Raw genomic sequence first — 57,671 nt, 5'->3', positions numbered from 1 at the left:
GCGCCACCTGGGCGCCGTTCAGCCAGCCGACCACCGGCGCGGTCATCCATGCCCAGCCCCAGAGCGCGGCTCCCCACTCGTGGGTGAAGGAGTCCCACAGGACGTGCGTGGCCGCGCCCGCCGCCGCGCCGAGCGCTATGGCGGGGAAGCGCCGCCAGGCCGGTCCGGGCAGCGCGGCGACGCGCGCGGCCAAACGGGGGGGCAGCAGCGCGGTCAGCGGGTCGCGCAGGACGAACTGCAGCAGCGCCAGCAGGACGAAGACCGCGGCGACGTCGTCGGTGACCACCCCGGCCGGCGAGTGCCACCGGCTGTAGTTCGACAGGTAGGGCAGGAACATCGGCAGGTCGGGGACCATCGCCCCCACGCCGAGCGCCCAGGGATCGAGCACCTTGCGCACCCGCGGCGAGCCGATCAACGGGATGACCACGGCGACGTGGGCGGGGGTGAAGGGCAATGGGATCTCCTCCATGGACGGCCCGCCGGCCGCCCATGGCCGCGCGCCGACGACGGCAGGGCACTGTGTGTAACCGATAGACTACGCAGTGCTGTCGGATCGGCTTTCAGGTGATCGGGGGCCATGGTGCCAGATCCGGGTACGCGGGCGCGTCCCTCGGCCGCGCCGCAGTTCCTGCGCGACGCGCGGCTGGCCAGGCGGCTGTCGGTCGCGACGCTTGTCTGGCTCGGCGCCGAGAGCTCCCTCGGCCTGGCGGCGGGGCTGTCGGCCCACTCGGTGGCGCTCATCGGCTGGGGCTGGGCGTCCCTGGTCGAGGCACTGGCGAGCCTCATCGTCATCTGGCGCTTCACCGGGCGCCGGCTCCACTCGGCCACCGCCGAGTCGCGCGCGCAGCGGGCCGTGGCGGTCAGCTTCTGGGTGCTCGCGCCCTATCTCCTGGCCCACGTGGCCTATGACCTTCGCGAGGGTCAGCGGCCGGCGTCCACGGCGCTGGGCATCGCCGTCACCACGATCAGCCTGGTCAGCATGCCGCTGCTCGGGCTGGCCAAGCGGCGGCTCGGCGCGCGCCTGGGCTCGGCGGCCACCGCCGGCGAGGGCACGCAGAACATGCTGTGCGCCCTGCTGGCCGCGGGGGTGCTGGCGGGGCTGACCGCCACCTCCCTCGGCTGGTGGTGGCTCGACCCGGCCGTCGCCGTCGCGCTGGCCGCGGTGGCGGTGCGCGAGGGCGGCAGGGCCTGGCGCGGCCATTGCTGCCGCCACTGAACGATGACCACGGCGAGCCGGAGGCCCTGAGCGCGCAGCGCGGCGGCCACCAGCGGCGCGGTGCCCGGGTCGGCGAGGGCCCGGCAGACCCGTCCCGCGATGGCGACCTCGCGCACGCAGTCGGACTCCCAGAGGGCGCGGCGCACCTCGTCCGGGCAGCCGGGGTGGTCGGCCTCGATCAGCAGCAGATCGGGCCGCCGCTCCGCCGCCCCCCGTCCGGTGGGCCCCGCCAGGGCCGTCACCTCCGGTGTGGCACGTGCCTCGACGAGCGTCGACACGAGTGTCACCCCCTGCCCCGGGCCGCCCCCGGCCCCCTACGGCTCCGCGACCGAGCACCAGAAATCGCGATATACCGTGACACGATACATCGCGTTCGCGCGACGTCAAGATGTATCGCGAAATACGGGCATCAACCACCGGATTGTGCCCCGAATCCGGTCATCGCCGCAGCAAAAGATCGGTTTTGCCGGTATAAAGCTTGACGCTATGGTTCCGTAAGCATTACCCGACATCTCCCTATATGGTCGCTGCGAAGCGCGCCACCGTACCCCTGAAGATCGACACCTAAGAGGACATCGTGGGTGGACGCCACCGGACAGACGAGCTTGAGGGCGGCTACAACCCTTATCACGAGCCGTCAGGCCGCCGCCGGGGGGGCCGGGGCAAGGTGCTGGTTCCTCTGGCGGGCGCCGTCGCGCTCGCCGTACTGCTGGGCGTCGCCGCCTATGTGATCATGAGCCGCGACAAGGCCTGCGGCGACGGCACGGTCGCGCTCAAGGTGGTGGCCTCCCCCGACATCGAGCCGGCGATCAGCAAGATCGCCGCCGCCTACAACAAGAAGGCCGCTCCGGCGGACGGCGCGTCCTGCGTGCAGGTCGCGGTCTCCGGCAGCGACCCCGCGGGGGTCACCAACGCCCTGGCCGGCACCGGGGCGACCACCGGCAAGTTCGACGGCGACGTGTGGATCCCGGACTCCAGCCTGTGGGTCGCCAGGCTGCGCTCCAGCCCCAAGGGCGAGGGCATCCCCGAGCCCACCGGCTCCGTCGCCCGCTCCCCGGTGGTGCTGGCCGCGCCCAAGCCCGTGGTCGAGAAGCTGCGCAGCGCCTTCGGCGAGCCGAGCTGGAGCGGGCTGATGTCGGCGGCCAACGCCGCGACGCCCGACGGCCTCGGCCGCAAGATCCGCGTGCTGCCGCTGGACCCCACGCTCAACGCCGCGGGGATGAGCGCCCTGCTGGCCGGGTCCGGAGTGCTCCAGGCGTCCGGCGCGGGCGAGGACCAACTGGTGGGCGTGCTCAGGCAACTGTCGGAGAACGCGGTGAACTCGCCGGGCAACATGTTCGCCAGCATGGCCAAGCCGTCCTCCCGTGCCCCGATCGGCATCGCCTCCGAGCAGGAGATCTGGTCCAACAACGACAAGAGCAAGCCCGGCGAGGTCGTGGCGCTCTATCCGGCCGAGGGCACGATCAGCCTCGACTACCCGGTCGTCGTGACCGCGAAGGACGAGCAGAAGCGGCAGGCCGCCAAGGAGTTCACCGCCGCGCTGACCGCCGCCGACGCCAAGAAGACCATCCGCGAGTACGGCTTCCGCACGCCCGACGGCAAGGCCGGCGGCGCCATCAGCCAGGCCAACGGGCTGAACCCGGCGACCCCGCGGTCCCTGAAGATCCCGGACGCGGCCACGGTGACGCGGCTGTCGCAGGCGTGGTCCCGGCTGAAGCTGGGCGGCAGGCTGCTGGCCCTGCTGGACATCTCGGGCACCATGGCGCTGCCCGCGGTGGGCGCGCCGGGCGACCGCATGCGGCTGATCGCCCAGACGGCCATCGAGGGCCTGAAGCTCTTCCCCGACAAGACCGAGGTCGGCACCTGGGTGTTCTCCACCAACCTCAACGGCAAGGGCGTCGACTACCGCGAGGCCGTGCCGGTGGGGCCGCTCGGGGCCAAGGTGAACGGCGCCACCCGACGCGAGGTGGTCTCGCAGTCGCTCCAGCAGATCAAGGCCAAGCCGACCGGCGACACCGGCCTCAACGACACGCTGGCCGCCGCCTACGACAAGATGAAGGCCGAGTACGAGGCCGACAAGATCAACACGATCCTCGTCTTCACCGACGGCGTCGGCAACGACGACCCCGAGGGCGGCATCAGCAACGCGGCGATACTCAAGAAGCTGCGGCAGGAGTTCGACCAGACCCAGCCGATCAGCATCATCATCGTGGCGCTCGGCGCCGACGACGCGGCGGGCCGGCGGCAGATGCAGGCCATCGCCAAGGCCACCCAGGGCCAGGCGTTCTTCCCCAACAACGCCCTGGAGATCCGCAAGGTGTTCCTGGAGGGCATCTCCCGGCGCCTGTGCGCCCCCCGTTGCGGCACCGGCGGGGGCGGCTCGCAGTAGGAGCGGCGCGGACGGCCCATGCGCCCGGCACCGGTCCTTGAGATCCGGAGCCGGGCGTTCGCCGTTGATCCCTCGCGACGTCCGCCGTCCGGACCACCGCCGCGGTCTCCCGGACGACCGCCGGCGGGCCGGCCTCCCGGCATCCGGCTGCGACATGTGCGCTTCCGGGACGGCCGCCGCCGCTTCGCCGTCCCGCGGCCGTGCGGGGCCGATCCGAAACGCCCGCGCGGGCGGTCGTCCGAAACGCCGTGCCGTCACGTTTCGTCAGCGGATTCGCCACCGAGGGTGAGGGATCTTCACCCCCTCTCACGCAGACGTCACACTGGTTCCAGCAGACTCCTCAATCCCTATTTTCCCAGGTCATACCCGATGATTATTGTTTATTTCCGGGTGAACCCTCTGAAGGAAGCGGACGTCCTACGCGTGTGGGCCTGGCGCGGGCAGGGGAAATTCTCGCGATCGTGCGTGACCGCAAGCCAGGTACCCGTCCTGCGGGGGAGGAAGATTCGTGCCCGGATGGCCGAGCGTCGGCCGTGCCGACGACCAGCGACTGGTGGAACGTCTGCGCCAGGCGGACAGCCGCGCGGCGGACGGTCTCTACGACGCCTATGCCGACCGACTGAACGACTATGCCCATTCACTGCTGCGCGACATCGACGCCGCCGCCGACTCCGTCCACGACGCGATCGTCACCGCCCACGGCCGCATCGGCGTCCTGCGTGAGCCGGCCCGCCTGCGAGCCTGGCTGTACGCGCTGACGCGCTACCAGTGCGGCACCCGCCGCGGCCGAACCCCCGCGCACGGCACCGACACCGAGCAGTACCTGCCGGGGGACGAGGAGGACCCCGAGCTGGCGGAGATCGTGCGGGAGTCCCTGGACGAGCTCGCGCCCAAGGACCGCGACGCGCTGGTGCTGGGCGTGCGGCACGGGCTGGCCGCCTCCGACATCGGCGCCGTGCTCGGGCTCACCTCGCGCCAGGCCGGAACGCGCCTGGAGCGGGCCCGCGACCACCTGGAGAACGCGGCGGCCGCCGTGGTCCTGGCCAGGAGCGGGCGTGCGCACTGCCCCGACCTGTCGGCCCTGCTGGACTCCATCGAGGGGCCGCTGCCGCAGCAGCTGCGGCGGCGCATCACCCGGCACATCATCGGCTGCAAGGAGTGCACCGAGGGCCGCCGCCGCCGGGTGTCGGCCGAGCGGCTGCTGGACTCGGTGCCGGTGGCCTTCCCACCCCTGTCACTGCGGCGGCGGGTCGCGGAGTCGTGCGCCCGGCCGCGGCACGACGAGGCGCGCACGGCGATCATGACGCTCGCCGACGGGTTCGACAAGAACGGCTTCCCCCCGGCGGCGGCGGCCGAGCGCCGGCTGCGCGCGGAGCGGCGGGGCGGCAGGGACGAGCGGCGCGCCGCCGCCGACCAGGCCGCCGAGACCCCTTTCTACGGCATGGGCGTCGCCCACGCCGAGACCCCCCGGCACGGCATGGCGGGGGAACAGGACGGGACGGGCGTGGGCTCGGGGAGGTCCGGGCGCGGCCCGGCGCGCAGGCGCGGTGCGCCGGTCACGCGCAGGGCCTCCCGCAGGTCCACGCCCGTCTTCGCCACCATCGCCTGCGTGCTGGTGGCGACCGGGGCGATGGTCGTCGCGACCGGACAGGACGCCTCCCACCCCGGCGGCACGACCCCGACGTTGCGCTTCCCGAGCCGCACCCCCGGCGAGCTGCAGATCAGCTACGGCCCGGAGCCGACCGACGAGGCGACCTCCGCCGGGCCCTCCCCCACGTCGTCCTCGCGGACCCGTCCGACGCCGACGCCGACGCTGGCGCCGCAGGCGCGCACGTCGGCCGCCGCGCCGGCGGCCACGTCGTCGAGCGCGCCCCCCTCGCGCACGCCTACGCCCCGGCCGCCCTCCCCTGCCGCCCGGCTCGTGGTCTCCTGCCCGGGGGCCTTCGGCGGGAAGGACGCGGGTGAGATCCTCATCTCCGCGCGCAACGCGAGTGTGTCCTGGACGGCCGCCGCGACCGGCGCGCTGTCGGTCTCCCCGGCGTCGGGCACGCTCAAGGCGGGGGTCAAGCAGCGGGTCTCGGTCGTGGTCTCGGCTCCGGAGGAGGACGGCAAAGGCGCCGTGACCTTGCAATCCGCGGCCGGCGCGGCGACATGCGCGATCTCGTGGGAGGCCCAGGACCCGCCGCCCGCCTCCGATCCGCCGCCCGACCAGCAGCCCACGTCGGACCCGTCTCCGACGGAGACCGCGAGCGAGCAGGCCACCACCGAGGCCACCTGATTCCGGCACCGAGTCCACACTTGGGGCGAACGGATAGTACCGTGTGAATACCCCCAAGTCCCTACAGTCACGGCGGTCTCGGGGGCAACAGTCATTGGCGCGGCCGGTCCTTTGATCGGCCGCGCTATGGTTCTTGCCCTGGGCCTTGTAAACCCGTGGCAGGGTTGGGGCGTCGGCATTGACGTCGGCGTGGCGTGGTTGGTCCTATGAAGAGACCGATCATCCAAGCCTTTTGGTCGGTCTTGACCAGCGGAGCCAGGAGAGAATGCGTAGGAGAAGGACAGTGCTCACATGGGTGCTGGCGATCGCGTGTGCGGCGGGGGCGGTCATCGCGCTCGCCGATGTTCGCACACCGGCACGCGTGGTCCTGGTCCCGCTCTTCCTACTCGTGGTCCCGGGAGCGTCGGTCGTCGGACTGTTGCGTGATCGTGACCCTCTCGCGGCACTAACGGTGGGCGCCGCCGCGAGTCTCGTTGTAAACGTCTTACTAGCCGAGGCCATGCTCATGTTCGACGCGTGGTCCTCCCGCGCGGGTGTGGCCACCGTCGCGGTGCTCGGCGGATTCATGTGGGTGCTTCGGTCTCTGTACCGGGGGAACGGCAACGTGCGCACCGAACAGGGGGCCGGGTCAAGGTGAAGGTCACGGTCGTTCGGCCTGGAGAACTAGGGGACGCCGAACTCACCCGATGGCGCGAACTCCAGCGCGCCACGCCATCGCTCGACAATCCTTTCCTTTCCGTGGAGTTCACGCTGGCCCTGAGCCGGTTGCGCTCCTATGTCCGGGTCGCCGTCATCGAGGACGGCGGCAAGGTGGCGGGCTTCCTGCCGTTCGAAAGGCACGCCTTCGGCATCGGCAAGCCCCTCGGAAGCTGGCTGACCACCTGTCACGGCCTGATCTCCGTGCCCGGCCTCGACATCTCCGCCCGCGAGATCCTGCGCGCGACGGGGCTGTCGGTGTTCGACTTCGACCACATGGTCGCCGGGCAGCCCACGTGGGCGCCGCACGAGTCCGCGGTGCGCCCGGTGCCGATGATGGACCTCACCGGCGGCTACGACGCCTACATCGACCATGTGCGGACGAACTCTCCCAAGAACTACAAAACGGTCCGCTACAAGGAGCGCAAGCTCGCACGCGAGCACGGCGACATCCGCCTCGAATGGTGCGCCACCGATCCCGAGTCGATGCGCACGCTGACCGGCTGGAAGTCCGACCAGTACCGCCGGACGGGCCGGGTCGACCGGTTCGCCCAGCCGTGGATCGTCCAGCTCCTGGACGAGATGCACGCCATGGACACTCCGTCGTTCGGCGGGGTGCTCACCATGCTGTACGCCGGCGACACCCCCGTGGCCGGCCACTTCGGCCTGCGCACCCACCACACGCTGGTCGGCTGGTTCCCCGCCTACGACACCGAGTTCGCCCGGTACTCCCCCGGGATCATGCACCACCTGCACATGGCCGAGCAGGCCGCCTCCCACGGTCTGGGCCAGGTCGACATGGGCAAGGGGGGCCGGGAGTACAAGGGCTGGCTGAAGAACGACGTCATCCACGTCTCCGAAGGCCGGGTCTCCCGTCCGTCGGCGGCGGCGGCCGTCCACTGGATGGGCCGGACGCCGGTGAACAAGGCCCGCAACATCGTGGTCGACCGCCCCTCGCTCTACCGGCTGGCCGACAGGCTGCTGAAAGGCTTCGGGCGGGTGCGCACATCCCTCCAGCCGGAGTCCGTCGAGAAGGAACCCTCGGGGGCGCGCTGACGGCTAGCTCCCCCTCCCAAGCACAGCACAGCACACCGCACACCCTCTACTGCTCTGACCGGGACGGAGAAACCCCTCTCCGTCCAGTCGCGCCGGTCCTGTTGGCAGTCGCCGCCGATGTCAGACCGCCCGGAAGGACATCCCTCGAAAATGAGTCCCGAGATCACCAAGCACAACGGGAAATCTCAGCTTCATACGCTGAGGCCACTGCCGACAGTGGACCGTTTCACACCTCTCACTCCCCACCTGGCCATTTCGCCGACGGTGAGCGTGGTCGTACCGGCCATGAACGAGGCGGAGAACCTTCCGCACGTTTTCGCCACGCTTCCGCACTGGATCGACGAGGTCATCCTCGTGGACGGCAACTCCACCGATGACACCGTCGCCGTCGCGCGGCGTCTGCGCCCGAACCTCCGCGTCGTGCATCAGCGCGGCAAGGGCAAGGGCGACGCTCTGCGCACCGGTTTCGCCGAGGCCACCGGCGACATCATCGTCATGATCGACGCCGACGGCTCGACCGACGGCCGCGAGATCATCCACTTCGTGGGCGCCCTGGTCACCGGCGCCGACTTCGTCAAGGGCTCGCGCTACGCCAGCGGAGGCGGCAGCGACGACCTCACGCTGAGCCGCCGCCTGGGCAACAGCGTCCTGCGCTCGCTGGTCAACCGGATCTACGGCACCCGGTACACCGACCTGTGCTACGGCTACAACGCCTTCTGGGCACGCCACCTGGACGTCCTGGACCTCGACTGCGAAGGCTTCGAGGTCGAGACCCTGCTCAACATCCGGGCGGCCAAGGCGGGCCTGCGCGTGCACGAGGTGCCGAGCCACGAACGCAACCGCATTCACGGCGAGAGCAACCTGCGCGTCGTGCGGGACGGCTGGCGCGTGCTCAAGACCATCGTCCGCGAGTGGCGGCGCCCGGTCATCGACATCCCTCCCGCGGCGGCCGCCCAGCAGCCCGCCGCCGACCAGGGCGCGGCATAACGGTATGAACATCTCCGTCGTCATCTGCGTCTACACCGAGGAGCGGTGGGACGACATCAGGGCCGCCGTGCAGTCGGTGCGCAGCCAGAGACGCCAGCCGTACGAACTGATCCTGGTCGTCGACTACAACCCCGAGCTGCACCTGCGGCTCAAGCGGGAGTACGCCGACGCGATCGTCGTGGAGAACACCCACGCGCGGGGCCTGTCCGGCGGCAAGAACACCGGGGTGGCCACCGCCACCGGTGACGTCGTGGCGTTCCTGGACGACGACGCGGTCGCGGACGCCGACTGGCTCGCGGCCTTCGAGGAGACGATGTCGGAGCGGCCCGCCGGCTCCGGAACGGTCGTGGGGGTCGGCGGGCTCACCAAGCCCCTGTGGGACACCGGTGAGCGGCCGCGGTGGTTCCCCGAGGAGTTCGACTGGACCATCGGGTGCACCTACCGCGGCCTGCCCGCCGAACGCAAGCCGATCCGCAACGTGATGGGCGGCAACGCCGCCTTCATCCGGGAGGTCGTGGGCGAGGTCGGAGGCTTCCACTCCGGCATCGGCCGCAGCGTCCAGGGCCGTAAGAGCCGCCCGCTGGGCTGCGAGGAGACCGAGTTCTGCATCCGGCTCTCCCAGCGCAGGCCGGGCTCGATCATGATGTTCGAGCCGCGGGCGGTCATCGGCCACCGCGTGCCCGCGTCCCGGGCGACCTTCCGCTACTTCCGGTCCCGGTGCTACGCGGAAGGCCTGTCCAAGGCGCTGGTCTCCCAGAGCGTGGGCGCCGGGGACGGGCTGTCCAGCGAGCGCGCCCACGCCGTCAAGACGCTGCCGCGCGGCGTCCTGCGCGGCGTGGCCGACGCCCTGCGGGGCGACCCCGCCGGGCTGGCCAGGGCCGGCGCCATCGTCGCCGGCCTCGCCTGGACCACGTGGGGGTACGCCGTGGGCTCCGCGCGGCTGCGCGTGCGCGGTGACCGGGCCGGACGAACCATCGACCACGAACGGTGACCACCATGCGCGTGCCGATCCTGATGTACCACTCGGTGACCGACCGTCCGAACAGCGCGACCCGCCCGCTCGCGGTCCGCCCGTCGGTGTTCGAGTCCCAGATGACCTACCTGAAGGACCGTGGGTTCACGCCGTTGACGCTAGGCGACCTGGTCGCCACCTTGTACGGCACGGGCGGCGCGCCGGTGCCCGAGCGTCCCGTGGTCGTCACCTTCGACGACGGGTACGCCGACTTCCACGGCGAGGCCCTGCCGATCCTCGAACGGCTCGGCTTCCCCGCGACGGTCTTCCTCACCAGCGGATGGGTCGGCGACGCGGGGAGCGACGCCGCGGGCCGCCCGCTGGACAAGATGCTGACCTGGAGCCAGGCCCGCGAGGCCGCCTCCTGCGGCGTCGAGATCGCCGGGCACAGCCACAGCCACCCGCAGCTCGACCAGTTACCGGAGGCCGCCCTGCGCCAGGAGCTGCGCCGCAACAAGGCCCTGCTGGAGGACAAGGTGGGGCGGCCGGTCGCCACGATGGCCTACCCCTACGGCTACTCCTCCGCGCGTGTGCGCAAGGAGGTGCGCAAGGCCGGCTACTGGGCGGCCTGCGCCGTGGCCAACGCGCTGGCCTGCGACGCCGACGACGTCATGGCGCTGCCGCGCCTGACCGTGGGCCGCTCCACGACGATGAACCGCTTCCGGCGGGCCGTCGAGGGGCGCGGCGTGCCGATCATCTACATGAAGGAACACGCGCTGACCAAGGGGTACGCCGTGGTGCGCCGCACCAGGTACGGCCTGCGCCACGTGGTCGGGCGTGAGTGAAGTAGCCGCGGGGAAGACGCCGCGCGTCGATGAGGGGGGTGACGCGACCATGAAGACGACAGTGACCGGCGACAGGCCGGAGGCGACGGACGCCGATGAGGCCGCCGGGAGATTGACCGTCCTGTGGCGGCGGCTCCTTCACGACCTGCGCAACCCGCTGTTCCTCAACGGCTACGCGCTGATGGCCAACACCGGCGTGACCGCGGTGCTCGGCATGGGCTACTGGCTGCTGGCGGCCCGGCTGTACTCGCCGGAGGACTTCGGGCGCAGCCAGGCGCTGATCACCGCGATGCGGCTGTTCGCCGGGCTCACGGCGCTCGGGCTGACCGGCGCGCTCGCCCGGTTCATCCCCGTGGCCGGCCGGCGCACCGGCGGGCTCATCGGCCGCGGCTACCTCATCTCCACGCTGACGGCCGTCGTGGCCGCGGGCGCGTTCCTGCTGACCCTGCCGTTCTGGGGAGAGAACTACTCCACGCTGGCCGGCGTCGGCCCCGGCCTGTTCTTCCTGGCCTCGGTGGCCATCTGGTCGGTGTTCACCCTGCAGGACGTGGCGCTCGCCGGCATGCGCAAGGCCGTCTGGGTGCCGGTGAACAGCTTCAGCTTCGGCCTGGTCAAGATGGGCCTGCTGGTGGTCCTGGCCGGCGCCCTGCCCGACGACGGCATCTACGTCTCGTGGGTGGTCCCGACCGCGCTGGCGCTCATCCCGATCAACATCCTCATCTTCGGCGTGCTGGTGCCGCGCCACGCCAAGCTGGCACCGGCCGGCTCGCGCCCGCCCCGGCTGCGCGAGATCGGCCGCTTCCTCGCCGGGGACTACCCCGGGGCGTTCTCGATCCTCGCCATCGTGTACTTCCTGCCGGTGTACGTCGCCTCGCGGGTCAACGGCGAGATGTTCGGGTACTTCTCCATCCCGCAGACCCTGGGGGCGATGATCGAGCTGCTGGCCATCAACATGGCCACCTCGCTCACCGTCGAAGGGTCCGGCGACCGCTCGATGCTGGCCGCCAACTGCCGCCAGGCGCTGCGGCGCGCGTACATGATCATCATACCGGTGGTGGCGGTGACCGTCGTGGCCGCTCCGCTGATCCTGGCGGTGTTCGGGCCGGGCTTCGCCGAGCACGGGGCGCCGCTGCTGCGGCTGATGGCCGTCGCCGTGCTGCCCCGCGTGCTGATCGAGATCTACCTGAGCGGGCTGCGCGCCCGCAGCGACGCCCGCACGCTCGCCGTCGTGCAGATCGGCCTGGCGGTGCTGGTGCTGTCGTCCTCGGTCATCCTGCTGCCGGTGACGGGCATCACCTCGGTCGGGTACGGGCTGCTGTTCAGCGAGGTGCTGGTCGCCCTGCTGATCCTCCCGGGGCTGCGCCGGATACTCGGCGGCTCGGCGACGCCGCGGTCATCGAGCGCGCGGGAGGCGTCCGAGACCGCATCATGGTCCACGTGAGGCAACGGACAGGCGACGAGGTGACAGAGGACACGGCGACGAAGATCGCCACCCCGGCGGACGACGACGCCCTCGACCCCGCGAACGATCCGGACACCGGTCACCCCGCACACCAGAACGCAGGCGCGGAGGCCGACGACGCAGGCCCCGAGGCCGACCTGGAGGCCGAGCAGCCCCTCGACGCCGCCGACCGCCCGGACGCCGGCGATCCCGGCGCCGGGATCGCCGCCCGGGACGCCGAGGACGATCTCGACGCCGAGGCCACCGACACCGAGGCCACCGACGCCGAGGACGGTTCGGACGCCGAGGCCACCGGGCCCGAGGAGGGTTCGGACGGCGAGGCCACCGGGCCCGAGGAGGGTCCGGACGGCGAGGACGCTCTCGACGCGGAGGACGGTCCGGGCACGGAGGAGGCTCCCGACGCGGAGGACGACTCCGACGTCACCTCTGAGTTCACCCGGCCGGTGGCCCTGCCGATCGACCGCGCCCCCGCGCCCGCGGACACCGCCGAAGCCGGTGACAGCGACGACGACGCCGGCGCCGCCGAGCCTGGTGACACCGACGACACCGGCGACGCCGAGCGCGCGGACGACGACGCCATGGGCGGGGACGACGACGTCGACGACGCCGATGTGACCCAGGTGCTGCAACTGCCCGTCCAGCCCACCCCGTCCCGCGTTGCCAAGGACGCCACCGAGGACGCCGGCACGGCGCGGGACACGGCGAGCGCCGACGCCCACACCGAGGCCCCGTCGGACGACGACGGGGACGACGATGGGGACGACACCGCCCACTCCGATGACGAGCTCGCCGTGGTGCCGGCCGGGGAACCGGTCGACCAGGACGTCACGCAGGTGATCCCGCTGCCGCTGCCGGCCTCGCGCCCGCGGCCGGTCGCGCGGGCCGTCCAGGCGCCGCCCGCGCCCGAGGAGCCGCTTCGGCTGGACGACAGGGCCAAGGCTGCGGCGGGCCGGACGGACGCCCCAGACGACCCGGACGACCCCGACGACCCGGACGACCCCGACGACTCGGACGACCCCGACGACTCGGACGAGTCCGATGACCCCGACACGACTCCGGCCGTCCCGCAGGCCGCGCCCGGGACTCCCCTCAAGCTCTCCGCCGCGACCGCGTCGGGGGCGGTTCCGTCCGGGGTCGCCGTGGCGGAGGCGGTGGAGGCGGGCGACCGGGCGGAGCCGCGGGTGTCGCGGCTGGCGGCGAGCGTGGCGTCGTGGCTGCCGCCGCTGCTGACCCTCGAAGGTCTGGTCATGTACGTGCTGGCGCTGCGGGTGCCGCACGGGGCCATGCGCGGCGTCGACCTCGACCGGATCAACGGGCTCGGCCTGATCTCGGTGCTGCCGGTCACGGCCTTCGCCGCGATCGCCCTCATCATCGTCTCGTTCTTCGTGACGCTGACCCAGAACACCGACCGCAAGGGCCTGCTGCTGTTCCAGCTCGCCGCGGTCACCTTCACCCTGCACGGGGCGGCGGCGCTGGTCGAGGCCGAGCCGCGCTTCCCCACGGCCTGGGTGCACGCGGGCTTCGCCGAGTACATCGGACGGGCGGGCGAGGCGCTGCCAGGGCTGGACGCCCGCTTCGCCTGGCCGGGATTCTTCGCGCTGTTCGGGTTCGTTCTGCGCGCCGCCGGGGTGGAGGATCCTTCGACGGTGCTGCAGTGGACGCCGCTGGTGTCCAACCTGCTCTATCTGCTGCCGTTCGTGCTGATCCTTCGGCAGATCGTGGCGACCACCCGGGCCCGCTGGTTCGCGGCGCTGCTGTTCATCCTGGTGCAGTGGATCGGGCAGGACTATTTCTCCCCGCAGGGCTTCACCTTCGCGCTGTACCTGGTGTTCGTCGCCGTCCTGATGCGCTGGTTCGGCCGCGCGGAGCCCAGGACGGCGCCGCTGCCTCCCAAGGGTCTTCTGCGGCGCACGCTGGCCCGGCTCGACCGGCTCACGCCCGGGGAGCTGCCGGCCAGGCCGACGACGGTGACCGACCGGGTGGTGCTGCTGACGCTGCTGGTCGGGCTGTTCTTCGCCACCACGGCGACCCACCAGATCACGCCGTTCATGATGATGGGCGCGCTGACGGGGCTCATCCTGCTGCGCCGCAGCGCCCTGTCCCTGGCGCTGCCGGTGTTCTTCGGGCTGATCGTGATCGCCTGGATCAACTACCAGGCGACGCCGTTCTGGAGCGGCCGCATCGACGAGCTGTTCGGCGGCATCGGCAAGATCTTCGCCAACCTGCAGGAGAACACCGGCGACCGGCTGGTGGGCACCGACGCGCAGCACGGCATCGTGCTGAAGGTGCGGCTCGGGATCTGCGGGGTGATCCTGCTGTTCGCGGCCGTCGGGCTGCTGCGCCGGCTGCGGCGCGGCGTCGGCGACCGGGCGGCGGCGGTGCTGCTGTGCGTGCCCACGCTGGCACTCGGCCTGCAGAGCTACGGCGGCGAGATCGGCCTGCGGGTCTACATGTTCGCCCTGCCCGCGGCGTGCATCCTGGGCGCGTACGCGTTCTTCCCGAACCTGCCCGCGCACACCACCGACGCCCGCGAGGGCGAGACGGTGCCGATCCGCCGCCGCACCATGCGGTACGCGCCGGGGACGACGCGGCGGGTCTCGGCGGTGCTGGCGGCGGTGACCGCCCTGGCGCTGGCGGGCGCGTTCCTGGTGGCGCGGTACGGCAACGAGAAGTTCGAGCGGGTCACCACGGGCGAGGCCGCGGCGATGCACTACGTGTACGCCCACGACCGGCCGAGCGCGCGGCTGCTGTACCTGGTGCCGATCCTCGGCGAGGAGGTCACGCCGACCATCCCGTGGCGCGAGCGCGACATCGACCGGGTCGAGTACGACCAGGCGCTCGTCACCAAGGATCCCGCCGACCTGGCCGGGGTGCTGACGGCGCTGCGCGGCAAGGCCCCGAACACGTTCCTGATCACCACGCGGGGCCAGGCGGCGTATCTGGAGCTGAACGAGGGCTTCCCCCCGGAGTGGGGCGAGCGGTTCCGCGCGGCACTGGACGCCTCGACCAAGCTCAAGCGCGTGTACGCCAACCAGGACGCCGCCATCTACACCCTGCGCACCTATCCGAAGGGGTCGGAGATCCCGCCGCCGGCTCCGGTGACGATGGTGGGCGACCGCTCGACGCCGTGGACGCCGTTCGGGCTCGTGGCGCTGGCGCTGGCCGTCTCGACGCTGTTCGCGGCGGAGCTCGCGCGGCTGCGGGGCACCGAGCGGGCCGCGCGCGGGCGGCGCAAACTAATGATCATCGGCCTGCTGATGACCGCCGCCGCCCTCGCCGTCATCGTGGAGCGCTTCCTGACCCTGACCTCCGGCTGACCGCGGGGCGGCCCGGGGTCACCGGCCGCGGTCGCTCCACTTGACGTCGTAGGGGGCGAGCTCGAACGACTTGCCGTCGACGGTGACCGTCAGGGCGGTGGGCGCGGTGTTCACCATGACCAACTGCCGGTCGACGGCGAGCACCTGGACGCGCGGGTCGGAGACGCTCAGGTCGACCAGCTCGGCGCCGGCGGGGAACCACCGGGTGAAGCCGCTGAGCAGGCCGGCCATGGGCATCTCGTCGCCCACGCCCGGCGTCCACAGACAGCCGGGGCAGTCGTCGCCGGCCTTGCGCTGCGGGCTCCAGTACAGGGCGCTGGCCGTGCCGCTCCTGGCGAACTCCATCATGGCCACGGCCTGCACCGCCGAGCGGTGCTGCTCGTCCCAGTCGATGTTGTCGGGGGCGATGTACCACTCGGCCCACCAGACGGGCAGATCGCCGCCGCGCTGCCGCAGCCACGCGGTGACGGCGGAGAACTTCTTGAGCGCGGTGAACTCGTCGGGGACCAGCCCGCGGTCGTTGGTGGCCGAGGAGCCGTCGACGACGATGAAGTCGGCGCCCTTCTTGTGCGTGAGCCAGTAGTCGATGCTGGCGAGGTTCCTGCGGTCGACGGCGCCCCAGGGGCCGCGCAGGGTGGAGGCGTTGGCGCTGCTGACGTGGCTGTCGATCGGGATGTACGGGCCGCCGACCTGGATCTTCGGGTTGACGGCCTTGAGCGCGTCGTACACCCGGTTGTACAGGTCGGTGTAGGCCTCGACGTCCCAGTCGTTGTGGGCGTCGTCCCAGAACCCCTTGAACTCGTTCCACACCATGTAGTGGGTCACGGTCGGGTAGCGCCGGGCCACGGTGGCGGCGAGCTCGGCGTAGTCCTCGAAGTGGTCGCGCTCCGGCGCCATCTCGATCTTGCTCCAGTTGGTGCGCCCCTCGGACCCGCCCTTCATCCAGTCGGGGGCGCAGCACAGCGTGAGCACGGGCTGGGACTTGGTCGCGGCCATCAGCTTGACGCGGCGGTCGAGGTCGCGGAAGTCGTACTTGCCGGGCGCGGGCTCGGGGTTGCCGGCGCCCCAGCCCATGATGTGCTGGTTCTCCACCATGGGGACGCGGGCGAACAGGTCGGCCACCTTGGAGCGGACCTCGTCGCTCTCGTTGTCGGCGCTGTACTGGGTGTGGGTCACGCCCCACCGCGGCCAGCTGTCCACCACCGGCGGCTGCTCGAGGCTGGGCGGCGGCTCGGGGGTGGCGAGGATGGTGGCCGCGACGCCGTCGGACCGCCCGCCGCCGCGCTGGGCGGCGATGGCCAGGAGCCCGGCCACCAGGGCGAGGGCGAGGACGCCGGCGCCGATGGCGATGGGCCCTCGCGGGATGTAACGACGCCGAGCATGCCGGCCACTGCTCTCCAACACTCCGTCACCGTATCCGCTCACGCTTGCAGGACCCTTGAATGCTCCCACCGCGCGAGCGCCCGTGGGCGCCGTCCGCCATGGTGCTCATGGCTCGCCCACTTACCACCAGACACGCCCATAACCCTTTTAACGCCGCAAGTATCACTCTAAGTGTTGTTCCAAGAATCAAGCAGCATAAGGTGTCAACGGCTTGTTTAAAGGGGTATAAAAGCCGCGACCGAGGATTTGAGGGGGCACAGTGGCCCAGGCATGGCTGCCCGTCGCCAGTCGAATTCCCGCTCTCGAGGACGCAGGGCCGATGGCCGGAGGCGCGCCCCGGGTGGTCTGGTTCATTTGGCCGACCGACCCCCAACGGGTGTCGGCCAAATCGGTGGCCCAGCGGCTCGTCCAGATCTCCCGACCGGCCCATCTGGTGTGGAACCCCGTCACCGGGCAGATCATCCAGTCACTCCCGCCCACCAGGGCGGCCTGCGGGCTGCCGGGCGCGCTCAACCGGCAGGGACGGGTGTGCGTCCAGATCCGCGTGCTCGGATCGGTGGAGGAGCCGTTCACCGAGAGCAAGATGGACGGGCTGGACGACATCCTGTCGTGGCTGGACTCCTGGGCGGTGCCGCGCCGGTGGCCCGCCGGCCCTCCCCTGCCCTACCCCCTGTCGGTGGCGGCGCAGGGCAGTCCGCGAGTGTGGGCCAGGGGCGGCCACTTCGGCGCCTCGCAGGTGCCCGGCGCCTCCGAGGGGGACCCGGGGGCGATCGACGTGCACCGCATCGTCGGCGAGCCGCCCGCGAGCCTCGACGTCCCGCGCCCGCGCGAGGGCGGTGTGAACGGCGCCGGCAGGATCGGCGCCGATGGGCGCGACGTGGAGCGCGATCGCTACCAGCATTCCCCAATCGCACCGTGATACGATCTTTATCGCCCTATTACATGGCAGGCACCAAGCTGGGTAGAAGGTGTAGGCGCCGTCTCAACACCACAGGGATCACCCCAGTAGGAGCCCATGCGCGTAACCGTCGTCCATCCCAGGGAACTCGGTCCCTCAGAGACGGCCCGCTGGCGGGCTCTGCAGGCCGCCGACCCCGCACTCGACAGCCCCTTCCTCTCGCCCGAGTTCACGATCGAGACGGGCCGGGTGCGCGAGCAGGCGCGGGTGGCCGTCCTCACCGACGGCGCCGACATCGTGGGCTTCTTCCCCTTCGAGCGCCACCAGTTCGGCATCGGCATGCCGGTGGCCGCCGGGCTCACCGACGCCCAGGGCATGGTCCACGCCAAGGACATCGACCTCGACCCGAACGAGCTGATGAAGGCCTGCGGGCTGGCGGTGTTCGAGTTCGACCACCTGCTGGCCGGCCAGCCGCTGGTGCCCGCCAAGCACACTCGGCACCCCTCGCCCGTCATCGACCTGTCCGACGGCTACGCGGCCTACGTCGAGACGCTCAAGCAGGTGTCCGGCAAGACCTACAAGTCCACCGCGTACAAGACGCGCAAGCTCCAGCGCGACTTCGGCCCGATGCGCCACGACTTCGGCGTCACCGACGAGGCCGTCCTGCGCACGCTGCTCGACTGGAAGACCGACCAGTACCGCCGCACCGGCCGCACCGACCGCTTCGCGCGGCCGTGGATCGTGCGCCTGGTGGAGAGCCTGCTGCACATCGACACCGAGCACTTCGGCGGGCAGCTCGACATGGTGTACGTCGACGGCCGGCCGGTCGCCGGGCACTTCGGGCTGCGCACCAAGACGACCCTCGCCGGCTGGTTCCCGGCCTACGACCCGGCCTACGCCAAGTACTCCCCCGGCCTGATCCACCACCTGGCGATGGCCGAGCGCGCCGCCGAGGCCGGCATCCGCCTCATCGACATGGGCCGCGGCGAGAAGGAGTACAAGGACAAGCTGAAGACCGGCGAGCTGTGGGTCACCGAGGGCCGTGTCGCCCGGCCGACTCCGGGGGCCGGAGTTCACTGGCTCGTCCGCGTGCCCGTCCGTAAGGCCCGTGGAACGGTCCTCGCCAACTCGGTGCTCCGCGAGACCGCGGACCTGGCGCTGAAGACCTACGGCAGGATCCGCACCACCATCGCCTCGTGACCCGCTCCGCGTCCGCGCGTCGTCCCTGATGACCGGCGTCCACACGGGGCTCGCCGTGTAACAGGCGCCCGCCCAGCCGGGTAACGGGCCCGCATAGATGGGGTAACCGCCCGGCTCCCATGCGCTACCTTTCTGCTTTGCCGGACCTGGTCCAGGCACCACCAGGCGGCGGAAAGAGGGAGCAGTGAGTCCCGAAAGACATCTCGCGACGCGCACGGGGCGCGAGACCGTGTACCTGCCGTCCAACCGGCTCGGTCTGTACCTGGCCCTGCGGCACTGGTGCACACCCGGGCAGCGGCTGCTGATGTCCCCGATCTCGGCCGACGAGATCCTCTTCCTGGTCCTGGCCGCCGGGCTCATCCCGGTCATCGCGCCGGTCTCGGTCCTGGACGGCAACATCGAGCTGGCCCGGGTGCTGCTGGGCGCCGTGGACGCCGTGCTCACCACCAACCTGTACGGCCTGCCCGATGACGTGCTCGGCATGACCGGCCTGCTGGTGATCGAGGACGTCGCCCACGCGGCCGAGACGTCGGTGGACGGCCGGCCGCTCGGCACGTTCGGCGTGGCCGGGGTCTTCAGCATGTCCAAGCACGCGGGGGCGGGGTCGGGGGGCGTGCTCGCCGTGGACAGCCCGGCCGACCGGCGCGAGCTGGAGCGCGAGCGCGACCTGCTGCTCCAGCCGGGCGCCCTGCGCAGGGACCTGCTCGGCGTCGCCACCTCCGCCGCCCGCCGCACCGCCCTGCGCCTGGACATGGCCCGCCCCGCCATGCGGCTGGCCCGCGTTCTGGGCCTGCAGGAGCCGCGCCAGGGCTACCGCATCGCCCTGCGTCCCCAGGAGCTCGCCGCGACGCTCGCGGGCGGGCACGGCCTGCCGGCGTTCGACGCGTGGGTCCGCGCCGACCTGCACGACTACCGCGGCTCCCGCGGCGCCGTCGCCCGGTGGTACCAGGGGCGGCGGCTCGCGCGCCTGCCCAAGGAGCGGGCGGCGCGGCTGGCGGGCGTCGCCCGGCTGGCCGAGCTGCCGACGGCCGCCGCCGGGGTCCGCGCCCAGGTCGACCAGCCGCTGTTCCGCGTCCCGTTGCTCGTCGCCGACCGCGACGGCGCCATCGCCGCGCTGGAGCGCCGCGGGGTGCCCACCGGTTACCTCTACGACCCGCCGTACGACGACTACGCCGAGGGGTTCGTCGAGCCGCCGCCGGAGCGCGAGACGGCGCGCTGGTGGGCGCGGCACGTGCTGCCGGTCGACCCGCTGTACGCCGGGCGCGCGCTGCCGGTGGTCGAGTCGCTGCTCCCGGCTCCGCCCCCGCCGGGCGACCACCTGCTCCCCCGCGCCGCCTGACTCCCGTCCCCTGGCTCCCGTCCTCTGCCGCCCGCCCCCCGGCCGCACGCGGCTCCGGCCCCGCGCCCGTCGCCTCCCCCGTCCGGCGCGGCCGTAGCCGGCGGCCGTGGTCAACGGCCCTGGCCGGCGGCCGTGGTCAGCGGCCGGACAGCAGGGCGGCGATGACGGCGCAGCCCTCGCGGACCTCGGCCAGGGACGCCGAGCCGTATCCGATGACCACCCCGTGGTGGCGCACCGGGCCGTGGTGGTGCCGTTCGGTGGTGTCCAGCAACACGCCACGCTCGGCCGCCGCGGCGACCAGGCGGCCCACCTGCCCGGCGGGCAGCCTGAGGAAGACGTGCAGGCCGGCGGAGTCGCCGCTCACCCGCCCGCCGAGGATCTCCACGATGGCGGCGCGGCGGCGCGCGTAGGACAGCCGCGCCCGTCGCAGGTGGCGGTCCAGGTCACCGCGTTCGAGCAGCACCGCGACGGCCTCCTGGACCGGGCCGGAGGTCCGGTCGGCGAGCTCCACGCGCACGCGGGCCAGCTCGCCGAGCAGGGCGGGCGTCGCCACCAGCCAGCCGATGCCCACGTCCGGCGCCAGCGACTTCGACAGCGTGCCGAGCAGGACGACCCGTCCGGGGTCCAGGCCGTACAGGGCCGGCAGGGGCGCCACGTCGTAGCGGAACTCGGCGTCGTAGTCGTCCTCGACCACGGTGGCGCCGGTGCGGCGGGCCCAGGCCAGCAGCCGTTCGCGGCGCGGGATGGGCAGCCTGCCGCCCAGCGGGTACTGGTGTGCGGGCGTGGTGTAGAGGATGCGCAGGTCGTCGGGCAGCCCCTCGGTCAGGACGCCCTGCTCGTCCACCGGGCACGGGGCGATGCGGCCGCCGCGCGCGGCGATGATCGAGCGGGCCTTGCCGTACCCTGGCTCCTCCACCCCGGCCCGGTCGCCCGGTCGCAGCAGGGCGGCGGCGAGCAGGTCGAGCCCGTGGCCGGTGCCCCGGGTGACCATCACGTTCTCCGGGCCCACCGGGACGCCCCGCGCCCTGCGCAGGTGGCCGGCCAGCAGTTCCCGCAGGCGGGGATGCCCGTAGGGGTCGATGACGTCGCAGGGCGGCCGGTCGGCGGCCCCGCGCCAGGCCCGCCGCCAGGCCGCCCGGTCGTAGTCCCGCACCCATGGCCGGCCGGGCCGCAGGTCGACGACCCCGGCGTCCGGCACGTCCTGCGCGCCGGCGGCGGCGAACACCGTGTCCCGCCCCGCCCACCCGGCCGCCGGGCCCGCCGGTCCGGCGGGTGCCCGCGTCGCCGGGCCGTTCCCGGAGGGCGCCCCTTCGGGCGGCCCGTGCGGGGCGCCGCCGGCCGGACGGGCGACCCCGGCCGGGGGCGCGTGCGAGGCGCCGCCGGCCGGACCGGCGATCCCGGACAGGTCGGCCACGTAGGTGCCCGAGCCGTGGCGTCCCTCCAGCCAGCCCTCGGCGTACAGCTGCTGGAAGGCGTCGGTGACGACCGTGCGGCTCACGCCGAGCAGCCGCGCGAGCGCGCGGCTGGACGGCAGGCGCTCTCCCGACCTGAGCATGCCCGTGCGCATGCCGGCCCGGAGCTGGTCGCCGAGCTGCACCGTGAGCGGCACGGACGCGTCCCGGTCGAGGACGAGGGGAAGGTCGACGTGGAGCGGCAAGTGGTCTCCTGAAACGGCGCGCCAGTGGACCTGCACCACAGGTCCACTTCTTCGTACGGTAATCGCATGCTGTCCTCGACCTCGCGCACCACCCTCAGGCGCGGCAAGCGCCGCGGCCGCACCGACCGTTCCGAGCTGTACGCCGTCCTGGACGCCGGGCTGATCTGCCACGTGGGCGTGGTGGTCGACGGCTCGCCCATGGTGGTTCCCACCGGGTACGGCCGCATCGGCGACACGCTCTACCTGCACGGATCGACCGGCGCCGCGTCGCTGCGCGCGGGCGGGGAGGTCTGCGTGACCGTCACCCATCTGGACGGCGTCGTGCTGGCGCGTTCGGCGTTCCACCACTCGGTGAACTACCGCTCGGCGATGATCTACGGCACGCCGCGACCGGTCGAGGACGCCGACGAGCGGCTGGCGGGGCTGCGGGCGATCACCGAGAACCTGGCGCCCGGCCAGTGGGAGGCCACCCGGCCACCGGACGGGAAGGAGCTGGCGGCCACGGCGGTCGTCGCGCTGTCCCTCGCCGAGGCGTCGGTGAAGGTGCGCCAGGGGCCTCCTGTGGATGACGAGGAGGACTACGCGCTTCCGCTGTGGGCGGGGGTGCTGCCGCTGCGGGTGAGCTGGGGGGAGCCCGAGCCCGACCCGGCGCTGCCGCCGGGGACGCCGGTGCCCGCCCACATCGCCGGCAGGGGGCGGCCGGACGCCGGGTGACCGCACGGAAAAGAGCCCTGGACGACCGCGCGGAAGGCCGGGCGTAAAGCGCCGCCGGGCCGCGCCCATCGCTGACAATGGCGCCGACAATATAGCAAATATCCATTTAAACATCACGGATCAGCCACGTCGCCATTAGGCTTCGTTGTCGCGTCATGGGTGGGGGCCCGGCCACAAAAGGAGACCGCATGGACGGCCAGAGCGGGGCATGGCGAGTCCCCGGATATACCGAGATTCGTGACCTGGGCAGCGGAGGGTCCGGACGTGTCGTCATGGCTCGCTACGACGCGGACCAGACCTACGTCGCGATTAAGTACCTGTCCGACGAGCTGTGCGCCGACCCGGGGTTCGTCGTCCGTTTCCGCCACGAGGCGCGGCTGCTGGAGCTGATGGACAGCCCGCACGCCGCCCGGTTCTACGAGTACATCGAGCACCAGGGCGGCGCCGCCATCATCATGGAGCTGGTCAACGGCGTCTCCCTGCGCGCGATGCTGCGCTCGGAGGGCCCGACCGGCGCCGAGGCGGCGCTCGTGCTGCTCAAGGGGTCGCTGCTGGGCCTGGCCACCGCGCACGCCAGCGGCGTCGTGCACCGCGACTTCAAGCCCGAGAACGTCGTCATCGAGGGCACCGGGGACAGCAAGCTCATCGACTTCGGCATCGCCGTGCGCTCCGGCGACGGGGTCAGCGGCGCCGGTACGCCCCCGTACATGGCGCCCGAGCAGTGGGCGGGCGCTCCCGCCGGCCCCAGCACCGACGTCTACGCCGCGACCATCGTCTTCTTCGAGTGCCTCACCGGCACCCGCCCGTTCCAGTCGCGCAACATGGCGGCGCTGGCGCGGCAGCACCAGGCGATGCCGCCGCCGGTCGAGCAGGTTCCCGCGCCGCTGCGGGGGCTCATCGAGCGCGGCATGGCCAAGCGCGCCTCCGAGCGGCCCGCCACCGCCGACGCGTTCCTGGCCGAGCTGGAGGACGTCGCCCTCCAGGCGTACGGGCCCGACTGGGAGGACAAGGGACGCCGCCGCCTGGCCGCGCTGGCGGGGCTGCTCGCCCTGCTGTTCCCGCTGGTCGACGAGCTGCCCGGCGCCAGCACCTCGCTGGCTGAGACCGAGCTCGGCGGCGTCCGCCGGGGCCTGAGCAAGCTGAGCGTCAAGCTCATGGTGGGCGCCGTGGGCCTGGCGGTCGTCGCGGCGGGCGGCGCGGTCCTGGTGGGGACGCTCGGCGACAGCTCGCTGCAGGCGCAGACGACGACCACCACGCCGTCGGCCACGCCCGCCATCGCCGGAGGCTCGCCTGAGCCGGCGATCGCCGAGTCGCCGGCGCAGGAGCCCTCCGAGGAGCCGACGGAGCAGGCGGAGGAGTCCGAGAGCCCGACGGCCGAGCCGACGGCGGCCCCGCCCCAGACCACGGCCGCCGCGGTCCCCTCGACCGCCCCCCAGCCCACCGCCACCAAGACCTCGCCGAAGCCGAAGCCCTCGCCCAGCAAGAAGCCGACGAAGTCCGCCAAGCCCTCGGCCTCGGCCAAGCCGAGCCCGTCGGACAAGCCCGACACCTCCGATCCCAACGTGGACGACACGCTGCCCTCCGGCAAGCCCAAGCCCACCCCGACTCCTCGCCCGACCCAGCAGCCGCCCCAGCCCTCCCCCGAGCCGTCGCCCAGTCCCTCGACACGGCCCTCGGAGTCGCCGTCGTCACCGCCGCCGAGGGGCGACGTCGGCGACACCCCGTCGCCCGAGACGACCCCGCGGGGGGACGCGGTGGGCGTGCTGGCGGTCGGCCTGGTGACGACCGGGGCGGTTCCCGCCACACTTGTCCTCAGACAGCGCATGGCGGGACGGCACCGGAGGCGGCGGTAGATGCCAGATGGCGAGAGCATCGCGGGATACCGGCTGACGGGCCGATCTCGCGCCGGTGAGACCGGCACCTGGACCGACGCGGTCACGCCGGACGGCGGACGCGGCGGGGTCCTGTGGATCGATCCCGGGGTCCTGGTGGACCCCGGGGCACGCGACCGGGTCGTCGCCGAGGTGACCGCCGACCGGCGCCTGACACGCGGCGGCGTCGCGGGCCTGGTGCCGATCACCGACCTGGTCGCCGCCCGGGGACAGGTGTGGCTGCTCACCGCCCGGCCGGGCACGCCGTCGCTGGCCGAGCTGATGCGGGCCACGGCCTCCGGCCCGGTCCCCGACGCCGGGAGCGCGGCCACGATCCTGGTGGAGACCGCGCAGACGCTGCTCGCCGTCCACTCGGCGGGCCTGGTGCACGGCGCGCTGCACGCCGGCACCGTGGTGATCGCCGATGACGGCACGGCGCTGCTCGCCGAGCGCGGGCTGGTCCCGGCGCTGCGCGGCGCGCACGCCTCGGTGGAGCGCGACCTGGCCGCGTGGGCCTCGCTGGCCCGCGGGCTCGCGGCGGCGTGGGCGGCCGGCGACCAGCAGGCGGCGCGGCTGTTCGACCGCGCGGCGGCCACCGCGACCACCCATGGCATGGGCGCCGCGCGCGACGCCCTGGTCAACGGGCGCGACCTGCTGCCCTCGGGGTTCGCCACCCGTGAGCGGCTGGTCCAGACGATCCAGTGGTGGTCGGCGTCGGCGGTGCCCACCGGGCAGCCCCCGCACCTGCCCCCGTCGCCGCAGGGCGTGGACACCGGCGAGGTCGTGACCCTGCTGTACGTGCCGGCGGGCGCCGGTGAGCGGCCGGCCCACCCCGCGGCCGAGACCGGGCAGGCCCCGCCCGCGGCCACGACGCCGGCCGGCGGCGAGATGCGGTTCGGCCCCGGGGTGCCCGCGGACACGACCGCCGCGCAGATCTGGCGGGCCGGACGCGAGCAGCCCACCGTGGCGGCCGCCGAGCGGCTGGCCGCTCCGCGCAGGCGGCGGCGCCGGCGCGGCGGCTTCGTCGGGTCCGCCGTGCTGTTCGCGCTGATCCTGCTGGCCGCGGCCTTCCTGTGGTTCCAGCGCGGCGTGCCGCTGTCGGTGACGGCGGTCCAGGTCAGGCAGCCGAAGGCCGCCGGGTGCGACACCACCGTGAACGTCGTCGGGGTGCTCACCACGAACGGGTCGGCCGGCCAGGTCTCCTACGAGTGGCTGCTGAGCAAGCAGAAGCCGATCAAGCACACCGACGCCGTGCCGTCCGGGCGGTCCAGCCACGAGGTCACCCTCGAATGGGACGTGAGCGGGCACGGTACCCGGAAACTGACGGCGCGGCTGCGCGTGTTGTCGCCGGTCGGCGCCTCGGGCGCCCCGATCGAGGACGCGGCGACGTTCACTTATAAATGCTGACCGCGCAGATCGCTCGCCAAATGCGCGTAATAACGGGGATGTCACTATTCTGACGACATGACGCAGACCCCCGCCGGCTGGTACCCGGACCCATACGGATCACCGCAACTGCGGTGGTGGGATGGCACGCAGTGGACCGACGCCACCCACCCCCTGGAGGCCTCCTCGGGCCAGGCCCCGGTGACGACCGGCCAGTGGAGCCGGCCGGAGGGCACGCCCCAGCAGGGCGCGGGGTCCGCGCCGGACGACTCCTCCCAGGCGTCCCGGACGGGCGGCTCCCCGCCGGGCGCCGACACCCCGCAGGACGCGCCCCCGCAGCCGGGGACCGGTCCGCAGACGGGGCCGCAGACGGGGCCGCAGCCTCACCTGGGCGCGGGCGGCACCGGCCCGTACCCGCGGCCCGGGGCCACCGGCCCCCAGCCGCAGCCCGGGGCGATCGGCGGGCAGCAGGGCACCGGGCCGTACCCGCAGCCGGGCGCGCCCGGCCCCGGGGGACAGCAGGGCACCGGGGCGCACCAGCAGCCCGGCGCCTTCGCCCCGCCCGGCGGGCAGCCGCAGTTCGGCGGGCCGGGCGGCCAGTACGGGCAGCCGCCGGGCCAGTACGGTCAGCCGACGGGTCCGTACGCCCAGCCCACCAGCGCCTACGGCCAGCCGGCCGGGCAGTACGGGCAGCCGGGACAACCAGGGCAGCCGGGCCCGTACGGCGGGCCGCAGCAGTGGGGCCCGCCCGGGGCCACGGCCCAGATGCCGGTGCCGGAGTTCGGCCCGCAGGGGCCCCCGCCGCCGAAGAAGAGCCCGCTGCCGTGGGTGCTCGGCGGCGGCGCCGTCGCAATCCTCGTGGTCATCGCCCTGGTGCTCGCCTTCACCTTCGTCAATCGCGACGGCACCCCGACCGCGGCGTCGACGCCCCTGCCGAGCGAGACCGCGGAGCCGTCGGCCCCGGCCACCGACCCGCCGCTGGACACCCCGACCCCGGATCCGAGCGTCACGGACTTCCCGGCCCAGCTGCCCCCGCCGAAGGGCGACACCATCACCGACCCCCGCAACGGGCTGTCCTTCACCTTCCCCGGCGGCAAGTGGTCGGTGCCGACGTGGGCGGAGCTGAACGGCACCGGGCGGCCCGACCCGCGCTTCCCGCTGTGGACCAGCGGCTACCAGGCCACCTCGCAGAAGAACTACGACGGCCAGGACCACGACTGGGTGGGCACGGTGACGGTGTGCACGCTCCCCCAGGTCTTCGACTACTCGGGCCCGCAGGACCTGCGCAACGCGGCCGGGAGCTTCCTGATCAACTACGAGAAGCTCTTCTACAGCCCGCCGCACAAGCGCAAGATCGTCAAGGACGAGAGCTTCGAGGTCAGCGGCAAGAAGGCGTGGATGCTCAGGTTCGAGATGGACTTCACGCCCGAGGCCAAGAAGGCGGGCTGGGACTTCAAAAAGGAGCACGGGGTGATCGCCCTGGTGGACCAGGGTCTGGGCAAGCGACCTTCTGTCCTTTACGCCTCCGTACCCGACAATTTGGACACATCGCTGATCGATCGCGTACTGGACTCTCTCAAGGCCTCATGACCGGGCACTACGCTGAGCATTATGAGTGACCTGTTGGTCTGGATCGACTGTGAGATGACCGGGCTCGACCTCGGCCATGACGCGCTCGTCGAGGTCGCGTGCGTCGTGACCGACGGCGAGCTGAACCAGCTGGACGAGGGCATCGACGTCGTCATCAAGCCGCCGCAGGAGGCGCTGGAGCAGATGTCGGAGGTCGTGCGGCAGATGCACACCTCCTCCGGCCTGCTCAGCGCCCTCGCGGACGGCGTGACGCTCGCCGAGGCCGAGTCGCTCGTCCTGGCGTACATCCAGCGGCACGTGCAGGAGCCGAAGAAGGCGCCGCTGTGCGGCAACTCCATCTCCACCGACCGCTCCTTCATCGCGCGCGACATGCCGGCCGTCGACGCCTACCTGCACTACCGCATGGTGGACGTCTCCTCGGTGAAGGAACTGGTCCGCCGCTGGTACCCACGGGTCTACTTCGCCTCCCCGGCCAAGCAGGGCGGCCACCGGGCGCTGGCCGACATCACCGAGAGCGTGCAGGAGATGCGCTACTACCGCGCCGCCGTCTTCGTGCCGCAGCCGGGCCCCGACACCGCCACCGCACGTGAGGTGGCGGAGGCCATAACCGGATCTTGACGCGGCGCGGCACCAGAACCCCCCAAAGCCCGCTACACTTTTCCTGTGCCGCGGCGATGACCGCGGACATGGTGGGTGTAGCTCAGTTGGCAGAGCGCCAGGTTGTGGTCCTGGATGTCGTGGGTTCAAGTCCCATCACTCACCCCAGCGGTCGATGGCCGGTCCCTCTCGGACCGGCCATCGCGCTTTCACGGCGTCACCGCCCTCTCCATCGCTTTCGCGGAAAGTGAGCATTTCTCGGACTGGCTGGCCCCCAAAGGCCGCGATGGCGGGCTATGCTCGCAAAAACCGCACACCGCCAGCGCGGGGGGCTCGGCGATCAGACAATGATTCGTGCCACGGAGGCCGGATGAGTGTCGATGACGCCACTTACAACGAGCACGCGCACGCCGGGCTGAGCAAACGCGAGGCCGAGGTGATGGACCTGATCGCGACGGGCCACTCCAACGGTGAGATCGCCCAGCGGCTGTTCCTGAGCGAGAAGACCGTCAAGAACCACGTGAACCGCATCTACTCCAAACTCGGGGCCGACTGCCGGATGACGGCCATCGGCCTGTGGAAGGCCAACTCCCCCGCCCGCCCGCCCACCTGACGGACGAACGGCACGCCGGCCACGGGGAGGCGGCCGGCGTGGCACCCGCGGCCCGACGTCGGGCGACACACCCCGCCCGCGACCAGCACGGTGACCACGAACGTTCACCGGGCGCGGTCCTCCATCCCGGCCACGTGCTGTAGGTGATCGGCGCCGGGTCGGCGGGTCGTGGTACGGCGAGGCCGGCGCCGGCTACGGCGGACGACCCGGCGACGCTTCGCGGGCGGCCTGTCCGGTGGTCAGGCGGGCACGCGGAGGGCGTTCGGGGTGGTTTCGCGGACGGTGGTCAGGGTCCGGGTGAGCGCTGCCAGGCCGTGGGCGATCTCCTCCGCGGTGACCGAGAGTGCGGGGCGCAGCCGCACCGACCGCTCGCCGCAGGGCAGCACCAGCACGCCCTGGTCCTCGCGCAGCGCGCGCACGACATCGTCACGGCGGTCCGGCACGTCGAAGGCGCACATGAGCCCGCGCCCGCGCGCGGCGCGGACCAGGCCGGGGAACCCGGCCTCCAGCTCACGCAGGCCGCCGAGCAGCCGTTCGCCGAGCTCCGCCGCGCGCGCGATGAGGCCGTCCCGCTCGATGATCTCCAGCATGCGGCGCGAGCGGACCATGTCCACCAGCCCGCCGCCCCAGGTGGAGTTGATCCGCCCGCTGACCTGGAAGACGTTACCCGGCACCTCGTCCACCCTGCGGCCGGCCATGATGCCGCCGACCTGGGCCTTCTTGGCGAATGCCACGATGTCGGGGGCCAGGCCGAGCTGCTGGTAGGCCCATGGCGTGCCGGTGAGCCCGACGCCGGTCTGCACCTCGTCCATGACGAACAGCGCGTCATGCTCGTGGCACAGGCGCTGGACGGCCAGCAGGAACTCCGGCCGCATGTGGTTGTCGCCGCCCTCGCCCTGGATCGGCTCGGCGATGAAGCAGGCGATGTCATGCGGGTGGCGGTCGAAGGCCGCGCGCGCCTGGGCGAGCGCCCGTTCCTCGGCCGCCTCCACCTCGCCGAAGTGGATCGCGGGCACCTCGACGCGCGGCCAGTCGAAGATCGGGAAGCGCTCGGTCTTGACCGGCTCGGTGTTGGTCAGCGACAGGGTGTACCCGCTTCGGCCGTGGAAGGCGCGGGTGAGGTGCAGGACCTTGGTGCCCAGCTCGCGCGGACGGCCGTGCGCCTCGTTCCGGCGGCTCTTCCAGTCGAACGCGCACTTCAGGGCGTTCTCCACGGCGAGCGCGCCGCCTTCGACGAAGAACAGGTGGGGAAGCGCGGGGTCGCCCAGCACCCGGGCGAAGGTGTCGGCGAAGTCGGCCAGGTGGCGGGTGTACATGTCGGAGTTGGCCGGCTTGTTGGCGGCCACCCGGCCGAGCAGGGCCAGGAACTCCGGATCGTCGTCGAAGGGGTTGACGCCCAGCGGCGCGGAGGCGAAGAAGGTGTAGAAGTCGAGGTAGCGCCGGCCGGTGCCGGCGTCCACGATCCACGATCCCCGGCTCCGGTCGAGGTCGAGTTCGAAGCGGTAACCGTCGACGAGCAGGTGGCGGGCCAGCCGGTCGAGCACGCTCATGTGCCCTCCCCATGAGGAGCCTCTCCGATAGTCGGCAAGAATATTCCCGGCCGAGTCCATGATTATGTGGAAGTCCTCCGGTACATCCGGCTTACCACGCGGAATCATGCAGGACAGGCGACCCTCCGGCGGGCGGAACGGGCGACGGCGGAACGGTCAGACCGCGTGCGCGGCGGGGCCCGCGGCGCTCCCCCTGCGCGCGCTCTCGCGGACCCGGTAGGCCTGCAGCAGCAGCGAGGCGCCGTAGAGGATGGCGAACAGGCCGATCAGCCAGGTCAGGGCGAGGGCTCCGGAGGCCGGCCAGGCGAACAGCAGGATGCCGAAGATCACCGCGAGCACGCCGCTGACCAGGTACGCCCAGTCGGTCTCGCCGGCCTTGCGCCGGGCGACCGCGGCGACGATCTCCGACACCCCGATGACGACCGCGTAGGCGGCGATCAGGATGAGGAGGGCAAGCGCCGTGATGCCCGGCCAGACCCAGGCCACGATGCCGGCGACGATCGCCAGGACGCCCGAGATGGCCAGCCAGGTGCGCGAGTCGCGGGGATGGACGCCGCGGAAGGCGCCGAACAGGGCGAAGGCCCCGCTGACGATCGCGTACGCGCCGAACAGGATGACCAGCGTGAGCAGCGTGATCAGCGGCCACACGACGGCCAGGACGCCGAAGATGATCGCGCACGCGCCGCGCGCCGCCTGCACCCACCAGTGACGGCCCATCTCTGTCCAGTGACGGCCTGCCTGGCCGCTGACCTCATGCATGTCGAATCTCCCCCGTCGAGCTACCGTTCCGTTCCTATCCGGAAAGACCCTGGTAACAGACCAAAAAGTCGCCAAATGCTGTCTACCTGCCGCCAAGTCGGGCTATATCGTCTGAAGTCTGGGATGTATCGGTGAGGAACCTGGAGGGGATGCCCGGTGTCGCTCCGCGAAGCCGCCAAGGACCTGGGCGAGGAGCTCGTCCGGCTGCGCCACGCCCTGCACCGCGAGCCCGAGCTCGGCCTGGACCTGCCGCGGACCCAGGAGAAGGTGCTCGGCGCCCTCGCGGGACTGCCCCTGGAGGTGACCACCGGCGAGCGGCTCAGCTCGGTCACGGCGGTGCTGCGCGGCGGGCGGCCCGGCCCGACCGTGCTGCTGCGCGGCGACATGGACGCCCTGCCCGTCTCCGAGCGCAGCGGCGCGGCGGTGGTCTCGGCGCTGCCCGGGCGGATGCACGCCTGCGGCCATGACCTGCACACCACCATGCTCGCCGGCGCGGCCCACCTGCTGGCGGCGCGGCGCGACCGGCTCGCCGGCGACGTGGTGTTCATGTTCCAGCCCGGCGAGGAGGGCCAGGGCGGCGCGAAGATCATGATCGACGAAGGCGTGCTGGACGCCTCGGGACGGCGCCCGATCGCCGCCTACGCGCTGCACGTGATCAGCTCGGTGCTGCCGCGCGGCCTCTTCGTCAGCAGGGGCGGGCCGATCATGGCGGCGGCCGACCGGCTGAAGGTCACGGTGCGCGGCAGGGGCGGCCACGGGTCGATGCCGCACCGGGCCGCCGACCCCATCCCCGCCGCCTGCGAGATGGTCACCGCGCTGCAGACGATGGTGACGCGGGGCTTCGACGTGTTCGACCCGGTGGTGGTCACCGTGGGCAGCTTCCACGCCGGCACCGCCGACAACATCATCCCCGAGGAGGCGACGTTCGAGGCCACCGTGCGGTCGTTCTCGGCCGCCGCGCACGGCCGCGTCCAGGAGCGCATCCTCACGCTGCTCAAGGGCATCGCCGCCGCGCACGCCCTGGAGGTCGACGCGGAGTACGACGTCAGCTACCCGGTGACCGTCAACAGCGCCGCCGAGGCCGACTTCACCGGGGACACGGTGCGCGAGGTCTTCGACGAGCACCGTTACATCACCGCGCCGCAGCCGTTCACCGGCTCGGAGGACTTCTCCTTCGTCTGCGACCAGGTGCCCTCGGCCTTCGTCGCCCTCGGCGCCTGCCCGGACGGGGCCGACCCCGCGCGGGCGGCCTACAACCACGCGCCCGAGGCCGCCTTCGACGACACGGTGCTGCCCGATGGCGCGGCCCTGTACGCCGAGCTGGCCGAGCGCCGGCTCGGCCTCGAGGCGGCCACCGCCTGAGCGCGCCGTCCCCCCGCCCGCGCCGCCGGCCCGGGCGGGCGGCGGAGTCGGCCACCGGGATCGGGACGGCCGCCGCCACGGCGCCGCGCACGAGCTGCGCTGGACGGCCTCAGAGAGCGCCCAGGAAGCGGGCCGCCACGGTGGCCGCCGCGCCCGCCCCCGCGCCGCCGTGCTCGACGAAGACGGCGAACGCCAGGTCCCCGCGGTAGCCGACGAACCATGAGTGGTCCTCGCCCGTCCCCGTCTCGGCCGTGCCGGTCTTGCCCGCCACCCCGCCGGGCAGGGCGGAGCCGGCGGCCGTCCCCTCGGTCACGACGGCCGCCATCATGGACCTGAGCTGCGCGACGACCGGGCCGGGCATGCGTCTCGGCTTCGGCCGGCCGTCGATCTCCAGGCGCTTGACGGCCTTCTCCGACATCAGCCGGGGCGGGCGCCAGGTGCCGTCCCGGACCGCCGCGGCGACCAGGGCCATGCACAGTGGGGTGGCCTGTACCGAGTTCTGCCCGATCGCGTCGGCGCCCAGCTCGTCGCGGTCGCCGGCCCTGCGCATCGTCCCGCACGTCCCCCCGATGCCCGACTTCAGGTCGCCGCCGAACCCCAGCTCCGTCGCCTCCCGCCGGAGCGCGCCGTCGCCCAGGCGCTCGACGGCGAGCCGGGCGAAGGTCGTGTTGCACGACAGGGCGAACGCCCGGCGGAGGCTGACCGTCCCGTGGTCCTGGTCGTCGTGGTTGGTGAAGGTGCGCCCGTTCGGGATGGTGTAGCGGGCGGGGCACGGCACCGGGGTGTCGGCGCTCATCCCGTCGCCGAGCAGCGCCGCCGCGGTGACGATCTTGAAGGTGGAGCCGGGCGGGGCGGGCTGGTAGAAGGCGCCCTGGCCGGCGAGCCGGTCGGCGACGGCGAGCACCTCGCCGGTGGACGGCCGCACCGCGACGACGGCCGCGGGCCGGTCGAGCCCGTCGAGCGCCCGGGCGGCCGCCGCCTGCGTCCACCAGTCCAGCGTCGTGCGGAAGGTCCGCTCGGCCGGCCGGCGGAACACCACGAAATTCCTTGACCTGCCTGCGGAGGTGCCGGCCTCGATCGCCCACCCCGCCGACGGTGCGTCGTAGAAGTCGTCGACCTTGCCCGACAGGTCACGGAGGTAGGTCTCGGCGCCGCTGGCGTGCGGCAGCGGCCGTCCCTGCCGGGTCAGCAGTTCGGTGCCCGGCACCGGGATCTCCGCCAGGCGCAGTCGTTCGCCGGCCGCGACGCCGGGGTGGAGCGTCTGCGGCGTCCAGACGACCTTCCACGCGCCGTCCCTGACGGCCAGATGGAGCACCGAGGAGAACCGCCACTGGCCGAGCTCGCCGATCTGCCGCACCCCCTCGAACGGCAGGTCGGCGGCCCGCTCGCCGTGCCGCACCAGCGTGCCGGGGGTCAGCTTGATCGACAGCACCTGCAGGTCGGTGCTGAGGCGGCGGTGCTGGTCCAGGAAGTCGGCGGGCGGGGAGAACACCATCTCCCTCATCGAAGGCAGGTTCTCCGCCGCCCAGGCGTCCAGGTAGGCCCGCCCCGCCGCCTCGGGGGTGCCGGTGATCCGGCGCGCGTCCAGCACCAGCGCCACCAGGGAGGCCGCGATGATGACGACGGTCACCCCGAAGAGAGCGAGCAGTCCTCGGCGGCGCATACGGTTCTCCCAAGAGTGCCGGGTATGGCACATCCCGATATATCAGAACCATGGGAGACCGTGTGGGGAAGCGTAAGGCCGAGGCGGGCCCCATGCCCGGCCGCTACCCGGTGGACATGGGCGAGGTCGAGCTGCTGCGCGACCTGGACCGGCCGCACGGCTGGCTGCTGAGCATGGCCGGGGTCCCTCAGTCGTACGTGGACCTGGAGGACCCCACCTACCTCGACTTCGAGTACGTCCGGCTGATGGCCGACGTGATCGACGCGATCGAGGAGGGTCCGCTGGACGTGGTGCACGTGGGCGCGGGCGCCTGCACCCTGCCCCGGTACGTCGCGGCGACCCGGCCCGGCTCGCGGCACATCGTGATCGAGCCGGACGCGGCGCTGGTGCAGCTCGTCCGCGACCAGTTGCGGCTGCGGTCGGTGCCCCGGCTGAAGGTGCGGGTGGCCGACGGCCGCAGCGCCGCCGCCGGCCTGCGCGACGCCTCGGCCGACCTGTTCATCCTGGACGCCTTCAGCGGCGCGACGATGCCGGTGGATCTGGCGACCGCCGAGTACATGGGCGACATCGCCCGCGTGCTGAAGGAATCGGGCACCCTGCTGGTCAACATCGCCGACGGCAAGGGGCTGGCCTTCGCGCGCCGCGTCGTCGCCACCGTGCGCGGCACCTTCCGCCACGTGGCGCTGCTGGCCGAGCCGGGCATCCTGCGCGGGCGCCGGTTCGGCAACCTCATCGTGACCGCCTCGGCGGCGCCGCTGCCGCTGCCCGAGCTGACCCGCAAGGCGGCGGGCGGCCTCACCCAGGCCCGGTGCGTGTACGAGGAGGACCTGGTGAGGTTCGTCGCGGGCGCGGCGCCGATCAGGGACGGCGACGCGGTGCTCACCCCCGTCCCGCCGCCCGAGCTCTTCACCTGACGCGCCCGCCCGGCCTCAGTCGAACAGGTCGGGTTCGTCGCGGGCGATCTGGTCGTACAGCGGCTGGAAGTTGATCCACCCCACCAGGTCGTTGCCGATCTGCCCGTGGGTGAGCTTGGCGTTCTCGTGGGTGATCGGGACGACCTCACCGGCGGCCTTCGCCAGGAGCTGGGCCTGGCACGAGCGCTCCATGGTGACGAACCACCAGGCGGCGGCGTCCACCGAGTCGCCGACGGTCAGCAGGCCGTGGTTGCGCAGGATGACGGCCTTGTGCGAGCCCAGGGCCCGGGCGATCCTGCGGCCCTCCTCGGTCTCGACCACGACGCCGGTGTAGTCGTCGAACAGGCCGTGGTCCTCGTAGAAGGCGCACGCGTCCTGCGTGAGCGGCTCCAGCGACCGCCCGAGCGACGACAGGGCCTTGCCGTGCACGGAGTGGCTGTGCGCGGCGGCCACGGCGTCCGGCCGGGCCTGGTGGACCATCGCGTGGATCGCGAAGGCGGCCTTGTTGACGTGGTAGCGCCCCTCGACGACCTCGCCCTGATGGTTGACCAGGATCAGATCGCTGACCTTGACGTGTTTGAAGCTCATGCCGAAGGGGTTCACCCAGAAGTGGTCGAGGTGCTCGGGGTCGCGCGCGGTGATGTGGCCGGCGACGCCCTCCTCGAAGCCGAAGCGGCCGAACAGCCTGAGCGCCGCGGCCAGCCGCTCCTGGCGGTGGCGCCGCTCGTCGGCCACGTTCTCGAACTTCGGGGGCAGCCGGAAGGTCAGCTGCTCGCCGGGGACCGGACGCAGGTCCGAGAGGCTCATCTGGGTCTCCTCATTGCCCGAACATCTGTCGGTTACCACCCAGTATGGCCGTTGTCGTCCGGCCGGTGAAGGCCCTGCCGCCGTCCGCCGGACGCGGCGGTTTGACCACGGGGACGACCGGGGCTTACCGTTCGATGACCAACCGATGACCAAATGAGCTTATCTGGTCATTCGTCCACCGTGAGTGAGGCCATGCCGTCCCCCGACACCGAACCTCGCGCCGGCCGAGGCGCTCCCCCCGGGCCAGGCCGTGAAGAACGCGCCCACCGCATCCTCAACGCCGCCGCCGAGCTGATCCTGCGCTGGGGATACGACAAGACGACCATCGACGACATCGCCCGCGCCGCGGGGGTGGCCAAGGGCACGATCTACCTGCACTGGAAGTCGCGGGAGGCGCTGTTCGCCGCCCTGCTGCGCCGCGACCGCGTCGCCATGCTCGAACAGGTGCGCGCGGGCCTGGCCGCCGACCCCGGCGGCGCCACGCCCCGCTCCCTGTTCCGGCACCTCGCCCTGGCGGTCATGACCCGGCCGCTGATGAAGGCCAGCCTGCTGAGCGACGCCGAGGTGCTCGGCAAGCTGATCCGCAACAAGCCCACCGTGCAGACCGCCGCGGCGATGCGCTCGCTGTCGGAGGTCTACCTGGGCGCGCTGCGCGAGCACGGGGCCGTCCGCACCGACCTGTCGGCGGTCGAGCAGGTGAACGTGATCACCGGCACCATGTACGGCTTCTTCATGATCACCCCGCGGATGCCGGAGGACCACCGGCTCTCCGGCGAGCACCTGGCGGAACTCCTCGCCGACACCCTGCACCGCGCCCTGGACGCGGGCCGCCCGCTCACCCCCGACCAGACGGCCGAGGCCACCGGGGCGGCCCTCGCCTTTCTGGACGAGGCGCTGCGCGTGGCCCGCGAACGGCTCGGGCTGTCCCTGACGACGACCGACCTCGGAGAGGACTACCGACAGTGAGCGAGCCCCCTCTGGTGCTGCCCCTGGCCGACCCGGCCGCCGACCTGGCCCTCACCGGCGGCAAGGGCGCCTCGCTCGCCCGCATGGCCGCCGCCGGGCTGCCGGTCCCGCCGGGCTTCCACGTCACCACCACGGCCTACGAGCGCTTCGTCGCCGGTGGGCTGCGCGAGGCCGTCCTGTCCGCCGTCGCCGCCCAGGACGAGGGGGCGATCGGGCCGCTGTTCGCCGGGCGCGAGGTCCCCGAGCCGGTGAGCGCGGCGATCCGTGCGGCGTACAAGGCCCTCGGCGAGCCCGTGGTCGCCGTGCGCTCCTCGGCCACCGCCGAGGACCTGCCGGGCATGTCCTTCGCCGGGCAGCAGGAGACCTATCTGGGCGTCCAGGGCGAGGTCGCCCTGATCGACGCCGTCCGGCGCTGCTGGGCCTCCCTGTGGACCACCCGGGCCATCGCCTACCGCGCCGGCAACGGCGTCGCGCACGAGGAGGTGACGATGGCGGTGGTCGTCCAGGAGCTGGTGCCCGCCGACGCGGCCGGCGTCCTGTTCACCGCCGACCCGGTCACCGGGGCGCGCGACCGCATGGTACTCAACGCGGCGTGGGGGCTCGGAGAGGCCGTCGTCGGCGGCCAGGTCACCCCGGACACGGTGGTCGTGGCCCGGCCGGGAGGAGCGGTCATCGCCCGGCACACCGCCGAGAAGGCCGTGATGACCGTACGCGCCGGAGCCGGCACCGCGGAGGTGCCGGTGCCCGAGGACCTGCGCGCCGCCCCGGTGCTGGACGCCGCCGCCATCGCCGCCCTCGCCCGCCTGGGCGAGCGCGTCGAGGAGCTGTACGGCCTTCCCATGGACGTCGAGTGGGCCCTCCACGCCGGGCGGCCGTCCATCCTGCAGGCCCGCCCGATCACCGCCCTGGAGGCCCCGGCGCCCGCGGACCTGTGGAACGACAGCCTCTCCGGCGACTACCTGTGGAGCAACGGCAACCTCGGCGAGGCCATCCCCGACGTGATGACGCCGAGCACCTACTCCTTCGTCGAGATCTTCATGTCCGGTGCGATGCGCACCTCGTCCGTCGCGGAGTTCCGCGCCTACGGGCGCATCGGCGGGCGCTTCTACATGAACCTCAGCCTGGCCATGACGCTCGCGGCGGCGTTCGGCCTGCGCAAGCGCTTCGCCATGTTCATCGAGCCGGTGTTCGGCAGGCTGCCCGCCGGCATGGACATCCCGACGGTGCCGCTGTCGTGGTGGCGGATGGCCCGGCTGATCCTCCCGGCGGCGGTGGCGGTCAAGCGGGAAGTACGGGTCAACACCCGCCGGCTGCCGGAGTTCTTCGCCACGGCGCCGGGGCGGTGTGAAGCGCTGCGCGGACGCGTCGCGGCGGCACCCACGGCCGCCGCTCTGGCCGCCCTCTGGCGTGAGGAGCTCGGCCCGTACCTGCTCGAATGCTCGCACATGCTGGAGGCCGCCACCCGCCAGGACAGCGGGGCGCTCGGCCTCGGCCGCATACGGCTCGCCAAGCTGGTCGGCGAGTCCGAGGTCGCCGCGCTGAGCAGCGGCCTGCACGGCGGCGACTCCGCTCTGGCGAGCCTCGGCCTGCTCGTCGGCCTGGACCGGCTGTCCCGCGGCGAGATCGACCGCGACGCCTTCGCCCGCGAGTGGGGCCACCGGGGGCCGAGCGAGTTCGAGGTCTCCGTCGCACGCCCCGGCGAGGATCCCCGGTGGATCGACGCCCAGCTCGCCGGCCTCCGCGAGGCCGAGCACGACCTCGACGCGCTCCTCGGCCGCCAGAGCGAGCGGCGCGCCGCCGCGTGGCGCCGGCTGGAGGAAGAGCACCCGCATCAGGTGCGGCGCGCCCGGCGCACGGTCGCGCGCATGACCAGGGCGCTCCGCGACCGGGAGGTGGCGCGCTCGGAGGTGGTCCGGGCCTTCTGGGCGGTGCGCGACTTCGTGCTGCGCGCCGGCGAGATCACCGGACATGGCGAGGACCTGTTCTTCCTGTCCGTCGAGGAGATCCTCGCCGTCCTCGACGCCCGGTCCCCCGGCGGCGGCGCCGGGGACGCTCCGGGCGCCGGCAGCGCGGCGGACGGGGCGGCGGACGGGGCGGCGGACGGGGCGTCCGCGCTCGCGGCGGTCGCCGGACGACGCCGGCTCTACGACCGCTACCGGGCGCTGCCGCCGTACCCCGCGCTGATCAGGGGCCGGTTCGACCCCTTCCGGTGGGCGGCCGACCCCGCGCGGCGCGGCGACGTGTACGACGAGCACGACCGGGAGGCGCCGGCGGCCGAGGCGGTGAGCGGCTTCCCCGGCGCGGCGGGCGTGGTCGAGGGCCGGGCGCGGGTCATCGCGAGCGTGGAGGAGGGCGAGGCGCTCATGCCGGGCGAGATCCTGGTCACGACCGTCACCAACGTGGGATGGACGCCGCTGTTCCCGCGGGCCGCGGCCGTCGTCACCGACGTGGGCGCTCCCCTGTCACACGCGGCGATCGTCGCCCGCGAGCTCGGCATCCCGGCCGTCGTCGGCTGCGGCAACGCCACCGACCGGGTGCGCACCGGCGACCTGCTGCGCGTGGACGGCGAGCACGGCACCGTGGAGATCCTCACCACGGCCCCGCCCTCGTAGCGGCGCCGTGCGGGCCGAGGGTCAGGACGTGGCGCCGTGGTCGGCGGCGATGGCGTCCACGCGGGCGGCGAGGGTGAAGTCCTTCTCGGTCAGGCCGCCGGCGTCGTGGGTGGTCAGGGCCAGGTGGAGCCGCCGCCACCGGATGTCGACGTCCGGGTGGTGGTTCATGGCCTCCGCCTGCTCGGCCACGTCGTTGACGATGGCGATGGCCGTGCGGAAGTCGGGGGCGACGATCGTGCGCCGGATCTCGTCGCCCTCGCGCTTCCAGTCGGGCACCGTGCTCAGCCGGGTGGCGATCGCCGCTTCGTCCAACCTGTTCATGCCAGGAGTCTCGCACGCGGCGGGAAGGGTTGTCGCGCGGGCCCGGCGGCCCGGCTCACCCGGCGGCTCACCCGGCGGGTCAGCCTGCGGAGGCCTCCTGCCTGGCCGCCACCGAGGCCCCGTAGCCGCGTTCGACGATCAGGCCGGCCATCTCCTCGTACGCCTTGGGATCCTCCGGGGCGTAGGTGCCCAGGCCGTCGACGTACCGGTTGTACATGCAGAACGCCGCGGCGATGAGCACGGTGTCGTGGATCTCCAGGTCGGTGGCGCCGTTCTCGCGCGCCGCCTCGACCAGGGCGGGGGTGACGTCGGTGCCGATGCGCTGGACCGCGCCGGCGACGCGCAGCAGCGCCTTCATCTTCGCCGAGATGTCGGCGGTGTCGAGGTCGGCGCAGGCCTGGGCGACGGTCTCGGCGCCGCCGGGGAGCTGCGCCGCGGCGAACGCGGCGTGCGAGCCGTGGCAGAACCGGCAGCGGTTCAGGTCGGACACATAGGAGGCGATGAGCTCGCGCTCGCCCCTGGTCAGCGTGTTCTCGCCCCGCAGCAGGATCTCGGCGAGCTCGTTGAGCACCTTGGCGGTGTCGGGCCGGTACAGCATCAGCCCGACGATGCCGGGTGCGTCGTTCCCTAATTCGATGTGCGGCATGGCTCTCTCTCATGTGTGTCGGTGACGGATGCCCGCCCGCGGGCGCGGCGACGCCGTACCACCGGGCCCGCGGGCGCCGGTGGTACGGACGGTGTGGTCAGACGCCGACCAGCCGGCAGGTCGCTGTCGAGGTCTTGGCGGGGTCGCTCTCGGAGGTCGCGGTCAGCTTCAGCCGGCCGAGGTGGTCGCCGCCCTTGGCCCGCTGGGCGTAGACGGGCACGAGGGTGGAGTCGCCGAACCCGACGGCGGCCAGCGTGTTCGGCGTCCAGGCCGACCAGCCCTTGCCCTCCACGCTCGCCGACAGGCGGTAGACGTCGGACTTCAGGTACGCGCCGACGTCCTCCGGGTGCTGCCCCTGGGGCGCCGCGGCCTTGCCGGTGTTGGCGAGCGGGAAGCGGCAGGCCGCCCACTGCGTGCCCGTGGTGACCGCCGCGCTGGGCAGGACCCTGACGCCGTGCCGCTGCGGCCCCGCGCCGTCCAGCGAGCGGATCGCGACCGTGTAGGAGAGGATCCCCTTCTTGTCGCGCTGCAGGCCGAGCACGTAGAAGTGCAGGCGGTTGGCCTGGTCCACGTACTCGTACTCGCTGCCGGAGTCGGTGCCCGCGTGGAACAGGGCGTCGGAGAGCTGCCGGTAGTCGCCGATGGTGATCGGGACCCGCGTGCCGTCCGGCAGGACGTAGTCGGTCATGCCGATGTCCTGCGGGTTGGCGTCGATCACCCACTCGAACGGCGCCTGGTCCTGGTTCTTGGTCTTGGCGAGCAGCACGCCGGAGTCGGGGGTGAAGGAGTCGGCGCCCATGCGGTCGACCACCTCGACCGTGTAGTTCTGGTAGCCGCCGCCGTCGCACAGCGGGTCGGTGGCGACGTCGCACTTCGGGCTGAGGTCGCCGGTGCCGAGGGCGATGTTGACCCCGGACAGCTCGCTGTCGCCCGGCTGCGCCTCGCGGGCCTTCACCCGGGCGACGACCAGGCCGGACGCGGCCAGCGCCTCCCGCGACAGCCGCAGGACGTTCTTCTCGTCCACCATCTCCAGCTTGATCTTGTTGCGGAGCATGTGCTGGGCGCCCATCGAGCCGCCGCCCGTCGGCGGGATGGTCCAGCGGCTGTGCGGGCCGCCGGGGCCGTTGAAGCTGCCCCGGCTGAGCATCTCCCAGATGCCGGTGTACGCGCGGCGCGGCGGGACCCCGAACGGGTTGTTGTAGTTGTCGCCGATGCCGAGGATGTGGCTGAACTCGTGGGCGTAGACGCCCTGACCGGAGCTCTCGGCCTGGGTGGAGGAGCCGCCGCCCGCGTTCGGCCAGATGGTGGACGCCGAGGCCCAGGAGGTCCACTCGACGTACCGGGTCCTCGCCCAGTTGGGCAGGGCCGGGTCGGGCGGCCCGAAGGGGTCGGTGACCTGCTCCTTGGTGGGGAACTTGATCGGCCCGAACTCCTGCCACGTGGACGACTCGTCCTGGCCGGCGCTCAGGTAGAACACGAAGTCGTACTGGCCGATCGTCGCCTCGCCCGCGTCGGCGGCCCAGGCCGCGCGTCCGTCGGTGCGGATGTTGCGGTTGCAGGTGTCCCCGGCCGGGCAGGCGGTGCCGCTCTGGAACTCCATCGCGTACTCGTGGGACTTGCCGGGCATCTCGTACGGGCCGAAGGCGGTGAGGTCGACCCCGTACCGGCCGCCGGAGTCCTCCATCCAGTACTCGTTGATGGTGTGGCCCCGGTTGAGCTGGTTCGGGGTGTTGAGGAAGTCCTTGTAGAACTGGGCGACCTTGTCGCGGGGGATGTCGTGCGCCTCGGTGCTCGGGTTGCCGAAGACCGTGGAGTGCGGCGGGCGGGTCACCACGAACGACTGGCCGGGGTAGTCGAGCAGGACCAGCGCGCCCTTGAAGGTGCGCTTGGAGGCGGCGCCCGCCGGGTCCGACCAGTCGGTGCCCGGGACGGGCTTGTAGTCCTCCCAGGTCATGTGGTCGGGGTTCTTCCAGTTCTGCGGGTCGATCACGGCCGGGCCGCCGGGCCTGCCCCGGAGCAGGGCGGCGGGCTCCCCCTCCTGCCACGGTTGCCGCTGCGGCCACAGGTCGGCCTGCCACGGATGGGCCGGCGCGGGCGGCGGCTCCGCCAGGGCCGGAGCCGCCCCCAGCCCCACGGGGGCCAGCACGGCGGCGATGAACAGTACGGTCAGTCGTCTCTTCCTGCGATGGGTCGACGACTCGCTCACGGCCTCACCCCTCCGCCCGGGCCGGCCGGCCCAGGACGTGACAGACGTCTTTGCCGGAGATCTTCCACCAGTTGCCGGAAGTACGAAAGAGTCTTTATCCGACAAATAGCGAAAGAGATGGCAGAGGGGTGTGCGGCGCTACTTGACGGCGCCCGCGGTGAGTCCGGACTGGATCTGCCGCTGGAAGACGATGTAGACGATCAGCATCGGCAGGATGGCCATGCTCAGGGCCGCGAACAGCCCCGGCCAGTCGGCCTCGTACCCGGCGCTGGTGTTGATGTTGGCGATGCCCTGCGTGATCAGCCACTTGTCCTCGACGTTGCCCGACAGCAGCACGATCGGGAGCAGATACTGGTTCCACTGGCCGAGGATGTTGAAGATCGTGATGCTGATCAGGCCCGGCCTGGCCATCGGCATCATGATCTGGAAGAACGTCCGGGTGTGCGAGCAGCCGTCCATCATGGCCGCCTCGGCCACCGACGTGGGCAGCGTCTTGAAGAAGGCGGTCAGGAAGAACACCGTGAACGGCAGCGAGTAGGCGATGTAGACCAGGATCACGCCGGTGAAGGTGTCGGTCAGGCCGAAGCTCCGCACGACGAAGAACAGCGGCACCAGCGCCAGGAACACCGGGAAGGACAGCCCGGACACGAACAGGAAGTAGATCGCCCGGTTGCCCCAGAAGCGGTAGCGCGCCAGCACGTACGCGGCCATCGAGCCGAACAGCATCGTGAATGCCGTGCTCACGCCCACCACGAAGACGGTGTTCAGCATGTACCTGCCGACGTGGGCCTTGTCCCAGGCCCGGCCCCAGGCCGCCCAGCTGTAGCCGTGCGGCAGCGCGAGGGGCGCGTCCCCGACGATCTCGGGGTTGGTCTTGAACGAGGCGAGGAAGGTCCACAGGATCGGGCCGACGACCAGGATGGTCCACACGATCAGGGCGACGTGCGACAGGGCGCCGAACACGCCCACCGGGTTCTGCCGGCGCCGGGTCGTGGCCGCGCGCGGCGCCTTGGCCACCCGCACCGCATCGGTCTGAAGCGCCATGACTAGAACTCGATCCTCTCGCGCCGCGTCACGCGCAGGCTGAGCGCCGCGAACGTGATGGTCAGGAAGAACAGCGCCACACCCATCGCCGAGGCGTAGCCGAACTTGGAGAAGGTGAACGCCGTGCGCCAGATCTCCAGAGGCAGCACCGTGGTCGCGTTGTCCGGGCCGCCCCGGTCCACCGACAGCACCTGCACCAGCGCGAAGCAGTCGAACGCGGCGATGCCGAGGTACACCCAGCCGACCTGGATGGTGTCCCAGATGAGCGGGAGCGTGATGCTGAAGAACAGCCGGAACCGGCCGGCGCCGTCCAGGGCCGCCGCCTCGAACACGTCGCGCGGAATGGCCGACATGCCGGCGGAGAACAGCACGACGTAGAACCCGACCGACTGCCAGACGACCACGGCCATGATCGCCCAGAGGGCGAGGTTGGTGTTGATCAGCCAGCCGACCGGGCCGAGCCCGACGGTGGCCAGCAGGCCGTTCAGCACGCCGGTGCCGTCGGGGCGGTAGATCGCCTGGAACAGGACGCCGACGACGGCGACGGCCAGCACCTGGGGGAAGAAGTACACCACCCGGTAGAACTGCGACCCCCAGACGCCCTTGGTCTTCCCGCTCCCGCCTCCGCCCCCGATGTTCAGCAGGAACGCGAAGAAGAGCGCGATCGCGATGGTGATCAGCGGCATGGCGAGCAGCAGGAGGGCGTGGTGGCGCACCGCCGCCCAGAACACCTCGTCGCCCAGCAGCCGGCCGAAGTTCTCGAAGCCGATGTACTGCGGGTTGGCCGAGATGCCCTTCCAGTTGGTCAGCGAGATGTAGAACGCCTGGATGTACGGGCTGATCACGAAGACCACGTACAGGACCACCGGGATCGCCAGGAAGGACACGATGAACCCGTATGTCCGCATCTTGGCAGAGAGCAGCCACCCGGCCAGCCCGCCGTCGCCATGCCGCATGATCGACTACACCGTCCGGTTCTGCTTGGTGATGGAGGAGTCGGCCTTCACCGAGTCGGCCTTCTTCTGCATGTTGGCGCAGAACTCCTCGGCCGAGATGCGGCCGAACATCAGCGAGTTGGTCTGCTTGCGCAGCTCGGTCTCCAGCTCCTTGTACCAGTTCTCGAAGCTGCTGTAGGTGACGATGTTGCTGCCCGCGGCCGTGAGGGCGTCGTTGACGCTCTTCAGGCCCGGGCTGAGCGAGAGCCCCTCGGCGGCGCCGGAGACGACGGTGAGGCTGCCGGACTTCTCGGTGAAGCCCTTCGCGCCCTCCTTGGAGAGCATGATGCGGGCGTACTCCAGCGCGCCGGCGGTGTTCTTGCCCTTGGCCGGGATGATGTACGGCTCGCCCGCGGCCGAGCGGATCGCCTCGAACGGCATCTTGTCGGCCGTGGTCAGGCTCGGGGTCGGCGTGACGGCATACTCGAACGAGGCCGGGGTGTTGGACTTCTGCTCGTTCTCCAGCCACGATCCGGACGGGTACAGCGCGACCTTGTCCTGGTTCTGCCTGGTCTGGACCTCGGTGTGGATCAGGCCCTCGTAGCTCTTGTCCATGAACTTGCCGATCTCGGCCCACGCGGCGGCGGACTGCTTGATCGAGTCACGGTTCCAGACGCCGTCCACGAGGTTGTCGATGTCCATCAGCACCTGGTTCCCCTCGACCTTGGCGGCCGTGATCAGGATCATCCAGTACTGGTAGTAGGAGGCGTTCTTGCCGGCGTAGGCGTACGGCGTGAGGCCGGCCTTCTTGATCGTCTCGCAGAGCGTCTTGAACTCGTCGAAGGTCTTCGGCGGAGCCCAGCCCTTCTCCTGGAACAGCTTGGCGTTGTACCAGAGGCCGTAGCCGCTGGAGACGTAGTTCAGGATGTAGGGCTTGCCGGCGACCAGGCCCGACTCGTAGGTGCCGGGGATCAGCGTGTCCTTGACCTTCTTGCTCGGGTCGTCGATGGAGGGCGCGTCGAACAGCGGCGTGAGGTCGAGGAGCTGGCCCTCGGACTGCAGGGCCCCGTTGTCCATCAGGTCGGAGCCGGAGTTGGCGATGAAGTCCGGGACGTCGCCGCTGGCGAAGCGGGGCTGCAGCGTCTGGGAGATCTGCTGCGTGGCGACGTGCTTGACCGAGGCCTTCGGGAACTCCTTCTTGTACAGCGGCTCGTGCACGTCGGTGGCGTAGCTGTCACCCAGGCCGCCCTTGAAGATGACGACTTCGAGCGGGGCGTCCGCCTTGACCCCGAAGGGGTTGGCCGCCGAGGTCGCGGCGCCGCTCGCGGTGGCGCTGGGGGCGGCGGTGCCGGTGCCGCTGGTCGCGCAGGCGCTGAGCACGCCGGCCGCCGGTCCTGCGACGAGTGCGGTCAGGCCGATCCGGCGGAGCATCTGCCGCCGGGTGATCTCTCGGGGCGTGCCGGCGGAGTTGGACATGCAACCCTCCAGAATGGGCTATCAATTAGGAAAGTTTCCTAAACGTTTGGAGGAACGTACGTCCATCCCCCTACACCGTCAAGTGGTATGGGCCAACCCGTGATCGAGCTGTGGCCGACCAGCATTCGACCCGCGACAGAGGGGCACGCCGGAGGCGTGAGGAAACCCCGGCGTAATCTCACAACGGCACAGGTCATGGGCCGATGATGGCACAAACAGCCCGTAATTCGACACCCCCCATACCCGGTCTAGACCAGATGCCCGCCGACCCCGCCGCACGCCCCCACAGGTCCGGTCGCCTTCCCGCCCACGCAGCCCGATCGTCACGATCCGATAACGCTGGCCACGCGCCAGGCCTGCCACCGCCGCAGGCGCGGCCCGGCGTCCGGAGAGCCGCCTCCCCGGACGCGACCGGCGGCCGGAGAGCCCGCTCCGGCGGCGGCGGACGGCGAACCCGACGAAATCACCTCCGCGGGGCCGGCGATCTCGCCCTCGACGGGGCCGGGGCGCCCATGAAGCGGACCAGAGAGGATCACCTCCACAGACCGGCGATCTCACCCTCGGCGGGGCCTGGTGTCCGCCAGGCGGACCGGTCCGGCGTCGCGCGCGCGGAACGGCTAGCGTCGGAGCCGGAAGGAACGGAACGAATAGGCTTATACGACCCTTTGTCCACGATCGAGCCTGTCACCCCCGCCCGTCCCCGCGACCCGGCTCGCACCACCGATCCCCCCGATCCCCCCGATCCCGCCCGATCCCATCGATCTCCGAGGAGCACGAGCTTGCCGCTCCAGATGACCGGCGCCCCCAGCGATCCCGACCTGATCCGCCTGCCGTGGGACCTACCGCTGGAACAGTGGCCCGAGCACTACCTGGTGACGCTGCCGCGCGGCATCTCCCGGCACGTCGTCCGGTTCGCCCGGCTGTCCGGGCGGGTCTACGCGATCAAGGAGATCAGCCAGCGGTACGCCAAACGCGAGTACCAGCTGCTGTGGGACCTGAGCCGCCTGGACACCCCCTCCGTGGAGCCGGTGGCCGTGGTCACCGGCAGGACCTCGGCCGACGGGGAGCCGCTGGACTCCGCGCTGATCACCCGTCACCTGCAGTTCTCGCTGCCCTACCGGGCCGTGCTGTCGGGAACGCTGCGCCCCGACACGCTGATCCGCCTGCTCGACGCCCTCGCGGTGCTCCTGGTGCGCCTTCACCTGGCCGGCTTCTTCTGGGGTGACTGCTCGCTGAGCAACACGCTGTTCCGCCGGGACGCGGGCGCGTTCGCCGCCTACCTGGTGGACGCCGAGACCGGCGAACTGCATCCGGTGCTCACCCAGGGCCAGCGCTCCCACGACATCGACGTCGCCCACGTGAACATCTACGGCGAGATGCTCGACCTGGAGGCCGGCGGCCTGCTCCACCCCTCGATCGACCCGCTGGCCTTCGCCGAGCAGCTCATCGAGCGCTACCACCGGCTATGGGACGAGCTCACCCAGGAGGAGATCGTCGAGGACGTGGAATGGCACCGCGTCGACCAGCGCATCCGGCGGCTCAACTCCCTGGGCTTCGACGTCGCCGAGATGATGGTCAGGCGCAAGGCCGGCACCGCCCGGCTGATCGTGCGGCCGAAGGTCGTGGACGCCGGCCACCACCAGCGCCGCCTGCTGCGCCTGACCGGGCTGGACGTCGAGGAGAACCAGGCCAGGCGGCTGCTGAACGACCTGGACGCCTTCCGGGTCGCCAAAGGGCTGCGCCACGAGGACGAGGCGATCGTCGCGCACCGCTGGCTGGCCGAGACCTTCCAGCCGACCGTCAACGCCATCCCCGTCGAACTGCGCGGCAAGCTGGAACCCGCCCAGCTCTTCCACGAGGTGCTCGACCACCGCTGGTTCATGTCCGAGGCCGCCGGCCGCGACGTCGGCCTGGAAGCGGCCGTGAAGTCCTACATCGACACCGTCCTGGTCTTCAAACCCGACGAAAAAGCCGTAATAGGCGACGCCCACCCATCCGACCCCCTCAACCCCTGACCCTTCGCCACCAGAACCACGCCCGAACAGCACGCCCCCGCCCCCCGAAATACGCGTGCGAAGGCCACCGCCCTCTCCACAACGCCCCGACTCCTCTCCCACAACGAGCCCCTGAATGGCGCCGCGGCGGTGGGACGCGGTACGGCGATGCCGGCGCCACTCGTACGGCGGCCCACCGGCCACCTCGATCCGCCCACACTGGACTTTGGACCCCCTTGACCAATGGCGCCATGGCGGCAGGACCCGTACGGCGGCCCACCGGCCGCCCGGACCCAACCGGCCCACGCACGGCGGACCACCGGCCATCCCCACCCATCCGCGGCACCTGCCCCAATGGCGCCGCGGCGGTGGGACGCGGTACGGCGATGCCGGCGCCACTCGTACGGCGGCCCACCGGGCCCTGGGGTCAAGTCGGGGTGGATTCCAGGTGGTGGAGGTGGGCGGCGGCGTCGGGGAGGTGGGATTCGGTGAAGACGCGGATGCCGTTGGCCTCGAGCAGGGCGGCCGTCACGCCGGCGCCGGGGGTCGCCCGCCCGCGGAAGGTGCCGTCATGGACGCGCAGACTGCCGCACGACGGGCTGCCGTCCTTGAGGATGGCGAGCCTGACGCCCATCGACAGGGCGACCGCGAGCGCGCCCTGCGCCCCGGCCAGGAAGTGCCGGGTGACGTCCGCGCCGTCAGGGGTGAGGATGCGCGCGACCCCGGACAGCACGGCGGCGCCGCCGACTCCGCCCTCGATCTCTGCGGGCGGTCTCGGCACCGGCAGCCCGCCCTCCACCTCGGGGCAGAACGGCACCAGTCGCCCCTCGGTGTGCCACTGGGCGAGCAGCGTGTCGTCGAGAGTCTTGGCGCGGCCGTCGAACCGCACCCGACGGCCGATCAGACACGCACTGACCAGAATCCTCTCCATCCCTCCAAGGTAGCCACCGCCACGGCCCCAGGATCTCCCGGCAGCGGCCGGTTCCCCTGGCACCGCTCCCAGAGTCCTCCAGTCCCGTGGCAGCGCTCCCGGGATCCTCCGGTCCCCTGGCACCGCTCCCGGAATCCTCCGGTCCCCTGACACCGCTCCCGGAGTCCTCCGGCCTCGTGGCAGCCCCGGGACCCTCGGAGCAGCGCCGAGTCGCTCGCGGTAGCGGCGCTGGACGCTCCGGGCAGGGGAGACAAACAGGGCAATAAATCCCCGTTTCCTCGCTTCATTGTGGGACAAATAGCGCCAGCCAGACATTCTCCCCATCACACCGAGTGGTATTCGAGCCAGCGCCTGCCACTTGGGGGATCGATCCTTCTACTTGGTGAGACATCCTTCTATCTCATATCTTTCACAGCTATTTACGCCGAATGGAATCCCCCGGTCATTTCCCTAGAGTTGGCCGCCACATGCGATTTGGATCGACGGGCGAGGAGTCGACCATGCTCGACATCGAGGACTGTCTCACCGACATCCTGGCCATTCCGGGTGCGCTGGACGCTCTCGTCATCGAGGACACCGGCGGCACCGACAGCAAGGCCGTCGCGGCGGGACGGACGGTCACCGACCTCGATCCGCAGGAGTCGGCCGCCGCGCTGCGCCGCACCCTGCGCGCGACGCTCGTTCTCACCGTCCTGGCGGCCAGGGGCGCCAACCTCGGGCTGCTGCGGATGGAGGGACGCAGGACGGCGGCGCGGCTCGCCGCCATCGTCGAACGCGCGCCGGCGGCCGGATAGCGGCGGCCGGCGCGCTCGCACCCACGAGAGGAACAACGACGAACATGGCCGGCATTGATGTCTCCCTCAAGGAGATGATGGCCGTCGACGGCGCGGTCGGCGCCGCGGTGGTCGACTACAACAGCGGCATGGCGCTCGGCACGCTGGGCGGCTCCAAGGATCTCGACCTTCAGGTCGCGGCCGCCGGGAACACCGAGGTCATCAAGGCCAAACTGCGCACGATGGACGCCCTCGGCCTCAAGGAGGGCATCGAGGACATCCTGATCACGCTGAGCAACCAGTACCACATCATCCGCCCGCTGTCGGGCCGGGGCGGCAAGGGCCTGTTCCTGTACCTGGCGCTGGACCGGGGTCGCGCCAATCTCGCGATGGCGCGGCACTCGCTCCGCGCGATCGACGAGAAGCTCGACATCTGACGGTGGACGCGCCCCGCGACGGAGGAGGCGCGTCCACAGCGACGACCGCGTCCGAGATCAGGGCACGCGTGTTCAGGGCAGCGACCGCGCCCCTGATCACGGCACGCGTGTTCAGGGCGGCGGGCGCGTCCTCGTTCAGGGGCGGTGGGCGCGCTCGGTGAGGTCGGTGACGGCGGCGACGATGTCCGGCCACAGTTCGCGCGGCAGGTCGTGTCCCATCCCCGGGAAGGTCAGCAGCTTGGCCCCGGGGATGGCGTCCGCGGTGGCCTGGCCGCCGGGCGGTCGCACCAGCGGATCGGCCTCGCCGTGGATGACCAGGGCGGGGACCGACAGTTCCCTGAGCGCGGCGGTGCGGTCGCCCGACCCGCGGATGGCGGCGAGCTGGCGGGCGAACCCGGCCGGGTCGTAGGCGCGGTCGAAGCTCTCGCCGGCCAGCCGGGCGACGCGCTCGTCGTCCGCCGGGTAGCCGGGCGAGCCGATGACCCGGCGCGACTCGATCGCCCGCCGGACGACGGCGTCGCGCTCGGGAGCCGACCTGGTGACCAGCACCGCCATGGCCTCAGGGGTGGGCGAGCCGATGTGCGGAGACGGCGTGGACATGATGGAGGTGAGGCTGAGCGTCCTGGACGGATGGCGGATGGCGAAGCTCTGCGCGATCATCCCGCCCATGGACGCGCCGAGCACGTGGGCGGCGTCCCAGCCCAGCGCGTCCAGCAGGCCGGCGGTGTCGTCGGCCATGTCCTCCAGCAGGTACGGCGGCGGCGCGAGCACGCCGTCCGGCCCCGGGTTGAAGTGGGGCACGCCCGCCTCGTGGAAGTGGGTGGACAGGCCGGCGTCCCGGTTGTCGAAGCGGACGACGCGGTGCCCGCTGTCGGCGAACAGCTCGCAGAGCTCCACGTCCCAGTTGATCAATTGCGAGCCGAGACCCATGATCAGCAGTAGCGGCCGGCCGGCGGGGGGCCCGAAAGCCTCGTAGGCGATCTCGACGCCGTTGGTCGTCGCGCGGTTCATGCCGACAGAATTCCATTCTGTTTCGCTCGGCGACAAGACCCCCCGCCGGAGGCGGTCACTGGGTGGCGAGGTGGGCCTTGAAGCCGGCCCCGTAGTTCGTGGCCGTGCCGTTCCAGTCGGTGATCAAGGACGGTCCGCTGGAGCAGTCCCAGTTGTTCCACGTCCACGCCAGGTAGGACAGGCCCTTCTGGTCCAGCCAGCTCATCAGCTGGTCGATGTACCCGTGGGCGCAGTCGTTCTCGCCGATCTCCCCCGCCACGAGCGGCACCTGGGCGGCCACCGGGGCGAGCTGGCTGTCCCAGCAGCTCTGGTTGGCACAGACGTTGAAGTTGTAGGAGTGCCAGGCGGCGACGAGGTTGCCGGCCGGGTCGGACGGCTTGTACGACAGCCACTGGGTCAGGTCGTTGGAGTAGGCGAGCCCGCCGAGCAGGATCACGTTCTGCGCCCCGGTCGCGCGCACGGCGTTGACCAGGGTCTGCATGCCCGCCACCTGGTACCCGATGCCCGCGCAGGTGCCGCCGTTCTTCCAGCACGCCCAGCCGGAGGCCGCGCTGCCGGTGGCCCGCTCGGGGTAGGGCTCGTTGAACAGGTCGAACACGATCGCGGTGTCGTTTTTGAAGGTGTTGGCGACCGAGGTCCAGAAGCTCGGCGCGTACTGCGCGTCCGGCATGGGCTTCTGGCACGAAGCGTGCACGTCAGTGCAGGCGGAGGAGTTTCCGGTGTAGGCGCCGTAACTCCAGTGCATCTCCACGATCGGGGTGATGCCGTGCGCCAGCAGCCTGGAGACGTACCCCTTCACCTCGTTCTGGTAGGTCGTGCCGGCGTACTGCGACTGGACGTTGCCGGTGCCGAGCCAGCACTCCTCGTTGAGCGGAACGCGGACGGTCCTGATCTTCCAGGCGGCCATGGCGTTGATGGACGCGTCGTCCATCGGCCCGTTCCAGATGCCGTTGCCCTGGATGCAGGCGAACTCCCCGCCCGAGCGGTTGGCGCCGAGAAGCCGGACGGCCTGCCCCGCCTGGTTGACGAGCTTGTTGCCTGAGACGTGCAGCTTGGGCGCCGAACCCGGCGGCACGCTCGGCGTGGGCGTGGGCGTGGGCGTGGGCGTGGGCGTGGGCGTGGGCGTCGGCGTGGGGGTCGGGGTCGGCGTCCTTGTGGGAGTGGGCGTCGGCGTGGGCGTCCGGGTGGGCGTCGGGGACGCGGTCGGCACTCCGGTGCAGGCCACACCGTTGACCGAGAAGGCGGTGGGGACGGGGTTGGCGCCGCCGAAGGTGCCGGTGAACCCGATGCCGGAGACGGTGGCGTTCGTGGCGATGGAGCCGTTGTACGACATGCCGACGGCCGTGACGTGCGCGCCGGACTGCGTCCAGGTGGCGTTCCACCCCGAGGCGACCTTCTGGCCGGAGTCGGGGAAGTCGAAGTCCAGCTTCCAGCCGGTCAGCGGGTCACCGAGGTTGGTGATGGCCACGTCGCCCTGGAATCCGCCGCTCCACTGATTGGTGATCTTGTAGGCCACCGTGCACCCTGCGGCGGCGCCGGCGGCCGGCGCCATCACCGCTGCGATCCCACCCGCGGCGACCAGCGCGGCCGCCGCGAAAGTGGCGAGACTTCGTCTCATCAGGCGTCCTTTCCGGAAATGAACGGCCACCGGTACGGCACGCGATGGACCGCCGAATGAAGCGTCCCGAAATTAATCGATTAAGTCGGCGGTCGCGACCCTCCACCGCTACGGCGGACGCTCCGCGTGGCCGCTGGTCATCACCGGTCAGGCGCCATGCGGGCACCGCGGGCACCCCAGCCCATCCCGGCCAGGACAAACGCGCACACCCCACGGAAATTGAACCGATTAATCACCGTCGCGACGCGGCACAGATCCATTGAAAGGTTCAGCCCCCGGCACCCACGCCGCAACGCAGTTCCTGGACGGCGCTGATCCGCCAGACGACCATCGCCGCGAGGACCGCCGCGGCGATGCCGATCGGCGTGGCGATGACCTCCAGCCACGCGACGACCACGACCGGGTCTCCGTCCGTCCCCAGCTCCATCGCCCGCTGAGCGAACCGGATGCCGTACATGGAGAGCAGATAGCCGACCCACCAGGACCGCACCAGCCATGAGCGGCGCTCACCGTCCCACGTCTGGGCGGGCGTCCCGGGCCGGCTGGCCAGCCAGATGTCGTCGATGATCTGCTTGGGAACGATGAAGTTCACGCCCGGGACGATCCACCCCAGAACCAGCGAGACCTTGCCATGACGCTGATACACCCAGCTCAGCCCTTGGGCGTTCGCCCGGGCGCGGAACAGCCAGACGAGGAAGGCGACGGCGGCGATCACCAGGACGACCGTCCGGACCAGAGCGCCGAGCACGTCGAGGCCACCAGCGAACTCGAGATCCTCCTCCATCGACGACCCTTCGGAGCCCAGCCGGTTGAGCACCAAGATGCGGACCACGGTGGTCAGGCACGCGACGAGCTCGCCCACGACCCACAGGGCCAGCGCCACGATCACTCCGACCGCCTGACCGTGGATGGGCCGCAGAGGCCCCGACCCGGCACCCTGGTGACCACCCAGGCCGCCGCGACCGGCGAAGTCCCGAACGGCCGGACCGGGAGCGTGGGCGCCGGGAAGCGGCGAGCCGGGCTCGGCCTCGGCGCCGTACACCTCGGCGGGAATCCGAAGGTGCGCGTCGGCGGCAATGCCGCACGTGGGGCACCTCACGGCGTCGGTGGGCAGCGCGAACCCGCACCGCGGACAAGCCATGGGGACTCCTGCCGGGTCTGACGGACAACAACGATCAAGCACCCAATGCTATTGAGCACGCCACGACCGCGGCATCCGTGATTACCCGCACCCGCGCCCGCCGGAACGGACCGCCCGCCGGCCGTCACGCGTTCAGTGCGGGGCGCCGGGGACCTCGCCGCGGTCCGTGCCGGGGAGCCCGCGGCCGGCAGGAACGCCCCGGCCCGCGCCTCACCGGCCGGCAGGAACGCCTCGGCCCGTGCCTCACCGCCCATGCATCCGCTCTCCCCCCGGGTTAGGGTGCGGTCATGGCACCGGCGACCGTGGAGCTGTACCGGCGGTTCGCGTCCATGGAGGCGCGGGGCAGCTCGCCGCTCTACGAGGAGCTCGCCCTCGGGGTGGCGGACGACCGTGACCTGCTCGGCCTGCTGTCCGGCCTCCCGGCGGCCAAGCGGCAGCCGAACCTGCTGTTCGCCGCCGCCCGGCATGTCAGCGGGACTCCGGACGGCTACCGGGCGTTCCGCGAGGCCGTCCTTGACCACCGTGACGCGGTCGTGGCCACGATGCTCTCCCGGCGCACGCAGACCAACGAGCCGGCGCGGTGCGCCGCGCTGTACCCCCTGCTCGCCTCGCTGCCGCAGCCGCTGGCGCTGCTGGAGGCCGGGGCGTCGGCCGGGCTGTGCCTGCTCCCCGACCGCTACGGGTACGACTACGACGGCACCCTGGCCGGCGCGGTGGACAGCCCGTTGCGGGTGCGGTGCCAGGTCGAGGGCGAGCCGCCCCTGCCCGGACCGGGAGCGGTCACCGTCGCCTGGCGGGCCGGCATCGACCTGAACCCGCTCGACGTCACCGACCCCGACGACGTCCGGTGGCTGCGGACGCTGGTCTGGCCCGAACACCACGAACGGTTGCGGCGCCTGGACGCCGCGATCGAGCTGGCGCGGCAGGACCCTCCCCGCGTGGTGCGCGGAGATCTCAACGCGCGCCTCGGCGAGGTGGCGGCCCAGGCGCCCCCGTCGGCCACGCTCGTCGTCTTCCACACCGCGGTGCTCTACTACGTGCCCGAAGCCGGCCGGGCCACGTTCGTGGACCGGGTGCGGCGGCTCGACGGGCACTGGATCTCCCAGGAAGACGCCGAGGTCCTGCCGGACGTCGCCGCTCGCCTCGGGCGGCGGCCCCCGGCGGACACCCTCACCTACACCGTCGCGCTCGACGGGCGCCCCGTCGCGTTCTCCGCCATCCACGGCGGCCACCTGCGCTGGCTCAACGACGGCCACGATCTGGGCGAGGCACCGTGAGGGAGATCAGCTCCTCCATGTAGGTGTCCCTCGACGGTTCCCTCCATCACCCGATCGTGCCGGACGGTGTTCGGATGCAGGTGGTCGTGGGGGTGTTGTCGGCGCCGCTGGTGGTGGTCGCCTGGAAGCCGAACGTGGTGGAGCCGTTGGGGGGCAGCGCTCCGTTGAAGCTCAAATTCGTGATCGTGTACGGGTTGGCGGTGTTGCTCATGGCGGCATTCCAGGTCCGCGTGATCTGCTGGCCGCCGGAGAAGGTGAGGGTGACCGTCCACCCGGTGGTCGCGGTGGTGCCGGTGTTGGTCACGACCACTTTCCCCTGGAACGCGCCGGGCCAGTCACCGGCCGGGCTGTACACGGCCGTACAGCCCCTGGTCGGGCAGGCGGGGACGTAGACGGTGACCGGTGAGGTGAAGGCGGAGTAGTTGCCCGCCGCGTCACGCGCCCGCACCTGGAAGCGGTAGACCCCCACACCGGACTGGGTGAACGACGTGGTCGTCGTGGTGCCGACCAGGGCGAACGTGCCGCCGGTGGCGCCGGGCGCACGCCAGATCTCGTACCCGATGACGCCCACGTTGTCCGTCGAGGCGGTCCAGGTCAGCGTCACCGAGCCGCAGGTGACGGTCGCGGTCGGCGTACCTGGCGTCGTGGGCGGCTGCGGGTCCGGCGGCATCGTCGGGCAGGGGGGCGGCACGACCCGCACCGGCTCGGTGAAGGCGGAGGTGTTGCCGGCCGCGTCGCGTGCCCGCACCTCGTACTGGTACAGCCCGTTGATGGGCTGGGTGAACGAGGTCGCCGAGGTCGTCCCGACCGGGACGAACGTGCCGCCGCTGTAGGGCGCGCCGTACACGTCGTAGCCGGTGACCCCCACGTTGTCGGTGGAGGCGGTCCAGGTCAGCGTCACCGACAGCGGATTGCATCTGACCGTGGTGCTCAGCCCGGTGGGAACCGTCGGCGGGCTGGTGTCGGCGAGCCACGTGATCCGCGCAGGAGCCGTGGCCGAGAACGCGGGCGTGGTCACCCCGAGCCCGGCCAGTGCGGTGAGCGCCGCGAGAACGATGGAGATGACTCGCCGTTGCATGGTGACTCCCTGGCGGCCAGGAGGTGGGGGCGGTGACCTTGCCGGCCCCGCCATACCGATCGACGCGCTACGCCGACGGTAGGACCGCGTGTCGCCGTATGTCGACACCGCGGCCGGGCGGGCCGCGAAGTCACAGGTCGCGGATGGAAATTTCAGCCCGCCGAACCTGGCCAGCACCGAGGAGCGCGGCCGACGTCGCGGGTTCGGTCGCCCGCGCTTCCGTACATTTCGGCGGATAGCCGAAAGTTTCATGATGCCTCATCCACGGAAACTGCCATGCGCCGTCCGTGAGCAGTTTGAACGCGTCATCCACAAAGGTGAGGCAGTCGCAATCTTTCGGCATCTGATTGACACTTTCAGGAAACCGGGCGAACACTGGCGCCATCGGCAGGCATGAAGCTGTCGATCCAGGTCACCAGCCGCGACCTGGTCCTCCGGCCGTCCACCGGAAGACGGCCGGACACCTCCGCCGCGTCGCACGACGCCGGCGTGCCGTGGCCCTCACCCGGTCACCGGCAAGCGCCCCGCCGGATCGTGCCACGCCGCCTGGCACCGCCAGCTTTCACGAGGAGGAAGCGCGCACATGAACGACGTCCCCATCCTTCCGAAGATGCGCAGACCTGGCCGTCCTTGGGCGCTCATCGGCCGCGCCTGGGTCATAGCCCTGGTCGCGATCATCACCATGCTCCCCGGCACCGCCCACGCGGCCATCACCAGCAACCAGACCGGCACCGACGGCGGTTACTTCTACTCCTTCTGGAGTGACGGCGGTGGATCGTCGTCCATGACCCTGGGCGGCGGCGGGAACTACAGCACCTCCTGGAGCAACGTCGGCAACTTCGTCGCCGGCAAGGGCTGGAGGAACGGCGGCCGCATGTCGGTGAACTACTCCGGCAGCTTCAACCCCTCCGGCAACGCCTACCTGGCGCTGTACGGCTGGACCAGGAACCCGCTGGTGGAGTACTACATCCTGGACAACTGGGGCACCTACCGGCCCACCGGGACCTACAAGGGCACCGTCACCAGCGACGGCGGCACCTATGACATCTACATGACCACCCGGTACAACGCCCCCTCCATCGAGGGCAACAGCAGCACCTTCAACCAGTACTGGAGCGTCCGCCAGTCCAAGAAGACCGGCGGCACCATCACCACCGGCAACCACTTCGACGCCTGGGCCCGCTACGGCATGAACCTCGGCTCCCACGACTACATGATCCTGGCCACCGAGGGCTACCAGAGCAGCGGCAACTCCAACATCACCCTGGGCACCTCCGGCGGTGGCGGCGGTGGCGGCGGTGGCGGCGGTGGCGGCGGTGGCGGCGGTGGCGGCGGCGGTGGCGGCGGTGGCGGCGGTGGCGGCGGCGGTTGCACCGCGACCCTGTCGGCCGGCCAGTCGTGGAGCGACCGCTACAACCTCAACGTCGCGGTCTCCGGTTCCAGCAACTGGACCGTAACGATGAACGTGCCCTCGCCCGCCAAGATCCTCTCCACCTGGAACATCAGCGCGAGCTACCCCAGCGCCCAGGTGCTGACCGCCAAGCCCAACGGCAGCGGCAACAACTTCGGCGTCACCATCCAGCACAACGGCAACTACAACTGGCCCTCGGTCTCCTGCAGCGCAGGCTGACCGGCGTACGAACCTGAATCCTCGACGAGGTCGCCGAAGTCCGCGCCGAAAAGGCCCGGGTCGCCGTGCTGCTC

General features: G+C 71.9%; 47 protein-coding genes and 1 tRNA gene (1 of these 48 running past the window's edge). 29 read left to right on the top strand and 19 right to left on the bottom strand.

Going from position 1 to position 57,671, the window contains the following annotated elements; genetic code table 11:
- Positions 1-454, bottom strand: partial view of a DUF4184 family protein gene (locus ABZU32_RS33630; protein ID WP_354928728.1) — the beginning only. Its footprint begins 455 nt before the window's first position; only the first 454 of its 909 coding nucleotides appear in the window; the start codon lies at positions 452-454; its stop codon lies beyond the left edge, outside the window.
- 123 nt (positions 455-577) lie between these two features.
- Here ABZU32_RS33630 and ABZU32_RS33625 point away from each other — a divergent pair, with 123 nt between their 5' ends.
- From ABZU32_RS33625 to ABZU32_RS33580, 10 genes are all read left to right on the top strand, one after another.
- On the top strand, positions 578-1,216 hold the full coding sequence (locus ABZU32_RS33625; protein WP_354840885.1) for a hypothetical protein: 639 nt from the start codon (positions 578-580) through the stop codon (positions 1,214-1,216).
- A 667-nt stretch (positions 1,217-1,883) separates the two neighbouring features.
- A complete protein-coding gene (locus tag ABZU32_RS33620; RefSeq protein ID WP_354928725.1) occupies positions 1,884-3,605 on the top strand; it encodes a substrate-binding and VWA domain-containing protein in 1,722 nt (573 codons plus the stop codon).
- Between the two features lie 508 nt (positions 3,606-4,113).
- Positions 4,114-5,883, top strand: coding sequence for a sigma factor-like helix-turn-helix DNA-binding protein (locus ABZU32_RS33615; RefSeq protein ID WP_354928722.1), 1,770 nt, complete (start codon positions 4,114-4,116; stop codon positions 5,881-5,883).
- Between the two features lie 283 nt (positions 5,884-6,166).
- Entirely contained in the window at positions 6,167-6,520 is a 354-nt protein-coding gene (locus ABZU32_RS33610; RefSeq protein ID WP_354928719.1) for a hypothetical protein, read from the top strand.
- A gap of 101 nt (positions 6,521-6,621) precedes the next feature.
- Positions 6,622-7,635 (top strand): GNAT family N-acetyltransferase, encoded by a 1,014-nt coding sequence (locus tag ABZU32_RS33605; RefSeq protein WP_354928716.1) that lies wholly within the window; start codon positions 6,622-6,624, stop codon positions 7,633-7,635.
- Between the two features lie 264 nt (positions 7,636-7,899).
- The gene (locus ABZU32_RS33600) at positions 7,900-8,622 is read left to right on the top strand and encodes a glycosyltransferase family 2 protein (RefSeq protein WP_354928713.1); all 723 of its coding nucleotides are present in this window, start codon (positions 7,900-7,902) and stop codon (positions 8,620-8,622) included.
- Between the two features lie 4 nt (positions 8,623-8,626).
- Positions 8,627-9,613: a glycosyltransferase gene (locus ABZU32_RS33595; protein WP_354840867.1), complete on the top strand. Its 987-nt coding sequence runs from the start codon at positions 8,627-8,629 to the stop codon at positions 9,611-9,613.
- Positions 9,614-9,618: 5 nt separating this feature from the next.
- Positions 9,619-10,419 (top strand): polysaccharide deacetylase family protein, encoded by an 801-nt coding sequence (locus ABZU32_RS33590; protein ID WP_354928710.1) that lies wholly within the window; start codon positions 9,619-9,621, stop codon positions 10,417-10,419.
- Between the two features lie 49 nt (positions 10,420-10,468).
- On the top strand, positions 10,469-11,860 hold the full coding sequence (locus tag ABZU32_RS33585) for a hypothetical protein (protein ID WP_354928707.1): 1,392 nt from the start codon (positions 10,469-10,471) through the stop codon (positions 11,858-11,860).
- Positions 11,857-15,198, top strand: a complete 3,342-nt coding sequence (locus ABZU32_RS33580; RefSeq protein WP_354928704.1) for a hypothetical protein — start codon at positions 11,857-11,859, stop codon at positions 15,196-15,198. Before ABZU32_RS33585 ends, ABZU32_RS33580 begins: the two co-directional genes overlap by 4 nt.
- Positions 15,199-15,216: 18 nt before the next feature.
- On the opposite strand, the gene ABZU32_RS33575 is transcribed toward ABZU32_RS33580, so the two are convergent.
- The gene (locus tag ABZU32_RS33575) at positions 15,217-16,602 is read right to left on the bottom strand and encodes a xylan 1,4-beta-xylosidase (protein ID WP_354928701.1); all 1,386 of its coding nucleotides are present in this window, start codon (positions 16,600-16,602) and stop codon (positions 15,217-15,219) included.
- 319 nt (positions 16,603-16,921) lie between these two features.
- Between ABZU32_RS33575 and ABZU32_RS33570 the strand changes: the two genes are divergently transcribed.
- From ABZU32_RS33570 to ABZU32_RS33560, 3 genes are all read left to right on the top strand, one after another.
- Positions 16,922-17,500, top strand: coding sequence for a hypothetical protein (locus ABZU32_RS33570; RefSeq protein ID WP_354928698.1), 579 nt, complete (start codon positions 16,922-16,924; stop codon positions 17,498-17,500).
- A 96-nt stretch (positions 17,501-17,596) separates the two neighbouring features.
- Positions 17,597-18,679 (top strand): GNAT family N-acetyltransferase, encoded by a 1,083-nt coding sequence (locus ABZU32_RS33565; protein ID WP_354928695.1) that lies wholly within the window; start codon positions 17,597-17,599, stop codon positions 18,677-18,679.
- Positions 18,680-18,863: 184 nt separating this feature from the next.
- Complete coding sequence (locus tag ABZU32_RS33560; RefSeq protein ID WP_354928692.1) at positions 18,864-20,018, top strand: DegT/DnrJ/EryC1/StrS family aminotransferase; 1,155 nt, start codon at positions 18,864-18,866, stop codon at positions 20,016-20,018.
- Positions 20,019-20,154: 136 nt separating this feature from the next.
- Here the strand turns inward: ABZU32_RS33560 and ABZU32_RS33555 are convergent, their stop codons facing one another.
- A complete protein-coding gene (locus ABZU32_RS33555) occupies positions 20,155-21,675 on the bottom strand; it encodes a PLP-dependent aminotransferase family protein (RefSeq protein ID WP_354928689.1) in 1,521 nt (506 codons plus the stop codon).
- Between the two features lie 66 nt (positions 21,676-21,741).
- Between ABZU32_RS33555 and ABZU32_RS33550 the strand changes: the two genes are divergently transcribed.
- From ABZU32_RS33550 to ABZU32_RS33520, 7 genes are all read left to right on the top strand, one after another.
- Positions 21,742-22,389, top strand: coding sequence for a pyridoxamine 5'-phosphate oxidase family protein (locus ABZU32_RS33550; protein WP_354928686.1), 648 nt, complete (start codon positions 21,742-21,744; stop codon positions 22,387-22,389).
- 155 nt (positions 22,390-22,544) lie between these two features.
- Positions 22,545-24,242, top strand: coding sequence for a serine/threonine-protein kinase (locus tag ABZU32_RS33545; protein ID WP_354928683.1), 1,698 nt, complete (start codon positions 22,545-22,547; stop codon positions 24,240-24,242).
- On the top strand, positions 24,243-25,667 hold the full coding sequence (locus ABZU32_RS33540; protein WP_354928680.1) for a hypothetical protein: 1,425 nt from the start codon (positions 24,243-24,245) through the stop codon (positions 25,665-25,667).
- A gap of 57 nt (positions 25,668-25,724) precedes the next feature.
- A complete protein-coding gene (locus ABZU32_RS33535; protein WP_354928677.1) occupies positions 25,725-27,236 on the top strand; it encodes a DUF2510 domain-containing protein in 1,512 nt (503 codons plus the stop codon).
- A 21-nt stretch (positions 27,237-27,257) separates the two neighbouring features.
- Entirely contained in the window at positions 27,258-27,854 is a 597-nt protein-coding gene (orn, locus tag ABZU32_RS33530) for an oligoribonuclease (protein WP_354928674.1), read from the top strand.
- A gap of 71 nt (positions 27,855-27,925) precedes the next feature.
- Positions 27,926-28,001 (top strand) — tRNA-His (locus ABZU32_RS33525).
- Between the two features lie 202 nt (positions 28,002-28,203).
- Entirely contained in the window at positions 28,204-28,446 is a 243-nt protein-coding gene (locus ABZU32_RS33520) for a response regulator transcription factor (RefSeq protein ID WP_354928671.1), read from the top strand.
- Between the two features lie 239 nt (positions 28,447-28,685).
- Here ABZU32_RS33520 and lat read toward each other — a convergent pair whose 3' ends face one another.
- Both lat and ABZU32_RS33510 read right to left on the bottom strand, forming a co-directional pair.
- Complete coding sequence (lat, locus tag ABZU32_RS33515) at positions 28,686-29,996, bottom strand: L-lysine 6-transaminase (RefSeq protein ID WP_354928668.1); 1,311 nt, start codon at positions 29,994-29,996, stop codon at positions 28,686-28,688.
- Positions 29,997-30,152: 156 nt separating this feature from the next.
- Complete coding sequence (locus ABZU32_RS33510) at positions 30,153-30,755, bottom strand: HdeD family acid-resistance protein (RefSeq protein WP_354928665.1); 603 nt, start codon at positions 30,753-30,755, stop codon at positions 30,153-30,155.
- A gap of 156 nt (positions 30,756-30,911) precedes the next feature.
- Between ABZU32_RS33510 and ABZU32_RS33505 the strand changes: the two genes are divergently transcribed.
- The gene (locus ABZU32_RS33505) at positions 30,912-32,117 is read left to right on the top strand and encodes a M20 family metallopeptidase (protein ID WP_354928662.1); all 1,206 of its coding nucleotides are present in this window, start codon (positions 30,912-30,914) and stop codon (positions 32,115-32,117) included.
- Positions 32,118-32,226: 109 nt separating this feature from the next.
- Here the strand turns inward: ABZU32_RS33505 and ABZU32_RS33500 are convergent, their stop codons facing one another.
- Positions 32,227-33,780, bottom strand: a complete 1,554-nt coding sequence (locus tag ABZU32_RS33500; protein WP_354928659.1) for a penicillin-binding transpeptidase domain-containing protein — start codon at positions 33,778-33,780, stop codon at positions 32,227-32,229.
- 92 nt (positions 33,781-33,872) lie between these two features.
- Here ABZU32_RS33500 and ABZU32_RS33495 point away from each other — a divergent pair, with 92 nt between their 5' ends.
- Positions 33,873-34,694 carry a fused MFS/spermidine synthase gene (locus ABZU32_RS33495; protein ID WP_354928770.1) on the top strand — a complete coding sequence of 274 codons (822 nt, stop codon included), beginning with the start codon at positions 33,873-33,875 and terminating at the stop codon, positions 34,692-34,694.
- A 15-nt stretch (positions 34,695-34,709) separates the two neighbouring features.
- On the opposite strand, the gene ABZU32_RS33490 is transcribed toward ABZU32_RS33495, so the two are convergent.
- Positions 34,710-35,501 carry a class II aldolase/adducin family protein gene (locus ABZU32_RS33490; protein WP_354928656.1) on the bottom strand — a complete coding sequence of 264 codons (792 nt, stop codon included), beginning with the start codon at positions 35,499-35,501 and terminating at the stop codon, positions 34,710-34,712.
- 180 nt (positions 35,502-35,681) lie between these two features.
- Here ABZU32_RS33490 and ABZU32_RS33485 point away from each other — a divergent pair, with 180 nt between their 5' ends.
- Both ABZU32_RS33485 and ABZU32_RS33480 read left to right on the top strand, forming a co-directional pair.
- Positions 35,682-36,467, top strand: coding sequence for a helix-turn-helix domain-containing protein (locus ABZU32_RS33485; protein ID WP_354928653.1), 786 nt, complete (start codon positions 35,682-35,684; stop codon positions 36,465-36,467).
- A complete protein-coding gene (locus tag ABZU32_RS33480; RefSeq protein WP_354928650.1) occupies positions 36,464-39,079 on the top strand; it encodes a PEP/pyruvate-binding domain-containing protein in 2,616 nt (871 codons plus the stop codon). The genes ABZU32_RS33485 and ABZU32_RS33480 overlap by 4 nt, the downstream gene beginning before the upstream one ends.
- A 21-nt stretch (positions 39,080-39,100) precedes the next feature.
- Here ABZU32_RS33480 and ABZU32_RS33475 read toward each other — a convergent pair whose 3' ends face one another.
- The 6 genes from ABZU32_RS33475 to ngcE all read right to left on the bottom strand — a co-directional run bounded on the left by ABZU32_RS33475 (position 39,101) and on the right by ngcE (position 45,707).
- On the bottom strand, positions 39,101-39,400 hold the full coding sequence (locus ABZU32_RS33475; RefSeq protein WP_354840802.1) for a 4a-hydroxytetrahydrobiopterin dehydratase: 300 nt from the start codon (positions 39,398-39,400) through the stop codon (positions 39,101-39,103).
- A gap of 79 nt (positions 39,401-39,479) precedes the next feature.
- Entirely contained in the window at positions 39,480-40,046 is a 567-nt protein-coding gene (locus ABZU32_RS33470; protein ID WP_354928647.1) for a carboxymuconolactone decarboxylase family protein, read from the bottom strand.
- 97 nt (positions 40,047-40,143) lie between these two features.
- A complete protein-coding gene (locus ABZU32_RS33465) occupies positions 40,144-42,252 on the bottom strand; it encodes a M6 family metalloprotease domain-containing protein (RefSeq protein WP_354928644.1) in 2,109 nt (702 codons plus the stop codon).
- Positions 42,253-42,390: 138 nt separating this feature from the next.
- Positions 42,391-43,296, bottom strand: a complete 906-nt coding sequence (locus ABZU32_RS33460) for a carbohydrate ABC transporter permease (RefSeq protein ID WP_354928641.1) — start codon at positions 43,294-43,296, stop codon at positions 42,391-42,393.
- Between the two features lie 2 nt (positions 43,297-43,298).
- Entirely contained in the window at positions 43,299-44,252 is a 954-nt protein-coding gene (locus tag ABZU32_RS33455) for a sugar ABC transporter permease (protein ID WP_354840790.1), read from the bottom strand.
- A gap of 6 nt (positions 44,253-44,258) precedes the next feature.
- A complete protein-coding gene (gene ngcE / locus ABZU32_RS33450; protein ID WP_354840787.1) occupies positions 44,259-45,707 on the bottom strand; it encodes an N-acetylglucosamine/diacetylchitobiose ABC transporter substrate-binding protein in 1,449 nt (482 codons plus the stop codon).
- Between the two features lie 779 nt (positions 45,708-46,486).
- Between ngcE and ABZU32_RS33445 the strand changes: the two genes are divergently transcribed.
- Complete coding sequence (locus tag ABZU32_RS33445; protein ID WP_354840784.1) at positions 46,487-47,722, top strand: DUF4032 domain-containing protein; 1,236 nt, start codon at positions 46,487-46,489, stop codon at positions 47,720-47,722.
- A gap of 406 nt (positions 47,723-48,128) precedes the next feature.
- On the opposite strand, the gene ABZU32_RS33440 is transcribed toward ABZU32_RS33445, so the two are convergent.
- Positions 48,129-48,632: a DUF523 domain-containing protein gene (locus tag ABZU32_RS33440; RefSeq protein ID WP_354928638.1), complete on the bottom strand. Its 504-nt coding sequence runs from the start codon at positions 48,630-48,632 to the stop codon at positions 48,129-48,131.
- A gap of 500 nt (positions 48,633-49,132) precedes the next feature.
- Between ABZU32_RS33440 and ABZU32_RS33435 the strand changes: the two genes are divergently transcribed.
- Positions 49,133-49,426, top strand: coding sequence for a hypothetical protein (locus ABZU32_RS33435; RefSeq protein WP_354928635.1), 294 nt, complete (start codon positions 49,133-49,135; stop codon positions 49,424-49,426).
- 44 nt (positions 49,427-49,470) lie between these two features.
- Positions 49,471-49,842, top strand: a complete 372-nt coding sequence (locus tag ABZU32_RS33430) for a hypothetical protein (protein ID WP_354840773.1) — start codon at positions 49,471-49,473, stop codon at positions 49,840-49,842.
- 135 nt (positions 49,843-49,977) lie between these two features.
- Here the strand turns inward: ABZU32_RS33430 and ABZU32_RS33425 are convergent, their stop codons facing one another.
- The 3 genes from ABZU32_RS33425 to ABZU32_RS33415 form a co-directional block, all read right to left on the bottom strand.
- Positions 49,978-50,853: an alpha/beta hydrolase gene (locus ABZU32_RS33425; protein WP_354928632.1), complete on the bottom strand. Its 876-nt coding sequence runs from the start codon at positions 50,851-50,853 to the stop codon at positions 49,978-49,980.
- A 55-nt stretch (positions 50,854-50,908) separates the two neighbouring features.
- Entirely contained in the window at positions 50,909-52,471 is a 1,563-nt protein-coding gene (locus tag ABZU32_RS33420) for a cellulase family glycosylhydrolase (protein WP_354928629.1), read from the bottom strand.
- Positions 52,472-52,739: 268 nt separating this feature from the next.
- Positions 52,740-53,612, bottom strand: coding sequence for a DUF4328 domain-containing protein (locus tag ABZU32_RS33415; RefSeq protein ID WP_354928626.1), 873 nt, complete (start codon positions 53,610-53,612; stop codon positions 52,740-52,742).
- Between the two features lie 287 nt (positions 53,613-53,899).
- Between ABZU32_RS33415 and ABZU32_RS33410 the strand changes: the two genes are divergently transcribed.
- Entirely contained in the window at positions 53,900-54,889 is a 990-nt protein-coding gene (locus tag ABZU32_RS33410) for a DUF2332 domain-containing protein (protein ID WP_354928623.1), read from the top strand.
- A 46-nt stretch (positions 54,890-54,935) separates the two neighbouring features.
- Here ABZU32_RS33410 and ABZU32_RS33405 read toward each other — a convergent pair whose 3' ends face one another.
- Both ABZU32_RS33405 and ABZU32_RS33400 read right to left on the bottom strand, forming a co-directional pair.
- Positions 54,936-55,967 (bottom strand): cellulose binding domain-containing protein, encoded by a 1,032-nt coding sequence (locus tag ABZU32_RS33405; protein ID WP_354928621.1) that lies wholly within the window; start codon positions 55,965-55,967, stop codon positions 54,936-54,938.
- 130 nt (positions 55,968-56,097) lie between these two features.
- Entirely contained in the window at positions 56,098-56,352 is a 255-nt protein-coding gene (locus tag ABZU32_RS33400) for a hypothetical protein (RefSeq protein ID WP_354928619.1), read from the bottom strand.
- A 198-nt stretch (positions 56,353-56,550) separates the two neighbouring features.
- Between ABZU32_RS33400 and ABZU32_RS33395 the strand changes: the two genes are divergently transcribed.
- On the top strand, positions 56,551-57,597 hold the full coding sequence (locus ABZU32_RS33395; RefSeq protein WP_354928616.1) for a glycoside hydrolase family 11 protein: 1,047 nt from the start codon (positions 56,551-56,553) through the stop codon (positions 57,595-57,597).
- The last annotated feature ends 74 nt before the right edge of the window (positions 57,598-57,671 follow it).

It is taken from the genome of Sphaerisporangium sp. NPDC005288, assembly GCF_040607475.1.
Lineage (GTDB): Bacteria > Actinomycetota > Actinomycetes > Streptosporangiales > Streptosporangiaceae > Sphaerisporangium > Sphaerisporangium rhizosphaerae.
The sequence above is the reverse complement of the archived record's forward strand: the minus strand, read 5'-3'. Positions and strand labels throughout refer to the sequence as shown.

Bases quoted from the DNA above. Each gene is read 5' to 3' on its own strand.
- ABZU32_RS33405 (WP_354928621.1), bottom strand. From the start codon at position 55,967: ATGCAACGGCGAGTCATCTCCATCGTTCTCGCGGCGCTCACCGCACTG.
- ABZU32_RS33460 (WP_354928641.1), bottom strand. From the start codon at position 43,296: ATGGCGCTTCAGACCGATGCGGTGCGGGTGGCCAAGGCGCCGCGCGCG.
- ABZU32_RS33440 (WP_354928638.1), bottom strand. From the start codon at position 48,632: ATGGAGAGGATTCTGGTCAGTGCGTGTCTGATCGGCCGTCGGGTGCGG.
- ABZU32_RS33495 (WP_354928770.1), top strand. From the start codon at position 33,873: ATGCCCGGCCGCTACCCGGTGGACATGGGCGAGGTCGAGCTGCTGCGC.
- ABZU32_RS33425 (WP_354928632.1), bottom strand. From the start codon at position 50,853: ATGAACCGCGCGACGACCAACGGCGTCGAGATCGCCTACGAGGCTTTC.
- ABZU32_RS33455 (WP_354840790.1), bottom strand. From the start codon at position 44,252: ATGCGGCATGGCGACGGCGGGCTGGCCGGGTGGCTGCTCTCTGCCAAG.
- ABZU32_RS33545 (WP_354928683.1), top strand. From the start codon at position 22,545: ATGGGTGGGGGCCCGGCCACAAAAGGAGACCGCATGGACGGCCAGAGC.
- ABZU32_RS33475 (WP_354840802.1), bottom strand. From the start codon at position 39,400: ATGAACAGGTTGGACGAAGCGGCGATCGCCACCCGGCTGAGCACGGTG.
- ABZU32_RS33510 (WP_354928665.1), bottom strand. From the start codon at position 30,755: ATGCATGAGGTCAGCGGCCAGGCAGGCCGTCACTGGACAGAGATGGGC.
- ABZU32_RS33500 (WP_354928659.1), bottom strand. From the start codon at position 33,780: ATGCGCCGCCGAGGACTGCTCGCTCTCTTCGGGGTGACCGTCGTCATC.
- ngcE (WP_354840787.1), bottom strand. From the start codon at position 45,707: ATGTCCAACTCCGCCGGCACGCCCCGAGAGATCACCCGGCGGCAGATG.
- ABZU32_RS33550 (WP_354928686.1), top strand. From the start codon at position 21,742: ATGCTGTCCTCGACCTCGCGCACCACCCTCAGGCGCGGCAAGCGCCGC.
- ABZU32_RS33415 (WP_354928626.1), bottom strand. From the start codon at position 53,612: ATGGCTTGTCCGCGGTGCGGGTTCGCGCTGCCCACCGACGCCGTGAGG.
- ABZU32_RS33565 (WP_354928695.1), top strand. From the start codon at position 17,597: ATGCGCGTAACCGTCGTCCATCCCAGGGAACTCGGTCCCTCAGAGACG.
- ABZU32_RS33430 (WP_354840773.1), top strand. From the start codon at position 49,471: ATGGCCGGCATTGATGTCTCCCTCAAGGAGATGATGGCCGTCGACGGC.
- lat (WP_354928668.1), bottom strand. From the start codon at position 29,996: ATGAGCGTGCTCGACCGGCTGGCCCGCCACCTGCTCGTCGACGGTTAC.
- ABZU32_RS33470 (WP_354928647.1), bottom strand. From the start codon at position 40,046: ATGCCGCACATCGAATTAGGGAACGACGCACCCGGCATCGTCGGGCTG.
- ABZU32_RS33585 (WP_354928707.1), top strand. From the start codon at position 10,469: ATGAAGACGACAGTGACCGGCGACAGGCCGGAGGCGACGGACGCCGAT.
- ABZU32_RS33520 (WP_354928671.1), top strand. From the start codon at position 28,204: ATGAGTGTCGATGACGCCACTTACAACGAGCACGCGCACGCCGGGCTG.
- ABZU32_RS33435 (WP_354928635.1), top strand. From the start codon at position 49,133: ATGCTCGACATCGAGGACTGTCTCACCGACATCCTGGCCATTCCGGGT.
- ABZU32_RS33625 (WP_354840885.1), top strand. From the start codon at position 578: ATGGTGCCAGATCCGGGTACGCGGGCGCGTCCCTCGGCCGCGCCGCAG.
- ABZU32_RS33420 (WP_354928629.1), bottom strand. From the start codon at position 52,471: ATGAGACGAAGTCTCGCCACTTTCGCGGCGGCCGCGCTGGTCGCCGCG.
- ABZU32_RS33590 (WP_354928710.1), top strand. From the start codon at position 9,619: ATGCGCGTGCCGATCCTGATGTACCACTCGGTGACCGACCGTCCGAAC.
- ABZU32_RS33595 (WP_354840867.1), top strand. From the start codon at position 8,627: ATGAACATCTCCGTCGTCATCTGCGTCTACACCGAGGAGCGGTGGGAC.
- ABZU32_RS33490 (WP_354928656.1), bottom strand. From the start codon at position 35,501: ATGAGCCTCTCGGACCTGCGTCCGGTCCCCGGCGAGCAGCTGACCTTC.
- ABZU32_RS33400 (WP_354928619.1), bottom strand. From the start codon at position 56,352: ATGGCGCCAGTGTTCGCCCGGTTTCCTGAAAGTGTCAATCAGATGCCG.
- ABZU32_RS33410 (WP_354928623.1), top strand. From the start codon at position 53,900: ATGGCACCGGCGACCGTGGAGCTGTACCGGCGGTTCGCGTCCATGGAG.
- ABZU32_RS33395 (WP_354928616.1), top strand. From the start codon at position 56,551: ATGAACGACGTCCCCATCCTTCCGAAGATGCGCAGACCTGGCCGTCCT.
- ABZU32_RS33535 (WP_354928677.1), top strand. From the start codon at position 25,725: ATGACGCAGACCCCCGCCGGCTGGTACCCGGACCCATACGGATCACCG.
- orn (WP_354928674.1), top strand. From the start codon at position 27,258: ATGAGTGACCTGTTGGTCTGGATCGACTGTGAGATGACCGGGCTCGAC.
- ABZU32_RS33540 (WP_354928680.1), top strand. From the start codon at position 24,243: ATGCCAGATGGCGAGAGCATCGCGGGATACCGGCTGACGGGCCGATCT.